The sequence below is a fragment of the Bacillus sp. CBEL-1 genome (assembly GCF_004348885.1).
GTDB lineage: Bacteria > Bacillota > Bacilli > Bacillales > Bacillaceae_H > Priestia > Priestia aryabhattai_A.
In genome coordinates this window covers 1-57,671 of the sequence record NZ_SBIM01000013.1, presented here as the reverse complement: position 1 = coordinate 57,671, position 57,671 = coordinate 1, and the positions used below count along the sequence as shown (strand labels likewise).

The following is a 57,671-nucleotide window of genomic DNA, read 5'->3' as shown; positions in this document are numbered from 1 at the left end:
TATTCACCTAATCTTATTGAGATGATTGGTTATGCTGGCTTTGATTTTGTCATTATTGATGAAGAGCACGGGGCATTTAGTCATTCAGAATTAGAAAATATGATTAGAACAGCAGAAGGAGTGGGCGTAGTTCCGATTGTGCGAGTTTCTTATGACCAATCTAGTATTCAAAAAGCATTAGATAGAGGCGCAATGGGCATACAAATACCTATGGTTAATTCGCAAGCAGATGCTCTTGAGGTCGTTAAAAAAGCGAAATTCTCTCCTTTAGGCAAGAGAGGAGTAGCTTACTCACATCGAGCAGCTCGCTATGGAAAAGATGCAGGTGAATCATTTTTAAACGACTCTGATCAGAATATTATCGTGTTGGCACATATTGAAACGATGGAAGCTGTGAGAAACTTGAATGAAATTGCCAATGTTGAAGGTATTGATGGCATTTTTATCGGTACTACCGATTTATCAGTTGATATGGGGTATAAAAAAGAAGGAGCGCAGCATCCGGAAGTTCAAAAAGTTTTATCATTACTATATAGAAAAGCATTGAAGACAGATATGATTATTGGAACGGTAGCTAGTGACGTTAACGGAATCCAGGAGTCATATAAAAAAGGCGCCCACTATGTAGGAGTTGTAGGAAATTCCATCATCATGTCTGCTTTAGAAAGCGTCGTTAAAGATAATCGAGCAACTAAACAAGCCATACATCCTTAATAATGAGAGTCGATGAGCCTTTATCTTATAAAAGGCTTTTTTTTATTAAATTTTTAAAGTGATTTAGAGCTTGTTTATTGCGATTAATACTAAAAAAGGATAAAATTAACATTATAATATTTTACGATATTAGTTGAGGAGAGATGAGACGAGATGAGTACAGAGACGTTCTACGAACAAGTAGGAGTTGCTATGACGTGCAGATCCTACAAAGAGTATGAAGAGATGTTTATGTTAGATAAGAGCCTTTTAGGGAAAGGGCCAATTCTAGATGTTGCAGGAGGAGCGTCTTCTTTCAGCACTAAAGCGAACGAACAGGGATATGATGCTTTTGCTGTTGATCCTTTGTACAACCTATCTTTTGAAGAGATGATGTGTAAAGGGCAAAAGGAAATGCAAGAAGCTAGTGAAAAGCTAAACAAAAGTCTCTCAAGTTTCTCTTGGGAATCATATGGAAGCTTAGCAAAGCATATCGAGATTAGAAAGCATTCATTGGATCTTTTTCTCAATCAGTATCAAGAAAAAGAAGCCAATAAACGATTTGTATACGGAGCATTACCAGACCTACCGTTTAACAACGAAACGTTTTCTCTTGTTTTATGTAATCACTTTTTATTTTTGTATGAAGAGCAATTTGATTTCAATTTTCATTTACAGGCCATTCAAGAACTAATTCGAGTTACTAAAAAAGGTGGAGAAATACGAATCTATCCTCTAGTGAATTTTAGAGGTGAACGCTACCCTTATTTAAATAAGCTACTAGATACGTTAAGCAGAGAGAGTTTATCTGTAAAAACGATTAATACACCGTTTCGGTTTGTCCCTGCTGCAACAGAAGTATTAATAATTAAAAAAGCGGATTAAAAATAAAAACCTTTCTTGTCATGAGAAAGGTTTCTTTGTGCGATGGTTATCTAAAAGGAGAAATGGCACTTGAGAAACAACTATAAACTTTTATTAATCTCTGCTCTAATCATTACAATCTCTTGGGGAACTATACATTTTTTAAGTCATGACAAACGAACAGCTAAAGCTTTTGCTGAAGAATTTTACGCGATTCAGCTCCCACCTAAAACAACTGTCATTGATCAGAACTTTAATTATGGTGTTTTCTATGGTGGAGGACCTTGGGGAAGCGGGGGACGACCAACAGTGGTTGCTTATAAAAAACTTTCTTCTGAACTCAGCGAAAAAGAATTGGTTAATTATTATACTAGCAATCCACCGTTAGAAGGGGTAGCGATATACTTTAAATGGGAAGAAAAAGGTGTAACAACCGCTGATAATGAAAAGAAATGGTATGAAGGGAAAACACCTAAACAACCGAGTGAAGAAAATAATACTGGTTCTTCCATAGAAGTTATCATTCAATTACGAGAAGAATTCGAATCCGCTTTTGGTGAGTTTGCTAGGTATTAAGGTGTTTACTAAACATGTATTAAATAACACTAGAAAAGAGGAGAAGAAATTGAAGAAACGATACATATTGGCTTTTGCTTCAATCAGTATTTTTCTAGCTGTAGGGTTTATTTGGTGGTTTCTTTTTGCACCTAGTCGCCTGCAATTTGTTCCAAAAGGAGAATATGTTTCTCAAAGTACCTCTCCTAACGGCGAATATGTAGTAAAGATTTATCGCTCGAGTGGTGGAGCTACTATGCCTTTTGCTATTAGAGGAGAATTAACTGATACAAACAAGGTCTTTAATAAAAAGAAAAATATTTATTGGAACTATCCTCAAGAAACAGCTGAAGTCACATGGGTAGATAATCAAACAGTTAATATTAGTGGTCATATATTGAATGTTAAAAAAGATACATTTAATGCGAATGAGGTAGATAATTAACTTCTATTTTATACAGTTTATAACGTTAATGTTTCAGCCAATCTTTATCTTTAAAAAGTAGCGGATGGGCATTGGGTAGATAGTAAGTTTTAGTTTGTGATAAGGATATTTGCAGGTTTTATTTTCAAGGGTGTCGAAAACGAAACCTTACAGATAAAGGTAAGAAAGAGGGGGAAATTATGACGACGGTTTACGATAAAGCAAAATGGCATTATGAAGGGGATTTTCCAGAAGAGTTGGATGAAGATCAAGGGTTTGTACATACAGGAATGTATTTAGGTTGGGTTATAGATAACAACCTGTATAGTAAAGAGTTTCAACAAGCGTCTTCTAATGAAATAGCGAAGTTTTACCAAGGTCTGCTATCGGGAACGGAAATATATATGAATTGGGATGGGGTACTAGCAAGTGACATGCTAAATACAGAAGGAAATGCTTTCACAAAAGAGTATTATGATTCAGGAACATATTTTGAAGATTATGCAGAGTTGTTTCCTGATATTAGTTCTCTTTACGAGGTACATGATACGTTTGATAATTACAATACCGTAAAAAACAAGCTTAATGAACGTTTTAAAGAGTGGAAAAGCAAGTTAAATAGATAGATTGAGATAAGGAGAAACTAAATGCAAGATTGCCCTGAAGAATTAGATTTTATTTCATTATTTGAGTGTATGCCAGTAAAAAAGGACCCGAACGAAGATTTTTGGTACGACGAGTCTACCTTTGTTTTTGTGAACAAAACAAACCGATTCAAAGTAAATCTTTCCCCTTTCTATCATTCATTCTCCCTTTCAGTAACAGATTTAGAAGATGATGAAGTCTTTTATTATAGATTTGAAACTGTTACCAAAATTGAAATTATAAACGATAGTAAAGAAAGTAAAGCCATTCGTTTATTCATAGACGAAGATAGAGACCGCTTTATAATGATTATGGAAATAACGTTTAAACCTAAATTTAAAGTTATAATAAACGAAGTTTTTGACACGTAGATCTTTGGGAGGGGAATTTCAAGTTGAAAAAGAATTTTTTGCTTTTGGGATTTATAACTATTCTTTTATTAGTATTATCTAGTTGCAGCAGTAAGGATGAAAGTCTTCGTTTTGAAGGGGAAGGAGAACACTGGAAAGCTTTATACCTTTTAAATAAAGGAGAGAATACTGAAAACGGGCAGGGCAGTATCATCTATAAAGGAAGAGATAAAGATAAATTAGGAAAGGTTTCTTATGTTGTTGAAGGGGAAACAGGAAAACTAGAAGGTACAGATAATGAGACAGACGGAAAAATTAATTTAAGTAGTAACTGTAGTGGGTGTGCCACTCAAAGCAGTAAAGTTCCTTATCATGTGACAATAAAGTGGAATGGTAAAGAGGATAAGTTTGATTTAAAAGCAAAGTAAAAATCCTTTCTATAGTTAATTATTACGCGAACTGAAATTGTATGGTATATACATTAATAAATTACCTCAACCTACTTTTTACTGTTGAAAAAGTTATGTTTAACTTTTGGGATTGATCTTAGATAAAAAAATATAATCGTGAACTGAACTAAGGTTCACGAGGTTATAAAAAAGCATCTAACATTATATGATTAGATCCTTTTTTATAATTAGAATCGTAATTATGATAGGTAACTTTGTATACTCTATACAAAGTTAAATCTATCCTTTTTATGTTATAATTTCAAAATATATAATAATAGAATTTGCAGGAAGGGTGAGAATGTTGTCTAATTTTGAAGTTGATATTATTCAATTAAGAACCACTCCTTACAAAATAGGTTATAATCTTGGAAAATATTTAAAAGATAAGACTTTACTTACTGTATTTAGTACTCTAACTAAACCAGAAATTAATATGAATCATCTTCATGACGTATTTTCTTGGGTATCTCCTAACTTACTTGAAGAATTACAGGGTTTATCTGAAGGTTTACAACTTCCATACAAGAAGGTGGCTGCTATGTTTAGTGGCTATGATGTACCTAAATTAACTAATATGGGTTGTTCAACATTCGTTGATCATCAATATTATGTGAGGAATTATGATTTTTCACCAGAAATTTATGATGGTCTCTTATTATTGTTGAGTTCAAAAAATGTTTTGGCCTCTTGTGGTTATAGTTTACAAGTCATTGGCAGACATGATGGAGTAAACGAAAGTGGATTAGCTATTGGACTCCATTTTGTAAATAACGAGGAATACCAGGAAGGTATAGCTGCTTGGACTAGTGTTAGGATGGTGTTGGATACTTGTACATGCACAGAAGAAGCTATTGATTTACTCAAAGAAATCCCTCATGCTGCATGCTATAACTTTTCTCTTGGTGATTCTTATGGAAGTTATGCAGCAGTTGAAGTGAGTCCAGAAAAAGTGTTGGTCCGTAGAGAGTCTAGCTTTATTTCATGTGTAAATCATTTTCAAAATCCTGATATGAAGAAGAAAAATAGGGCAAATATTGAAGGTTCTTTAAACCGTAACGAGTACATTTACAGCTTAAAGAGTCAAAATCTTAGTATGAAAGAGGCATTTCATAAGTTTAGTGATAAAAACTCACCATTATTTTTTACAGATTACGATAATCTTTTTGGAACCCTGCATACCTTTGCTTATTCATTTGAAGAAAAAACTCTTACTACGGATGTGGCTCAAGGAAATAAAGACTTAACCATAAATTTTGAAGAGTGGGTGAAAGGAACTAACATTAAAGAATCCAAACTAAACGGCCACATTCAAGTTTTTGGATAAAGATGAGTTTATTAGAGTTACAAAACTAACTAATAAAAGGAGCAAATGAACGTCTCGTCCTAACAGAAAAAGGTAAAATAAAGCTTCCTTGAGGCTTTATTTTACCTTTTTCTTTCTTGCGGGGGATATCGATTTTAAAGAAATAGTAGACCCCAATGAAAACTGATTAATAATGTCATCCAGAAAAGATTCAACCTTTTCTGGACAAGTATAGTAGCAATACAAGTTTATAGATTAATATGTTCTGGATGCCGCAATTGCTTGTTCTAGACTAGATACAATGGACACTTTACTGAAATCAATTCCGATTTGAATAGCTGTTTGTGCAATTTCAGGTCGAATGCCTGATAATGTTGCTTTTACACCAATTAAGCTTAATGATTCAACTAATTGGAAGATTTGATGAGCAACCATTGTATCAATAACGACTACTCCGGATAAATCAAGTAAAAGGTGACGAATCCCCTTATCTACACACTGGTTTAAAGTATTTTCAAGGATAAACTTAGCGCGGCCGGTATCAATCTCACCTACAATAGGGAGTAGAGCTAAGCTTGAGCTTAATGAAATGATAGGTGAGCTCAATTCTATAATTAATTCTTGCTGAGCCTTCAAGCGTATTTGGGAATGTGCATGGTACTCCCTAGTGAATACAGTCATAACGTAATTGAAATTTTTAATAATAACACGATTCCACCTGTTGATTGTTTCTTGTGAATAGCTTTCACTGCTTGTCCGAATGAATTCTTCAATCAGGTCCAAATACTGATTTTGCGTAACAAAAAATTCATGTAAAATGAGGTCGATTGGGGTATTTAAATGTTCTTCGTCTTTTGAAATTGCACTAATCCATTCATCGAAGTGGATAGAAAATTGTTCACTTGATTCATTATTATCAAAGATTTTACAAAAGCGAGTGTGAAACTCATGATTTTGCTGTTTTACTTGGTCAATCACGAGTGGGTCATTTGAAGCATATACACCTAATGAATTTTCTTTATCTAAGGATTCATACCATTTTTCAGTCAAAGACCATGTTCGTTTAACTAAAAAATCGTACAATTTATTATTTCTATGCATCGTTTACTATCTCCTTATGCAAGTGATGACTATCATCAACTTTTCATTTTATAGACAAAAAAATAGCTATTTTCTTATAAAGCAGAAAAAGCCTTTGATTTAAAGGCTTTTTCTGCTTTTAAATTTAGTGTACATGCAGGTTTCACGTTATTAAATTTTAAAACAAATCCCTTTGTGCTTGTTTCATCTTATCATATTACTATAGCGAAAAATACCTTTTTTAGTGTATCTATGTTCACAAGGAATATTTAGCTACCAGCAGTTAAAACATGTAATTATACTCAATATGAAGAGGTGTTTTTTATAACAAGAACCTAAAGCGTAGAACTATCCCAGCTAATAGATGATTTATTGTTTTAAGAATACATAAAATCATCTTATTGATATAGTGAGTTAATTTTTGTGAATCACTGTAAATGACGCACAAACTTCTCTGCGCTCTCTTGCACTTCCTCTTCTGTTAGTACCCGTACGCCATGAATAGTAAACGTAGGCAAAAATTTCATTCCTGTTAGATTAGCCATTGCTTGGAATGGCTTTGTTAATTCACTCATACTATATGCGTTATATCCTCCAGCTTGATAAGCTTCCTCTGGACCGCCTGTTGAAATAGCTAACATAAATTCTTTTCCGTGTAGCTTTGTTCCTTCAGAACCATATGCCCAGCCATAAGTTAGAACTACATCTTGCCATTCTTTTAATCGTGAAGGGCTGCTGTACCAGTAGAAAGGAAATTGGAAAACGATTTTTTCATGATTTAAAAGTAGTTGTTGCTCATAGGCAACATCAATGTGACCATCAGGGTATTTTTCATACAAGTCATGAATTGTTATATTTGATTCTTTTACAAGACGATTTTTCCACGCTTTATTAATAATAGAATCCTTTAGATTAGGGTGTGCTAAAATAACTAATGTTTTTTTCATTATGTGCAGCTCCTTTAATATTTGTATATACAAATTAAAACACAAAAAAATTATTTCTCTTCGTAAACAACTTCAACTTGATCTTGTTTCTCATACATTTCGTAAAAAGCCTGGGCGATATTCTCAGGAGAGAAATATGTTCCTTCTTGAACAAAACCTTTGATTGTAAGCGTTCCAACATATATACTCTTTGGTTGTAACTCTTGATGAAGGCTATAGGCTAAGTTGCGAATACCCGCTTTTCCAATTGCTAATGAAGCATACCCTGCATAGGGTTCTAAAGCTAATCCGCCACCAGTTAATATGATAGCACCGCTCTCCATCAACGGAAGAACTTCTTTAACACTAGTTAGAGCTCCAGCTACGCTCACTTTAAAATCTTCTATTAGCTGGTTTGTACTAAGAGTTGTTGGTACGCCAGGCTGTCCAGCAGCAGCATTGTATAATAAAACATCTACGTTTCCAAAAGTAGTAAGTACTTGTTTAATAGCTGCTTTTAACGATTCTTCTGAAGACGCATCTCCAGGGAAACCTTGAGCAGTAATGCCATGATTTTTTAATTCGTTCACATACTCTTGTAGTGATTGGTTACTTCGAGAAATTAAGGCAACTTTAAAGCCTTTTTCCCCAAATTTCTTGGCGGCTGTTAGGCTAATTCCTGGCCCAGCACCTACAATTAATAATACTTTTTCAAACATAGTTTACAACCTCCTTATCACTTTATTTGTATATGCAAATGAAAGGGTAAAAAAATTACGATTTACTTTCTAGCTTATTACTTGCCTCATGAAGAGTTTTACTTAAGTCTTCGCTGAATTCTTTACCTAAGACTTCAGAATAGCTACTAAATAATTGTTTTAGTGCTTTTCGAAATTCGACGTACAGCTTTTCGCCTTTATCTGTTAAAGAAATAAACGTCTGTTTTCCTTCAGCTTTTCTAGTGACAAGCTTTTGCTTTTCAAGTTTATCAATAAAGCGTGTGCTTGTTGAAGGAGCAATTGACAATTTATAGCACAGCTCTTTCTGAGTAATACCAGGATGAAACTTTACAGTCATAATCATATAAAGGTGTGAAGGAGCAATTCCATCAAAATTAAACGTATCCTCAGCTAATTTTGTAATATTACGAGCAAATCTGCTTGCGGTAAAGTACAAACAATGTATAAGTACTTCTTCTTCTTCGTGCATCATGGATCAACCCTTTCAATCATTTGCATATACAAATTAACATGAAACTTTTATAGAGTCAACTAACTTATAGGTGAATTTTCTTTGATTTCTATCAATGTTACCTTACCGCTTTGATTTTATACAAAATAAACAAACAAAATATGTTATAATATGGTAAAAAATACTGTTTTCAATTATAGAGGTAATTAAATTGGCAAATATTGAACTTATAACAGACGCCACCATGAAAGGGTGCAGACGTTAATGCTCAACAAAGTGGAGGGTGGACAAGCCTTCATGAGTCAGCTCTGCTTGATGATGAAAAGATGACGTTAAGACATCATTAGATATATCTAAAAAGCATGAACACATCGTAAACTTGCTTAATTTACACAGCCTTCAATAAAAATTTTGAAGGGAAAGGAGGAAGAGGAGTCTGATTTTACTATATATAACACTGTTACTAATTGGTGCACTTACAGTTGTCCCTATTGTCATTGTAGTTGGCAAGACATTGATTATAAGAAAATTCCCAAACAATTACTATACTCCATTCGACTATATATCAGCTCAGACAACGGAAGAATTTCATGAAGAAAAAGAAGAAATAGCAGAAGAGAATAAAGATGGCGATAGTAAGTGAGTAACTTAGCAAAAGCAATAAATAAAGTTAACCTCATTACCTAAAAGAAAGCTTCCCAAAATGGTTAGCAAGCTTTCTTTTTAGGATAAGAGCAGCTGTTTGTTAAATTATTTTCTTCTTTAACGAATATAAAGTTCAGCTTGCTAATGCTAGCCAAACTGATAAAGAAATTGAATTAAATCAAAGAATTTTATTTTATAACCAAGGAAGTGATTAAAGTGAATTCAGTTTTATTTGATTTTCCAACCGAATTCTATACAGAAAGACTTTTCATTAGAATGCCGCTTCCTGGAGATGGGAAACTCATGGCTGAAGCGGTAAACTCATCAATCGAAGACTTTAAACCATGGCTACCGTTTGCTAAAGAAAAATAAACGGTTGAAGAAGCAGAAGCACATATTCGAAAGTCTCACGCAGAGTTTCTACAAAGAACGAATTTACAGCTTCTAGTTTTCTTAAAAGACACAGATGAGCTTATTGCTTCATCAGGATTGCACCGTATTAATTGGGATATACCAAAATTTGAAATTGGCTATTGGCTCGATTCTCGCTTTAGTGGAAAAGGATATATGACAGAAGCAGTTGAAGGAATTGCTTCCTTTGCGTTTAAAGAGCTACATGCAAAAAGGCTAGAAATTAGATGTGACGCTAGAAATAAAAAAAGCCGGGCAGTAGCGGAAAGAGTAGGGTTTAACCTAGAAGGGATTCTTGAGAATAGTGCCATGGCAGTTGATGGATCAGAGATAAGAGATACGTGTGTTTATGCAAAGGTCATTAAAAATAAGTTGGGAATTTAGAAAGAGAACAAATGATGAAAATTAGAACAATGTTCTCCGTAGCGTCTCTATGTATATTACTTATCCTAGGTGCTTGCAGTGTAGCAACAAATAATCTAGAAACAGAGATGGAAGTTCATTCAGAAATAAATAGCTTATCAGATGAAAAATTTAGTCATATAGGGACAACCGGTTTAAATGATGCTTCAAAAGAAGATTTTCGTAAATTTTCTTTTACTTTTTTATTAGAAGGACCAGAAAAAGCAGCATTCAAATCTGTCGAGGTGAATGCTAAATGGAAAACGATAAACAAAGAGGAGAAAGAAAAAACGATAAATTTAGAGGATATTTTGAAATTTAGATAAAGGTCAAATGGAATCTTATTAGTACTGATGTTTATGGTCAAGCCAACACAGCGATTGAAGATAAGAAAAACGCTAGGTATCTGAAACTCAATCATACGAAGTGATATTTTTAGCGTATAGAAGGTAACAAGTAGGAGGGGTCCTTATGCTGATGATTACAGAAGATGTTAAGGGGAAAAAGTACAAAGCATTAATTGACTTATTACTAAGACATTGCGATCGGTTTGCTTTTGTTGAAAATAGGCAGTTGATAGAGTATGAAGAAGAGTGGTTGGCCTATATAAACAATTTAACAGAAGGCATTGCCGAGCACTTCATAGAAAGAAAGATTCAGCAGGAATGGGAGACCACAAAGTTGTCAGAGGGTTCAGCATACGTTTTTTATTATCATTTCAATAATGCTACTAAGCAGTTTTTAAAAGAATATAGCAACTCGCTTTTTAACTGGATTAGTCCTGACCTCCCAGAAGACCTGCAGTTTTATAGAGATGATACATGCATGCTTGCTGTATGTTCACATGAAGGTTTCTTTTTAGTCGATGAATCTTTATGGGAGATATTTGATTAGTCTATTATAAAAATACAGAAAAAAAAGACGCTACTTCAAGCGTCTTTTTTATCCAATAAATGTTTCAGCACAATGATTAACAGCATTAAACCTACAAAAGTTCCTGAGTCATCAACCTCCATATGAAAGAAGGTAGGTGCAATAAAAAAATTAACAACAAATATTAATGATGCAAGAGCTAATAGAATGTTATAAATCATTCATTTCTCCTTCAGTACAATTGAAATTTTTCTTGAATTAATTGAGCTACTTCCTCAGCGCTTAAATTTGTATTGTTGATCCGTACATAGTTTTCTCGCTGTATTTCTCCAGTTTTGGAATTTAATCGGTGTTTGTTCATCGTTTCTTTGAGTTCTTGCTCTGACCACTCTACATTTCTTTTTGTTGGCTTATGCTGGAGTCTGTTTGGCGTTTTGTTTCGGTCGATTCTTTCGTTAAGATCCGCTTCTAGCTCCACAAAATATACCGTACCGCCTTTTGATTCAAAAATGTCGCATACTTCTCTGATAAAATTCCAATCGCTTTGCATATCAAACGCCCATACATAGGTAAAGATTATACCTTTTGCGTCACTTTTTGAAATCGATTCAAAGATTTCTTTACGGAACAAATCTACTAATCTCCACATTTCTTCGTTGAATTGAAACAAAGGAGCAAGAAGTTCAATGGTCATATGATTATGAAACAGCTTCAGTCCCGTGTTTCTTTCTAATTGTTGTCCTACCGTCATTTTCCCTACTGCTTGGGGTCCAAATACGAGAATGAACTTCATCTAGTTCTCCTTTCCATTGTAAGTTTACTAAATTATCATTATATACATTTGGTAAATTTTATCATAAATAAACAAACAGCGGAAGAAGAAATTCCAACAACTAACAATGTATCCCAGGGAGGGATTATACGAACTTCAATTAAGCGTAATAGCAAAGCCTCTTAACAACTACAGCTTCTGCTTAACTCAAAAAAGCATAAAAAAAGGATAAAGGTATTTAACACCTTCATCCTTTGAGTTATATTTCTGCTGAACATCTTGAAAACAAAACAATTTCATGATAAATTAGTATAGATGCGTATCTATACCTGTTATTAATTATAATATTTCCTACTATAATTATAATATAAAATCGATGCGCTAGTCAACTATTTTTTTAAGGGGTGTTTGCGATGGGTTCAGAACTTCAGCAGGAACAAAAACGCGTAGATGGTATCATGAAAAGAATTAACGCAGAAATAAACAAGCTAGAAGAAGAGACGACAAAGCGTAAAGAAGAAGTCATTCATATCCGCAAGCACTTTTGGGATGAGGTTAAGGTAAACACAGATACGTTTGATGATTATCTTGAAACGATTATTGGGTTACGCCAAGAAGCTCAGGCGCTATCAGTAACTCAAAGTACACATAAACATTCCTCTAAGCGATTATCCACGTTGCATCGGATGAAAGAGCTCCCTTACTTCGGCCGTATTGATTTTACAGAAGAAGGAGATTCAGCTCCTGAGAGCATTTATATTGGAATTGCTGCTCTTAATGATCAAACTGGAGATGATTTTTTGGTTTACGATTGGCGAGCGCCTATTTCAAGCGTCTATTATGATTATCAGCCTGGACCGGCTCATTACATGACTCCAGGCGGTATGATTCAAGGTGTGCTTGAAAAGAAATGGCAGTATCTTATTCGTAACGGGATCATCCAATCCATGTTTGATACAAGTTTGACCATTGGAGATGAAATCTTACAGCAGGTTTTAGGTAAAGGTACGGATAAGCAAATGCATAATATCGTTGCGACAATTCAAAAAGAACAAAATAAAATTATTCGTCACGATAAAGGAAGGTTATTGATTGTTCATGGGGCAGCTGGAAGCGGAAAAACCTCGGCAGCTCTGCAGCGAATTGCGTATTTATTATATAAATACCGAGATCACATCAATGCAGATCAAATTATTCTATTTTCACCTAACTCTATGTTCAGTAGCTATGTTTCAAACGTACTACCAGAGCTTGGAGAAGAAAATATGCAGCAAGTAACGTTTCAAGAGTACTTAGATCACCGCTTAAGTAAAGCATTTCAAGTAGAAACGCCTTATGAACAGTTAGAATACGTTTTAACAGCAAAGAAGACATCTTTCTATCAAGCGAGGCTTGCAGGCATACGTTTCAAAGCATCTACACGCTTTTTTGAAGCTGTTCAAACTTACAGAAAGTCGCTTGAATCAGAAGGAATGCTGTTTAACGACGTGGTGTTTAGAGGAAAAGCTGTTGTAACAGCAGGAGAAATAGTAGAACGATTTTACAACTTTGATACCTCTCTCCGTTTTCATAACCGACTTGAAAAGTTACGAGATTGGTTATTGAAGAAGTTAGCTGACTTTCAAAAAACAGAAAGTAAAAAGCCGTGGGTTCAAGACGAAATTGAGCTTCTAAGCAATGAAGACTATCATAAAGCACATGCGTATTTAGCTAAAAAACGCGGGTTTAAGAGAGAAGACACCGCTGATTATGATATGGAGCCACAAGCGCTTGCAAGGCTGATTGTGCGTCAAAAGCTAAAACCGCTTCGAAGCAAAATTAAAGAGCTGCAGTTTATTGATTTTATCGGAATATATAAACAGCTTTTCACAAATTCTCTTGAAATAACGAAACACTTAAAAGGCAAGGTGCCTGATGACTGGTCTGACATTTGCGGAATTACAGTCGATGCATTAGAGAAAGATAAGCTTTTTTATGAAGATGCTACGCCATTTTTACTTTTAAAAGAAATTATTGAAGGCTTTCAAATAAATAGCGCTATTAAGCATATCGTCATTGATGAAGCGCAGGACTATTCTCCGTTTCAGTTTGAGTTTTTGAAGCGTTTATTTCCAGCTGCACGAATGACGGTACTTGGTGATTTCAACCAGGCTATTTTTGCTCATGCAGATGAAAATACCGATTTTAAGATGTTAACGCACCTCTACGGCGTAGAACAAACGGAACTGATCAACATTACGAGAAGTTATCGATCCACAAAACCAATCATTGAATTGACAAGAAGGCTTGTGCCTAACGGAGAAGGCATTGTTCCGTTTGAGCGTGAAGGGAAACGCCCTGCTCTTACACAGCTGCCAGATTATGATGAACTCCACCAAGCAATTGCGTCAAAGGTTGATGAATTCAAGAGTGAGGGTTATCACAGTATTGCGATTATCTGCAAGTCTGCAGAAGAAAGCGCATCTGCGTACTTATCTTTAGCTAGCATTAAAGATCTGAAGTTGTTAAAAAGCAACTCTCTTGAGTATGAGCAAGGAGTAGTAGTGGTTCCTGCGTACTTATCAAAAGGAATTGAATTTGATGCCGTTATCATCTACAACGCATCAGAGAAAGTCTACGCTGAAGAAAGTTTACGCCGTACTTTTTACACAGCTTGCACAAGAGCCATGCATGATCTTCACCTATACAGCGTAGGGAAAGCAAGTCCGTTTTTAGACAAAGCCCTTCTTGAAAGAGCGCTTGACGCTTAGGGCAATAAAAGATATTTACTTCTTCTAAATATTGGGTTATGATGGAATTATCATGGAGATATATGGAAGGAGCATAATGCAGATGGCTGGCATTCAATAATGGTTAATTAACAAAATGAATAGACAAATTCCCTTTTTTTACGAAAGGGTTGTTTTTCATTGTTACCATTATAGGATACGCCTAAGCTTATGTATGAGAAGACAAAAGAGCGGGTGCCTATTAGCATCTGCTTTTTTTGTTAGTCCATATCTCCAATCGTACGTTGGTTGGCGCGTCCGTAAGGAGATGCAAATATGTCTAGATTAACAAACAAAATTGCTGTTATAACAGGAGCAAGTCGAAGCAAAGGGATAGGCTCAGCCATTTGTATAGAGCTAGCCAAAGTGGGGGCAGATATCTTCTTTACTCACTGGTCTCCTTGTGATCGACAAATGGACTATTTTGAAGAAGAAGATACAAGTTGGTCAAAAGAGTTAGTAACCGAAATTAAAAAATATGGCGTAAGATGCGAAGCGCTGGCACTTGATTTATCTAAACCTGATGCACCAGCAAAGCTTCTTGACGAAGTTCAAAAGCGACTTGGGACACCGTCTATTTTAGTGAATAATGCCACTCATTCCATTGACGTAGACTTCCGGAATCTAAATGCAGAAGTCCTTGATAACCACTATGCAGTAAACGTGCGAGCCACTTGTCTTTTAACCGCTGAATTTGCGCGGAGATTGGACGGCCAACATAGCGGTCGAGTCATTAATATGGTATCCGGACAAGATAAATCACCTGAACCAGGAAACCTTGCATATATCGCAACAAAAGGTGCAGTGTCTACATTTACAAAATCAATCGCGATTGAACTTGCTTCTTTAAATATTACGGTAAATGCTGTAGATCCTGGCCCAACCGATACAGGCTGGATGAATGAAGAGTTAAAGCGAACTTTACTACCTCGCTTTCCAATGGGACGGATTGGCGTGCCTACTGATGCGGCAAAACTTATTGTCTTTTTAGCTAGTAATGACGCAGCGTGGATTACCGGACAAATTATTCACTCTGACGGTGGTTTTTTGTAAATAAATCAATTTCCTTGTCCGCTAACATCAATTTTGGTAACTTTTCATACTATAGATTGAGGTGAGACTATGCCAAGAGTTCAGTATAAGGATTCAGATGTTGCATTAATGGCTAGAATGATGCGAGCAGAAGCAGAAGGTGAAGGACAACAAGGGATGTTGTACGTTGGAAATGTCATTGTAAACCGACTAAAAGCAAATTGCATCGACTTTAAAGGGTTACGAACAATTCCGCAGGTTATTTATCAAGTGCAAGGAGGAAACTATTCCTTTGAAGCTGTTCAAAAAGGAAATGTCTTTTATCAACGAGCAAGAAGTGCAGAGAAAAGATTAGCTAAGAAAACGCTTGATTTTTGGCGTGAGCACCCTGCGAAATATGCGCTTTGGTATTTCAACCCATACGCTCCATGTCCTCCAACTTGGTACGATCAGCCATTTGCAGGTCAATATAAAAACCACTGTTACTACGAGCCGCAGCCTAATACGTGTGATAGTGTGTATAGCGGCGCTTAAGGACAAAGTAGAGAAAATTTTGTCGTGAAAGAACATGGATCATTAGAACTCTAATGATCCATGTTCTTTTTTTGATGAAGAACTTAACTTGGAAATTAAAAACCGTAAAGGAATTTAAGATTACCTCTCGAATAAAAAGTAAGGAGCTTTAGATTATTTTGTTGGAGAGGTGTGCAGAAAGTGAAAAGAGTGGCTACATCGATTATGTTAGTAGGAGTACTTTTATTTTCAGGATTGTTTACTTTAGCAACAGAAGCAGCAACTGTACCAACGGTTAGCTACACAAAGGACGGTGATCGGTCGTTAATCTTTGTGAATAACCCGGAGCAAATTTACAACGGAGATTTAGGGGATGGGAATCTAGGAGACAAATCTATTTATCGAGATACTTTAGCTCCAGGAAAATATCGTAATTTCTTTGAACATGTTAATCGATCAGGATCTACAATTGGATTTGGTATTCAACTTTATAATCCTAACCCTTATCCAGTAACAGTAACTGTAAATGGTAGTGGATACGAGGCAAGCGTGTATGGAGGGCGACCGTTTGCACAAATGTTTAGTACGTATTCTTCAACAGGAACTTCCTACACAGTTCCAGCCGGAGGCAGTCAGTGGATTATGCGTAAAGATAACTCCGTTACAAACGGCAGTTTCTTTAGCGGCGTTATTGACTTTACCATTTCAGGCGGACAGGTAATTATGAACAATACGGCATATCGGAATTTCAGTGCTTTAGACGGATCTACAGCATATATGGGCTATATTCAGCGAATAGAGAGTGATGGAACGCATGAAGCGCGTGTTTACAAAGGAATAAGTCCTTATTCGGAAGTGACAGCAGCAAACGTCAATTTTACAATTAGCGATTCCGATGCTCAAGGCGTACTAGCTGTTCAATATCCAAATTACAACGTCAGCACAGGAACATATGGAAGTTCAAGTGTTCGTGCAGACGGATGGGTTAGCAGCATTAGTCCGGTAAATAATCAAAATGCTATTACAAATGACATGCTTTCGTTCAATATGCCAGGTTGGGGAACTGTTGATGCTCTTCGTCCATCAGATGGGGAAGGAAAGTATGGAAACCTAGCTAACTGGGGTGTTGTATACACAGTCAAAGGGTCCGTTACAAACAACGGTACGCGAGCAAGAACTGTATCAGCTAACTATAAAGGAAACCCTTCTTCAAATGCATTTATTGCATATCGAGGTAGCGATAATACGTGGAGAAGCACACAAGTAGCACCAGGTAGTAACATTCAATACTATACGTTTTCAGTGCCTGCTAAAACAACCATTGCTTATGAAGCAAAATTTGTAATTGGTGGTCCAAGTGGAGGAAATATTGTACAATCAATTTCACTTAACAATTAATAAAAAGGTGATACGAGAATACCTTCTCGTATCACCTTTTTATATACAATAAATATTATAAGCATAAAAAGAAACGCGCTAATATTTCTTTAGAAATACAATAAGCAATAGGCTTGTATCCGTTACCAAATCTTCCATTTCTCATAAGCTAATAGAGAAGGGAGAGACAAGTCATATGAAAAAGATTTATCTTGATGCCGGCCATGGCGGCACGGACTCAGGTGCAGTCGGTAATGGCTTATTAGAAAAAAATCTTGTTTTAAAGCTTCAGCAATACATGATTAGCTTTTTAAACGCAAACTTTGCTGATTTTACGCTCCAAACTACGCGTACAACGGATACGTTTTTAAGTTTGTCAGAACGCGCTTCTAAAGCGAATGCTTGGGGAGCCGATGTATTCATGTCTATTCACGTAAACGCTGGCGGTGGTACAGGTTATGAGGATTACATTTATAATGGATCCGTCAGCTCAGCAACTATTAACTATCGCAATCGCGTTCATGAGCAGGTAGTTCCTGTATTATCAGCATACAACCATACAAACCGAGGCAAAAAAGCGGCAAACTTTGCGGTTTTACGATTAACAAATATGCCAGCTGTTTTAACTGAAATTGCGTTTATTGATACGACTAAGGATGCGAACCTTCTAAAAAACGAAGCCTTCTTACAAGCAATGGCAAATGCATATGCAAGAGGAATTGCAGTGTATTTAAATTTACCAGTTCGCCAATCAACAGTTTATACAATTCAAGCAGGGGATACATTCTATAAAATTGCAACTATGTATAACATTACTGTTGAAGCACTGCAAAATGCCAATCCTGGCGTTAACCCAACCACTCTACAAATTGGGCAAGAAATCTATGTTCCTGTGCGCACATATATAGTAAAAGCAGGAGATACACTGTATAAAATCGCAGGGATGTATAACGTAACGGTTCAACAAATTCAAGCAGTAAATCCGGGCATTGACCCATCAGCGCTTCAAATTGGGCAACAAATTAGGATTCCTTCATAAAAAAGCAGAAAAAGGGCTTATCTTTAAGCTCTTTTTCGCTTATAATAGCGCTTTAGAGTAGGTGTTTAGGTTCATTTTTTTTGAATCTCTTTTTATAGACGGAAAAAAATTCTATAATAGATATAAGGAGGAGAGGTATGTACATTGTTTATATTATTGGCACGATTTTAATTCTAGGGTTAATAACGACTTGTATTTACCTTTATCGCCGAAATGTACAAGTCGAAGAGAAGTATGTTACTCAATTGGAGCTAGCACAAAAAGAAGCGGCAGTTTCAATTGCTGCTTGTGAAGAAGAATACAAACAAAAGAAACAAGCTGACTTAACAGAGAAAGAAGAGCATTATAAAAATATTATTAGAGATTTACGAGAAAAGCATACGGCTCAGCTAATTAAATCGACGAAGTATATAAAAAGCTTGGAAGCTTTTTCAAAAAATAAAGGTGAAATCGTTATTCATAAAACCTTAACAACATTACAAACAAACTTAATTCATAAAAATAAAATCACAGCTGATGACATGATCATTATGGGCAATGTTTTTATGCCTTATTACATGAACGAACAACTATTTATTCGACAAATTGATCATGTTGTTTTAATGAAAACGGGGATTTATGTAATTGAAGTGAAGAACTGGAGCGGAGATATTCTTTATGGCGTTCGAAAAGACCAGATGCATGAGCTATCATTCTTAGTAGATTCACTATCCAGTCGGGTAGCTCGCACTGAAGAGCAAACCTTTGTATTTACGAAAACAAGTGAAGGTGAGATAAAAGTAATAAGTAAGCCCCACCCTGGAAAAGAAGTTCACCAGCACGCGGCTAGTTTAAAGGCTTACTTGCAAAAATTACGTCGTGATATACCTGTGGTAACACCAATCGTTTATTTTAACGGTGATTATAATACAAGTGTAAAAAACTACTCACAAAGTCACTCACTTTGCTTTTCTACCAAAGATGACCTGTCCATCTTTTTCACTGAACAACTACAGAATCAGCCTATCTATACAACTGAGGATTTAAAGATGTTTAAAGAAACGCTCGAAAAGGCAAGTTATCATTTTATTCATTCTTAATTGTCAAAACGACTATGGCTTACTAAGATAAAAGAGTAGTGTACGTACTTAGTAGTTATATTCGCTAAACTTAAAAGAAAACACCTAAAATAGTTTATGTGAAAAGTGCTTTTATAAGCACTTTTTTTCATCTTGAAAGGTTGGGAAGCAAGTGGATATTTGTCGTATTTCAAAAGAAGAAACCTGGGAACTTAGACAGCGCGTTATGTGGCCAGATAAGGATATCGAGTATGTGAAAATAGACAACGATCATGAAGGAATTCATTATGGCCTATTTGATCATAATGAGCTTTGTTCAGTAGTTTCTCTTTTTGTCCAAGGTGATAGAGCTCAGTTTCGTAAATTTGCGACTGATACAAACCGTCAAGGAAAAGGCTATGGCACGTATTTACTAAATTACGTTATAAATGAAGCAAAAGAGATGAATGCAAAATTAATTTGGTGTAACGCCAGAAAGAATAAGGCTAATTACTATAAAAGGTTTGGGCTAACTCCTTCTAACGAAACGTTTCAAAAGGGTGGTGTCGACTATGTTATTATGTCGAGACACCTATAATTTTGTTTAATTTTGAAAAAATATCCTGATATGGTGCTATAATGTAAATAACGAATGATTATAGTAAAGCAGGTGAAATGAATGGATCTAGATTATAAAGAAAAAGCATCGCATCATGCGATGGGATTTGAATCAAGCTACGACTATTATGATGAACAGTACAAGATTAACGACAATCCAACTGTTTGGCGCTATATGAATGCAGATCATTTTGAGTCCTTGCTATCTACAAAGTCACTATTTTTCACAAAGCCTACTGCGTTTCTAGATCCACTTTCTACGAACTACACGATGTGGAATATGCGCGATGTTAATAAATCCATGTTTGCAAATACTGAAGATTTAAAAAGCTACCTTAAAAATATCTATGAATTTTCAGCATTGTCCTCTTGGCATATAAATGAGCATGAATCAGCAGGCATGTGGGATTTGTTTTTAAAGTCTCAAGATGGCATTGCCATTCGTACGACATATGATCGATTATTAGGAAGCATTAAGGATTTGCGTTACAAAGTTTTTGCACGTAAAGTTCAGTATATTGATTTTGCTAAAGAACAAGTGAGTGAAAATATCTTTGATACCCTTTTTTATAAGCGGAAATCGTACAGCTATGAAAACGAACTGCGTCTGCTTATTATCGCAAGTCGTATTGACGCATGGAAGAGTCAGCAGCTATTTATTAAAGAAGAGATTTATGCTGGGGAATGGCAATCGCGTATGGACGCTTTAAAAGAAAGATCTTTTGCATTTTCGCATCTACACGGAAATCTTGTACGCTGTGACCTTGCTCATTTACTTACAGAGGTATACGTATCACCCAAGAGTTCTCCTGCTTTTGTTCAAAAAATAAAAGCGCTATTAAGCGATCACGGCTTAGCTTATAAGGATGTTATTCAGTCTGATTTAGCAAAAGACTATATATATTAACCGTATGAAATCTCTCTCCTCACTCCATTATAAGAATGGAGGTGTAGATGATGAAGCAACCGGTTGTAATCTGTCCAAAATGTCAGTCTGCAAGCGAATTAGGATCTGTGTTAACCGCACAGTCCAATCAAAACGTCATTTATCATTGCTCGCAATGTGGCTATCAGCTTCGCAACGTGTATACGAATAAAGGATGAACTAACAAGAAAAGTCAAGGTGTTGATACGCTTTGACTTTTCTTGTTGTTCGTAGTTCAATAAGTTTTATAGTTAAAAAGAAAGGGTACTTCACATGAGAGAACATAAGAGGTGGGTTGACGTCCTTAAGGGGGTTGGCATTTCTGCTGTCGTTATAAGTCACAGTGGACACGAACTGGCGCAGCATTATCTATTTTGGTTTCATATGCCGCTATTTTTTATGATTAGCGGCTATTTATTTTTTGAAAAACAAAGTCTTAATTCATTAAATAGGTGGGTTGTCAAAAAAACGATTAGCCTTATGGTTCCATACGTATCATTTGGGCTTTTGATTCTAGGATATATTACATGGAAGACTAATGACTTTGCGGCTATTCCTTCCACTTTAGAATCCCTTCTATATGGAGGAAGAGCACTAGGTTTTTATTACGGCGTTTTTTGGTTTGTTCCATGCTTACTTTTAACACAAATTTTATTCGGCTATTTGGTTTTCTTTATACAATCCAAGCTAATAAAAATAGTTATTTTTATGACCATCTATGTAATGGCATATTTGTATTCTGTTTCAAAAATTCACACACAATTTATTATGCCTTGGAGTATGGATACAGTTCTAATGGCTATGACTTATTATGCAATTGGCTATTTCTTTAAAGAACGATTAACTACTGGGCTCAATAAAATTACGCAGCTAGTCTGTAGCGTGTTTATTCTTTTAGTCATTTTATTAGATTACAGCAAGCTGTTAAACTACGAGCTGGATTTAAAAGTAAATATATATAATCATTTTGGTCTTGATCTTTTATTGCCAATAGCTATTGTTTTGCTATTGATACAAGGCGGTAAACTTATTCAAAATAGTATATTGGACGCAGTGTTTGAGAAACTTGGACAAGCATCTTTAACGATTATGTTCTTACACGTTCCAATTCAAATTATTTTGCGTGAAAATATTAGTTTGCATCCGCTTATCATTGGAGTCGTTAGTTTACTAATCAGTTTTTGTGCCCATATGATTTTTAATTCTTTTTTAGTTGCAAGACGAGTTTTCTTAGGCAAAATCTATGGAACAAGCAAAGAAAAGAATAGGAGTTATTATAGTCACTAAAGGAGTTTTAGTTATATGAAGCAATACAATTTTACTGAAGGCTCAATCTTAAAGCAGCTCATTTTCTTTTCAACGCCAGTTCTACTAACGAACTTGCTTCAGGTGTCTTATCAGTTCATAGATAGTCTATGGGTTGGTAATTTGTTAGGATCAGATGCTTTAGGAGCTATTGCGGTTTCAGGTACCGTTATTTTTACGATCTTATCATTTATTATTGGAATTAATAATGCCAGCTTAACGATTTTATCTCAGCAAAAAGGAAACGATGATGAAGAAGGGCTATCTCGTTATTTAAATGCGTTTGTTGTGATATTATCCGCTTTAGCAACCTTACTTGGCGTCATTGGATTTTTAAGCTCAGAGACAATCTTGAAGTTACTGGGCACTCCTGAAACAATGCTTGTCGACGCTACAACATACTTACAAATTAACTTTGTCGGAATTTTATTCTTGTTCGGGTACAACTTTATCGGTACTGTACTACGAGCAGTAGGAGATAGTAAAACCCCGCTGCGGTTTGTGTTTATCTCGGTTATTTTAAATGCTGTGCTTGATCCAATCTTTATCTGGACGTTTGATTTAGGTATTGCAGGAGCTGCGTATGCAACTGTTTTATCTCAGGGCTTTGCATTCATTTACGGCATCATCTATATCCTTAAAAAGAAGCTTGTACCGTTTTCATTTCCTGCTCTGCCAAAGAGGGAAGAAACTGTGCTTATTTTCAACCTTGGTATTCCATCTGGTCTACAAATGACCGTTATTTCAGCCGGCGTTATGGCAATTATGAGCGTGGTTACATCCTTTGGAAACGATGCAGTTGCTGGATTTGGCGCAGCTCAACGCTTAGATAGTATTCTTATGCTTCCAGCGATGGCGCTTGGAACGTCTGTGAGTAGTATGGCAGGGCAAAACATTGGTGCAGGAAAGTGGAGTCGAGTGAATCAAATTGGCCTATATGGAGTTATATATAACTTTGCAATAATGATGCTTGTAGCTGTGGTTATCTTTTTCTTAGCAGAGTGGGCGACTCGTCTATTTATTGAAGACGAAGGAGCCGTGGCGTTTGGTACACATTACTTAAAGGTTGTCGCTTTCTTTTATCCGTTTCTTGGTATTAACTTCATTCTAAATGGAGTTGTAAGAGCATCAGGAGCGATGTTTGCGATTCTTGTGTTAAATATTATTTCATTTTGGGTACTGCGTTATCCACTCACTTATTTATTCGCTAAGTGGCTAGGTGAAACGGGCATCGGACTTGGCATGGGTACAAGTTTTGTAATAAGCAGCATTATCGCATTTGTTTATTACAAATATGGAAAGTGGGATCAAAAACAAATTTTTGCTTCTAAATAAAGCACTATAAAACCCCTCTTATTGTCTTTGGAAATAAGAGGGGTTTTATGATTATTGCTTGTCTTTATTTAATTTCTCAGTAAGCTCTTTCACTTGTTGTTCTATTTGGTTAAGCTGTTTTCTGCTCTTTAAAAATGAACGAAACAAAAATACTAGAAGTGCAATAAACAAGATAATAAGTCCAAAAGTCACGAGTTGAAATATAATATCACCAATATTGTACGTACTCATACAAAATAACCCTCCGTTAAAAATGAAAATATAACCATTATTTTAACATAAAATTACATATAAAAGTAGGTGAAATAGTAAATTGATAGTATAAATAGAATTAAGATTCTAAGTTAAAGGCAGAATGAACAAAAGTAACAGCTTTGTACTCTGCTTCATTCTGCCTTTATCCCAATCTCGATAAAATATCTTTTGCTTCGTTTTTAATATTCGCTACACACTTCAAATAAAATATCTAACCCCTTTTCTAGTTCCTCTAATGACGCGTACGCATACGACAGACGAATATGATATAGATCCCTTGTTTCATAAATATAGCCGGGATTAATTAGAACATTTTGCTTTAGCAAATTAAGAAATAGTGCTTTATTAACGATTGGCTTCTTAAATTTAAGCCATATAAAAAATCCGCCTTCAGGTTTTTCCCAGTTTGCTATGCTTTGAAATTTTTGATAGAGAATCTTTTCTACAAATTCCGCTCGGATTTTTAGCTGTTCTCGCAGCTGTCCTAAGTGATTCTCATATAACCCTGTTGATAGCCAGTGCGCCACAATCTCTTGAGAAAAGGCGCTAGATCCATAATCTGTTTGCATTTTTATATCTGCTAGCCGTTCAATTACAGGGAGAGGAGCAACAACCCATCCAATTCGTAAACCAGGGCTAAGGGTTTTTGAGACGCTACCAATGTATAAAACTTGTCCGGACGTATCCAGCGCTTTGATAGGTTCAACCCCTGAAGTAAATAGCAGCTCGTGATAGACGTCATCTTCAATGATAGGAATCTGGAGTTCTTTGCACGTTTGATAAAAGGCTATTCTCTCCTCTAAAGTCCAACTATAGCCTGTCGGATTATGCAAAGTAGGTACACAATAAAACAATGACTGTTTATTTTTCTTAAGCCTACGTAGATGTTCGGGTAGGTTCTTACCTCTTAAAACGGACATAACGCGCATGCCTGCAGACTGAAAAGGATGTACTGAATTCAAATACGATGATTGTTCTTGAAAGACAAGTGATCCTTTTTCTAATAGTCCAACCGCAATTAGCTGAAGTGCTTGAAGAGCCCCAGAAACAATTAAAATATTTTCAGGCGTTGTATAAATTCCTTTTTTCTTTAAGTATGTACATAAGGTTGTTCTTAGAGCTTTACTGCCCCTTGGTGATGAATAGCCAATTGCTTTTGATTCGAGCGAAATTTCTTTTAACGACTCTTCAAGCTGCTTTGTTGGAAGTAAACCTGGCGATAATTCACCTGTTCCAAGTCGAATAATATGATCAACTTGTTCATATTGGTTAATAAGCTGAATGGTATGGTAGTTTGGTTCATGAACGCTTCCTTCAATATACTGCTGCCAATTCGGATTTGTTTTGTTTACAAGAACGTTCCAAGAACTATTGCTTACAAATACTCCAGAGCCTCTTTTAGATTGAAGTAAACCATCTGCACGAAGTTCATCAAGAGCCAGCTGCACCGTGCTTCGGTTTACATTAAACTGCGCTGCAAGTTGGCGCTGTGTTGGAATTTTCGTTCCTACGCACCAGTCGCCTTTTTCAATTCTCTCCTTTATCCAATCGATAATTTGGTCGTGAAGAGTTAAGTGTGAATGTGTATTTGGCTTCCAGTCCATGCAATCTCCTCTAAATTGGATGGGTAAAAAACCATCCAATTGGTTGTTTTCTTTTTAATCTATCATAGTAGGATAGTGATTGAAAGGAGGTTGTTGATGGATGGAAGCTATTTTTCATGGAGTTCTTTTAGCATTAGGTCTTATTTTACCTTTAGGCGTGCAAAACGTATTTATTTTCTCTCAAGGAGCTACGCAAACGCAATTTGTCCGAGCGTTACCGGCAACGATTACAGCTGCAGTATGTGATACGTTGCTAATTTTATTAGCTATCTTTGGATTATCTACTATTGTATTTCAGTTTGAGTGGATTCGAGTCGCTTTAATGAGTGGAGGTAGCTTATTTCTACTATATATGGGTTACACTATTTGGACGTCTGTACCAAAAGCAGATGGGAATCATCACGTATTAACAACTCGTGAGCAAACTTTATTCGCTTTATCGGTTTCTTTATTCAACCCGCACGCAATTTTAGATACGATTGGTGTAATTGGAACAAGCGCACTAAAATATAGCGGTGCAGAACAAGCCTTGTTTACGGGAGCTTGTATTGCCGTATCGTGGCTGTGGTTTATCAGCCTTACGTTTGCTGGAAGGGTGATAGGGAAAATTGACCATACAGGTGGTTTTATGAAGCTGCTAAATAAATTATCTGCTTTGTTTATATGGGGAACTGCTGTTTATTTAATAATAGGAATCTTTTAATCTAAAACAAAAACAAGCATCTGACAGAGAACATCAGATGCTTGTTTAGCGTTCTTTTTTACCTTCATGTTTCTCTGCAGCATTTTTCGTGACGATTATTCCCGTTAATCCAGCCGTCATACTAATGATAAAGCTCCATAAGAGGTAGCGCCACTCTCCTGTAAACAGCGCAACGCACAAAAAGACAAGGAATTGCCCGATAAAAGCAAACCACGAAGCGAACCATGCTAAGCGCATATGTTCTTTCATTACATCACTCCAAAGCATTTCATCTTTTTTTCACGGATTCTACGTATTCTATGCTTATTCAATCTTTTTCATTTCATGTTTTTAATCGTAAACATCGGGTAAAGATAGAGAGTGCTTACAAATATAAGATAATGACAATAGAGAAAAAAACAAGCAACGAAAGGGGAATCGGTCATGCAATCCTGTGAACAACACCTAGAAACCCAGCGTGAACGAGTACTACATCAGCTCATTAATTACGGATGCTACAAGGCAAAAGATGGTCGGCACTTATATGAGCTTTCTATGCTGGAATTAAAAAAGATGTACACAGAAATTCAAAAGCAACGTATCAACTCCGTACTAGGAGAGCGCTAACTCAAGTTTTTCAGCCGCTACATAACCTTTTTGAGTTAATTTTGTTCCACCACGTCCTTTTTGCTTCATCACTAATCCTTTTTCTTCTAACATCTCTAAACGATAGCGTACCTGCTGCTCAGAAAGAGGAGTATGGGATGCTTCAGTAAACTCAACCAAACGCTTGCGACTAGGAGTGACTCCTTGCCTAGTTAATGCATAAATGCCGCTCAATAAAATTAACTCATCCATCCCAAACTCTTCAAGGCTAGAATCTGACTGGTTCTGGTCTTTTTGATAATCATTTAGTTCAAAGAAGCTGTTAGAAGGTAAATCATCAGTCGTAACTTCATTTTCGTCACAAACAGCTAGCATATATTCCACCGTATTCTTTAATTCTCGTACATTTCCATACCAAGGGTAATGAGACAAGGCCTCAATCACTTGTGGTTGAATATAAACATCCGGCTGTTCACTTTCTTGAATAAAACGCTCCATCAAAATAGGTAAATCACCAGTTCGTTTTCGCAAGGGTGGAAGTTCTAAATATAGCACTTTCAATCGATGGTATAAATCACGGCGAAACGTGCCTTCGGTAATCATACTTTGTAAATCACAGTTTGTAGCTGCGATAATCCGAACATCAATAGGAATATTTTTGGTTCCACCAACTCTTCGAACCTCTTTTTCTTGCAGCACACGCAATAGTCTAGCCTGTAGTTTGGGACTGCTGTCACCAATTTCATCTAAAAAAATGGTTCCTCCATGCCCTTGCTCAAAAATCCCTTGTTTTCCACCTTTTTTCGCGCCGGTAAACGCACCTTCTTCATAACCAAAAAGCTCACTTTCTAGTAAATCTTCAGGGAGTGCACTAAAGTTTACAGCTAAGAAAGGTCCGTGTTTTCGAGCCGATTCATTATGGATGGCACTAGCAAACAACTCTTTTCCTGTGCCGCTTTCTCCTTGGATTAATACAGCTAAGTTTGTGCGAGCAAGCTTGGCAGCCGTTTGTTTTGTACCAGAAATAATACTACTATCGCCAATAATATCTGAAAAATGATATTTTGCAATGTAGCCTTTTTTTATTAGTTCTTTCCGGGCTGCGTTTTCAATCGCAATCGTGTCTTTTACACTTTTGAATGTAGCAACGACGGTTTGATCGCTTTCTAATAAAAATCGATGCACAACCACATCTATATCATCTAGCGTAAAGTAAGCGTCATTGCTTTCTTTTTGCTTAAGTAAAAAGTCGATAAGCGATGAGTTTTTAAAAACCGTATGAATAGATTTTTGTAGCGCATACGCTGACGGAGTAGCAGTCATTTTTTGGAGGCCGTCATTAAATACCGTGATTTTACCGTCGCGATTAAAAGCCAAAATCCCATCATTGACTCCGTTTACCACTTTTTTTAAATGGTTGTTTAAGTGGTCTGTTTGTTTATTGAACTCAGCAATATTTTGACCAAGCTCAATAATTTTTTTTATATATTTTTCTGAAACGTCTTGATCAAGCTCATTAACAAGGTTAAGTTGTTGTAAGATTTGATAGATAGTTGAGATGTCAATTAACCGTACCCCTATATCAATTACATGAGGGATGGAAGGAGGAACAAAAGCAAGTTCTCCAGGCGTAATGGCTACATCGAACGTTATTTCAATAGATGCATTAGGGAAGTATGGATAATACTCAATATGGTCAATTCCGAGCTTCATTAGCGTGTGGATAGCATCAGTTGTGCTAGCGGGAAAATCATTTACATAAAGCGCTTTCGTTCCTGGAGGCAAAAAGAACAGCTGATCAATATATTCATAGTTAACCGTTCGTTTCGCTACAATAACATCACAGCTGCTGCTAATTCTTCCTTCTACATCTTCTTCAATTAGGTAAGAGGATAGTACAACCAGCTGATTTTCAAATTGATGAGGCAAACCTTCTTCGATTGAATAACTCCAAATATGAATTGAGTTTCCTAAAATATCATTAAGCTGCGTTGTTAGCGCTTTTTTTGTCTCTTTTGTTCCACAAATTAATACAAGCTCCTTCATTATTTTCAATCCACCTTTAATGGTTGTTTTAGGTTCTTAATAAAACCAATTTTATATAAAAATAAACAAGAATAATAGCTTAAATTAATGAAATAGTCAAAAAATAATCAATTTATCCTAGATTTTAAGGTTGGCACGTAAATTGCAATTAAAAAAGGTGTACGGCAAGGAGGAATAATGTTGGTTTTTGTCAAAACACAAAGAAAAACAGAAGTGTTGATGACGTATTTTGTTACTAATGAAGGGGAGAAAAGAGATGAGTGAGTTAAACCGAGAGAAAGTCGTGTCGAAAAAAGCAAAGAAAACCGGTAATATTAACGTTTTTGCTTTACTGCTAGGGGTTTTAGTAATTGCCACCATTTTAACGAATGTATTGCCTGCCGGTGAATATAGCCGTATTGAACAAGATGGCCGTACGCTTGTTGATCCAGATTCGTTTAAGTGGATCGATTCTACACCAGTTGGTCCGTTTGATATGGTAAAGGCCATTCATACTGGTATGACAGAAGCAGCTGATATTATCTTTTTCGTTTTAATTATTGGTGGTTTTTTTGGTGTATTAAGTGTTACAGGTACGGTAGATTTACTAATTGCGACTATGGCAAGAAGGCTTGCAACGCGTGAAAAGTTACTCATTCCCGTTATGATGCTTTTCTTTGCTGTCTGTGGATCGTTAATGGGAATGGCGGAAGAAACGCTTGCTTATATCCCATTATTAATACCGCTAGCGCTAGCGCTAGGTTTTGACGTTATGACAGGAACAGCTATCGTATTAGTTGGTGCTTCCGCAGGTTTTACAACTGCCGTTATGAATCCTTTTACCGTTGGAATCGCACAAGGTATCGCTGAGCTTCCTCTATTCTCTGGAATGGGCCTTCGCTTAGTTACATTTGTGCTTGTATATGCTGTATCAGTTTGGTTTGTCTACCGCTATGCAATGAAAGTAAAAAAAGATCCGTCAATCGGCTTTTATGGTAAGTATAGCAAAGAAGATGCAAATGAGCTTTTACAATCTGGAAAAAGATTAGAGAGAAAGCACAGATTTATTTTAGGTGCTTTTATGCTTAACTACGTTGTATTAGCATTTGGTGTTATTAAATATCAATGGTACATTACTGAAATTGCTGCGTTATTTATTATTTTAACAATCGCTATTGCAGTTATTGGACGCCTTTCGGTTGATGATACCGTTAAAGCTTTCACAAGCGGGGCAGCTGCACTAATTGGTGGAGCGCTTGTAATCGGTGTATCTCGTGCAACGCTTGTTGTGTTAGAGCAAGGACACATTGTTGATCCTTTGCTATTCCAAGTATCAGAAATGATGAAAGATGTTCCGGGCTATTTAAGCGTTATCGGAATGTACAATTTCCAAGCAGCTATTCACTTTATCTTAGCATCAGGTAGCGGTCACGCGATGCTGACAATGCCAATCATGACTCCGTTAGCGGATTTATTAGATATCACACGTCAAACCGCTGTTTTATCATTCTCGTTTGCCGATGGAATCGGGAATATTATCTTCCCTACAGCAGGTACGCTTATGGCGGGTCTTGCTATTGCAGGAATTCCATGGACAAAGTGGGCTAAATGGATTTTACCGCTTGTTTTAATACAATATGCAATTGGACTAATTACAATTGTAATTGCTCATATGATTGGGTACGGTCCGTTTTAATAGAAGGAGAGATTTACATGCTTACACTTTTAAAGAATGGAGAAGTCTATGCGCCTCACTACTTGGGGCGTAAAGACATTCTTTTAGTCAATGACAAAATTGGATATATCGAAGATGAAATTACTGTTCCAGAAGGATTTGTGTCTATAGAAGTTATTGATGCATCTGACTTTATCATCACACCTGGCTTCATCGACTCCCATGTTCACTTGATTGGCGGAGGCGGCGAAGGAGGATTTAAAACGCGCACGCCTGAAATTCAGCTAACGGACTTAACAACTGCTGGTATCACAACGGTTATTGGTTTGCTAGGAACAGATGGCACAACTAGAAGAATGGAAAGTCTGCTTGCAAAAGCAAGAGGACTAGATGAAGAAGGCATTACAACGTTTATTCATACAGGCTCCTACCAGGTACCTGTTAAAACATTAACAGATAAGATTGAAGATGACATCATTCTAATCGATAAAATTATTGGTGCAGGAGAAATTGCAATTGCAGATCATCGTTCATCCGAGCCTACGTTTGAGGAAATGACGAAGATTGCTTCGGCTGCTCGTAACGGCGGTATTTTATCTGGAAAAGCAGGTATAGTTGAGGTTCACGTTGGTGATGGAGCTGACAAACTGTCACTTCTTGAACAAATTAAAGAAAAAACAAACATTCCTATTCGTCACTTTCATCCAACGCATATTAATCGAAATGAAGATTTGTTTGAAGCAGGAATTAACTTTGCGTTAAACGGTGGGTATGTAGATTTTACAACAAGCACAATCCCACTGTTTTTAGAAGAAGGTGAAGTGAAGTGTAGTAAGGGACTTCGCATGATGCTTGAACGCGGTGTAACTATTCGAAGCATTACGTTTTCTTCTGATGGCCAAGCAAGCCTACCGTCATTTAATGAAGACGGAGAATACATAGGCGTACAGGTCGGAAAGGTTCACTCTTTATTTGAAGAAGTAAGAGATGCCATTTTAGAGGAAGGGATTCCAATGGAAACGGCACTTCAAGTTATCACATCAAACCCTGCTCAGGTATTAAAGCTACAAGATAAAGGCACCATCGCTCTAGGAAAAGATGCTGATTTAGTATTGTTGAACAAAAATGATTTAACGATTGATACTGTCATTGCTAAAGGTCAAACAATGGTTCAAAACAAAGAAGTGATTGTGAAAGGAACCTTTGAATAAATCGAAAAGGATGATGTACATGAAAAAGAAGTGGATTGCAGCTGCAACAATTGCAGCTTTGCTACCTTTTAGTCCGTTAAAACCAGCAGCTGAACAACTTGACGACAAGAAAATCAAAGGAAATCTGGTTATTGCTGGAGGTGCCCTTGGTTCATCAAATAAAGCAGTTTATGACAAGTTTATTGAACTCTCAGGTGGTACTAAAAATGCCAAAGTCGGTATTATCCCGGCAGCTAGCGGCTCGTTAAAGTCTTCTGCAGCCTTTAAAAAAGATATGGTTACACTTGGAATAAACCCAGACTCTGTTGAAATTCTGCCACTTTCTAATCATGATTTTTCAGGCACAGCAGAAGATGAAAGCAAGTGGGCAGCCAACAGTAACACCGACAAAGTCGCTAATCAAATCAAAGATTTAACAGCTGTTTGGTTTGTTGGAGGCGATCAGGTGAAGATTGTCGATACCCTGCGCGATGGCAATAAAGATTCAAAAGCTCTTAAAGCCATTTGGGAGATGTATGAAGAAGGTGGCGTAATCGGTGGAACCAGCGCTGGTGCTGCTATTATGAGTGACGTTATGATCACTGGAGGAGATAGTTTAGGTGCGTTAAAAGGTCAAAGTGCTAAAGCTAATAAAGAGGAATATGAGCCTTTGACTGTGGGAAAAGGACTCGGTTTTTTCCAGCACGGCATTATTGATCAGCACATGAACGAGCGTGCTCGATATGGTCGATTAACTGTTGCTGCAGTAAAGCATGAGCAAAACCCAAAACAAAACTTTGCTTACGGAGTAGATGAAGATACAGCAATGGTTGTGTCTAACGAAAAAGGCACTGTCGAAGTCGTTGGCCGAAGCGGGGTGTTCTTAGCAGACGTAAGCCAAGCAACAAGTAAAGAAGATAAACAAAACGGTTTTGAAGTGAAAAACGCTAAAATCAGCTATTTATCGCCTGGAGATAAAGTGAATATTGATGCAAAGACTGTTGACGTGTCCAGCACAAAATATCTTACAAACGGAGAGGAATACTATACGTTCAAACCGCTTCCAGCAACTGGAGTATTTACTCCGTATGGTCGTTTGCAAGCTTACTTATCTTACTCACTAGTAGACAATCAGCAAACAGATCCCCTTACAAGTCAACTGCTTGATAGTAAAGGAAAAGGCTTTAAGCTTACATTTAAAAAACAAAAAGATACGAATGGATATTGGGGATATACAGATGGACAGAAGGATCAATATTCTTTTGTAAATGTTCAAATGGATATTAAACCTATGAAGGTATCTATGAGCGGTTCTAAAAAGGATAATAGCTATCAATCTCCATCGTTTAAAGCAAAAAATGTTCCACAAGAAAAAGTAAGTGGAAATTTATTAATTGCGGGTGGAGCTGTTGGAGAAAGCAATGAGCTTTACGGAAAATTTGTTGAAGAAGCTGGTGGGAAAACGAAAGCAAAGGTTGGAATCATTCCAGCAGCTAGCGGTTCGTTAAAGTCTTCTGAAGCATTTAAAAAGAAGCTTATTTCAATTGGAGTAAATCCGGATAATATCGAAATTTTACCAATTGCAAGCGCTGATTTTTCAGGCACTCCTGTAGATGAGTCTACATGGAAAAGCAATATGAACAGTGAAGCTTTAGCCAATAAAGTTAAAGGTCTATCGGGTATTTGGTTTGTTGGTGGCGACCAAACTCTTATCACAGGTTCCCTATTAAAAGAAGACGGCAGCCGTTCTACGGTATTAAACGCAATTTGGGACATGTATAAAAAAGGTGGCATTTTAGGTGGGACAAGTGCTGGCGCTGCTATCATGAGCAATACGATGATTGCTGGTGGAGACAGCTACAATACGTTAACGAAAGGATTTGTTGATTCGTATGATGGCATGGAGCAGCAAGAACTTGGACCAGGATATGTGGAACAAGGACTTGGTTTCTTCCAATATGGCATTATTGATCAACATTTTGAGCAAAAAGCGAGATTAGGCCGCTTGGTAGCAACGTCTTATGAGTTGGGTAAGAAAGGTGAACGCTCATATGGTATTGACGAAGATACAGCAATGCTTGTTCACAACAAAACAGGTGAAGTCGAAGTGTTAGGTAGAGGAAAAGTAACGGTGGTGGATATAGATAACGCAAAGGCAAGCAAGCACACGCCACGCAGTTATGAAGATATTTCTTTATCAGCTTTATCACCTGGTGATACGATTAACGTAAAAACAAACAAAATAACGGTATCGGAGACGAAGAGTGAAACAATCGGTGCAGAGTACAGCAATGCGAAAACAGCACCTAACACAGGTGTCTTTTCACCACACGGCTTGGTAAATCAGCTTATTGGCTATGATTTAGTAGATAACGAAGCTAATTCATCAGTGAAAAGCTATAGTTTAAACGGTAGCTCGGGCTTTGAGCTTGAATTCGCCAAAACGAAAAAAACTTCTGGTTACTGGGGATATACAGATGGACAGCGAGACAGCTACTCCTATGAAAACGTATCGTTATCCATTAAACCAATTACAGTAAAACAAAAATAAAAGGACGGTTATGGTTTTCCTTTCTTCGTACACACTACCTATTATGGAGGTGACGAAGAAAATGGAATCTAAAAATCAACACTTCGAGCCCGCTCACATTACAGACGAAATGCACAGCGTTATTAAGCGCATGGAAGAGCAGTTTGAAATGAAGCTTGGAAAGCGTGTAGCACTTGTTGCATATGAAGCAGAAGAAAATTAACGAAGAAAAAGAGCATTGAATCCTTATCAATGCTCTTTTTCTTCGTTTTACTGCCGAATAGTTTGTTCTATTATTTTATTGCTTTCACATGTTCTAAAGTTATGTACATAAAAGAAGTCAATACATGTAAAATGTTGTATAATTAGACATATTAAACCTGAAGGAGACACTACATGATCAAAACGAAACAATCCTTAGTTCAATTTTCAACTAAAACAATTGATGAAGCACCTGAATACTACAGCTATGCACTTCCTGTTCAAAAGATTAAAGAGTATTTAAAAACAAAAACAGGTGACGATTTTCAACTATATGTAGATAGCGACACGTCTAATGAGATTTGGGAAGTACTTGAAGAAGATCTAGATCTTCTTCCTGAAAACGTTACGGAACTCGCTTCCATTTTTGACTGCTTAGAAATGGGCATTATCTCGTCCAATCATACTGATAAAGAAATGGAACTGATTTTAAAACCATCGCTTTACAATCACCTTTATTATTATGAAAAGCATAACGTAGCGCTTGTGCGCATGCCTTCTTTTCAAAAGAACGAATTGACTCAGTATGACTATATTTTGGCATCAAGCGAAGAAAGTTTATCATCCTTTTTAGACTATGTGTTAAAACGTAAGCGAGACTATATTAAAGATTACGTGACCATTTTTATCGATACAGAAGATGGTGTTGAAAACCGTAAAGAGAAGATTACAACGCTCGTTAAACGAGACGACGTTTTTTTAGAAGATAAGCTCAAAAATCAAATCTATCGTTCTATTGACGAATTTTTCACAAACGGCGGAGAGTTTTTTCATACATATCAAATTCCATATAAACGTGGGATTTTATTGTACGGAAAGCCTGGGAACGGTAAGACAACGCTTGTCAAATCAATTGCAACGAGCATTGAAGCTCCCGTTGCCTATTGGCAAATTACAGAGTATACGTCCAGTTATTCGATTCAAGAAGTATTTTCTTCGGTTGCAAAAATGAGCCCTATGGTACTCGTTATTGAAGATATCGACTCTATGCCTCAAGGAATTCGTTCTGTGTTTTTAAATACCCTTGATGGTGCAACATCTAAAGAAGGAATTTACTTAATCGGAACAACAAACTATCCAGAACGCATTGATCCTGCTCTTATTAACCGCTCGGGACGATTTGATCGTGCTTATGAGATTAAGCTTCCAACATCCAAGCTTCGTGAACAATATCTTATGAAGAAAAACAGCAGGGATCTCCTAAAGGTGGAGGAAATTAGCGAGCTTGTTTCTGTTACAAATGAATTTTCGTATGCGCAGCTTAACGAGCTATATAACAGCATTGCTCTTCAAAAACATTATGAGGATAATGTAAACATCATCGACATTTGTAACGAATTAAAGGCAGATAATAAAAAAGGCAAGCGTAATGCTTGGTCGAATAACGATGAAGCGAATATCGGATTTTAAACTAATACTTCTTTGAAACATAAAAAACAATTTTACGTTTTAATTGTAAAGTTGTTTTTTTTCAAAGATTAGTAGACTCAGTGATGAACCTTTTTTTACTTTGATCAGGAAAACTACACGAGTAATCATATGCACGTGGATAACTGGCAAGAAGAGAACATTAAGTATTTAGAAGGGATTGCTTTGGAGCGAAGGGATGGCACGATGGATTTGTTTTTCCAAGAAGTCCATCTACTCTCGAACACGATGAAGCAAAAAGGATACATCCATGAAACGTTCGGCATTTTTTTGGGGAATGCCAAAAGCCCTGAGGGTGTTTGGAACCTCTTTTCTCAATGGCTTCAAAATAATCATTTATAAGCAGTCGTTTTTTAGCTACATAAGGCGATTCGACAGAGCTTGCTAATAAAAGTTGAAATTTTCAGAGAAAAATATTAGAATTTTTTGTAAACACTTTCACATTTCGACAACGTTTTCGAAAAAGGGTGTGTATACTAGTATCCAGGGAGAGGCATTCAAGGGAATAAGTTTGACGTCACCGTTAATTGATGTGTGCATTGGGTTTTCAAACTAAACAGTATTCATTCTAATAAACGGACACTACGTTTTATGTCGCTTTGCCATGATGGACCCTTGAAAGAAAAGCAGAGAATAGCAATCTACATCAACATTCAATAGAGGTCAACGGGGGGATATAAATGAGTATTCACATTGAGTTAAAGATGATGAGAAACTACGAAATACTAGAGGATATGACACTGGTCGAATTAGCACACACAGGCGATGATGAGTCGCTCAACCATTTAATTAATCGCTATCGTAATTTTGTACGAGCAAAAGCACGTCCATACTTTCTTATCGGTGCTGAGCGAGAAGATCTCATTCAAGAAGGTATGATTGGCTTATATAAAGCGATTCGTGATTTTAAAGAAGATAAAACGAGTTCATTCCGAAGCTTTGCAGAACTCTGCATTACAAGGCAGATCTTAACAGCTATAAAAACGGCGACTCGTCAAAAGCACGGACCGCTTAACTCATCCGTGTCCTTGGACAAGCCGCTTTCGGATGATGAATCAAACTATACACTTTTAGATTTACTGTCAGAGGAAAATCGTACAAACCCTGAAATGATGCTAATTAACCGTGAAAAGTCACTTGATATGCAAATGAAAATTTCTGAATTATTAAGCGAATTGGAGCGTAATGTACTCAACCTGCATCTAGAAGGCAAATCTTATTTAGAGATTTCAAACGAACTACAGACGCATGTAAAATCTATTGATAATGCTCTGCAGCGTGTGAAGAAAAAGCTCGAGCGTAATTTACAAATTAAGCAAGCAATTTAACTGGGAAAGCAGTACTTAGGCATAAACTAAGTACTGTTTTTTTATTGTTCAATTAACCAACCATTTTTCATCTCAAAATCAGTGAAAAGACTAGCAGAATAGAACTTGTCTCATTCCACCATATTTTACCTTGAAATGTGCGTTAGTCTAAGGTTATTAACCCATACAAAAATTTCCATATGCATATACTAGATTTCTTGAATAGCTATTTTAAGTTAAAAATCGACCTTATCACTAAAGTGATAAGGTCTTTTTGATTATTTGAATATCACAGAAACTATTTTACCCCAAATCTATTGACATATTTATGAAAAATATGATAATTAAATAGTAATTAGCACTCTAGGACAAAGAGTGCTAATTACTACATATTCATGCAACAGGAAGGAGATTTTTTATGACAAAGAAAGAATTTAAAGCTGAATCAAAACGACTGCTCGACATGATGATTCATTCAATTTATTCTCAAAAAGAAATTTTCTTACGCGAGCTCATTTCAAACGCAAGTGATGCGATTGATAAAATCTATTACAAAGCGTTAACAGATGAATCACTATCATTTGAAAAAGATCGCTACTTTATTAAAGTAACGGCAGATAAAGAAAAACGTACGCTTACTATTAAAGATACAGGTATTGGCATGACGCAGGAAGAGTTGGAAAACAACCTTGGCACAATTGCGAAAAGCGGCTCTTTGGCGTTTAAAGCTGAAAATGAAGCAAAAGATGGACACGATATTATCGGTCAATTTGGCGTTGGTTTTTACTCAGCATTTATGGTTGCTGATGAAGTAACCGTAACGTCAAAAGCACTTGGAAGCGATACAGCTTACCGCTGGAATTCAGAAGGAGCAGACGGCTATACGATTGAGCCTTGTGAAAAAGATGAAGTTGGTACAGAAATCGTCTTAACGATTAAAGAAAATACGGAAGAAGATCAGTACGACGAATACTTAGAAGAATACCGTTTAAAAGCTATTATTAAAAAGTATTCAGACTTTATTCGCTACCCAATTAAAATGGACGTTACTGAGAGTAAACCAAAAGAAGGCAGCGATTCTGAGTTTGAACAGGTAACGGAAGAACAAGTCATTAATAGCATGGTGCCAATTTGGCGTAAAAATAAGAGTGAGCTAAAAGATGAGGATTACGACGCGTTTTATCAAGAAAAGCGCTATGGCTTCGACAAACCGCTGAAACACATTCATATTAGCGTAGATGGAATGGTACGTTATAATGCAATTTTATATATTCCGGAAACAATGCCTTTTGATTATTACTCTCCTGAATACGAAAAAGGCTTAGAGCTTTATTCAAGCGGCGTATTAATTATGAATAAAAGCGCAGACCTTCTTCCAGACTACTACAGCTTTGTGAAAGGACTTGTGGATTCGGAAGATTTATCATTAAATATCTCACGTGAAATGCTGCAACATGACCGTCAGCTAAAACTGATTGCGAAAAACATTAAAAATAAGATCACGAGTCAGTTGAAGTCACTGTTAAAAGATGACCGTGAAAAGTATGAAACATTTTTCGGCACATTTGGACGTCAACTTAAATACGGCGTGTACAGTGACTTTGGGGCAAGTAAAGATACGCTAAAAGATTTACTATTATTCTATTCATCAAAAGAACAAAAGCTTGTAACTCTTAAAGAATACATTGATCGTATGCCTGAAGAGCAAAAATATATCTACTACGCGTCTGGTGAATCCTATGAACGCATCGCAAAAATGCCACAAACAGAGATGGTTCTTGATAAAGGCTATGAAATTCTTTATTTCACGGATGAAGTAGATGAATTTGCAATTAAGATGCTAATGTCTTACGAAGATAAAGAATTTAAATCTGTTTCAAGCGGTGACTTAGGAATTGAGGCAGATGAAAAAGAAAACGCAAAAGAAGAAGAAGCTGATAGCAAAGAGCTTCTTACGTATATGAAAGAAACGTTAGCAACAAAAGTGAAAGATGTTCGATTATCTAAACGTCTAAAAACTCATCCTGTTTGCTTATCAACCGAAGGTGACGTAACAATCGAGATGGAAAAAATCTTAAAAGCAATGCCAAATAACCAGCAGGTACAAGCGGACAAGATTTTAGAAATCAATCCAAGTCACAGCGTGTTCCAAGCCTTAAAAACAGCGTTTGAGCAGGATAAAGAAAAAGCAGAGCTTTACACAAATCTCCTCTACAATCAAGCCCTTCTTATTGAAGGTTTACCGCTTGAAGATCCGGTTGAATTTACAAACAATATGTGTAAAGTGATGGTATAACGCAAAGGAAGCAGAAATGCTTCCTTTTTTCAATGCAAAAATGTAACGGTTTACAAACGGTTTTTGGTAAACTGAAAGTGGGAGGGATTTTTATGACAAAATATCCAATACTTGAAGGCGCAGAGCCATTTTACTTTGAAGGAAACGAAATTGGTATTTTAGTATCGCACGGTTTTACAGGTACTACACACAGTATGAGGCCATTAGGGGAAGCTTACCACAAAGCTGGCTATACGGTTTGTGGTCCCCGTTTAAAAGGACACGGCACGCACTACGAAGATATGGAAACATCAACTTATCAAGAATGGATTCAATCACTAGAAGAAGGCTATTCATGGTTAAAAGAGCGCTGCCACACCATCTTTGTTGTTGGTTTATCAATGGGAGGGACATTAACGCTTTATATGGCAGAAAATTATCCTGAAATTAAAGGCATTGTGCCAATTAACGCAGCGATTGATATTCCTGCTTTAAACCCACAAGCATTCGAAGCGGACCCTCATACGCGTTTTCTTGACTCAGCTGGCTCTGATGTAAAAAAAGAAAACGTAGATGAAATCGGCTATGACAAAACGCCTGTTGCGTCACTTAAAGAGCTATATAAGCTGCTTGGACTTGTTAAAAATGATTTACCTAAAATTACGTGCCCAACCCTTATTTTTGTATCCACAGAAGATCACGTTGTTCCACCGCTAAACAGCACATACATAGCTGAAAACATCAGCTCAGCTGAGAAAAAAGCTATAACGCTTGAAAATAGCTACCACGTGGCAACATTAGATAACGATCAGCAAATTATCATTGATGAATCATTAAAATTCTTTAAAAACTACCAATAAGTAAAGAGCTCTTCACTTAAATGAAGAGCTCTTTACTTATTTTTAATTAATTTTACGATGTTAAGAACTCTCCAAGCTGCTGCTCCAAAAGAAAGCGCAAGCAATGCCAGAAGGATTGAAATTCTTAAAAAAGTACCCACAATTAGTTTACCTCTACTGGTACTACGAAATTGTTTCTTTTGAAAGTTTCACATTCAACACCTATATGTTCCCTATTACGGCTGTTGAAGAATGAACATAATCTGGTAGAATTTGAGAATAACAGTTAATTCAAAAAGGAGTGATGCTTAATGTTGTCAAAAGTACATGTGATTGTAACTGGGGCAGGAGCTGGGATAGGGAAAGAAATTGTCACATCATGCTTAAATGAAGGAGCGCGTGTTGTCGCTTGTGATATCAACGAAGATTCATTAAATGAACTAAAGGCTTCATATTCAACTAATAAATTGTCTACATATAGAGTTGATATTGCAGATTATGACAGCGTGAAAAACTTCTTTAAACAAATTACAGCTACATTCCCAGGAGTTAATGCTCTAGTTAATAACGCTGGAATTTATTTAGCACAAAATTTACTTACATATTCAGAAGAAGACATTAACAAAGTAATAGATGTTAATGTAAAAGGCTCAGTTTATTTTTCTCAGCTTTTCGGAAGATACCTCATCGAAAAACAAGCGTATGGCACAATTGTTAATATGTCTTCAGTTTCAGCATTAGAAGGAAGTTCCGATGCTCTATACGGTTTATCTAAAGCTGCTATACTCGGATTAACAAAAAGTTGCGCTATGAATTTTTCGCCGTATATACGAGTCAATTCTGTGGCTCCAACAATGGTGGATACATCTATGATGGATAGCATTCCAACGTGGCGCAAACAAGAGTATTTGGAACACCAGCTAATTAAAACACCGGTTTTTCCTCGTGACGTAGCTGATACGGTAGTATTTTTGTTATCAGATAAAGCCAAGCATTATACAGGAGCTACATTTGATCTTAATAACGGTGGATATTTACGTTGAAGTAAAATTTCAGTAAATAAATTGACTATCCCGCAGACTTATGATGAGTCTGCGGGATTTTTTTAAAAGAAAACCTTCTCAACAATGTGTTTAAATTTTCTAAAAACTATTGAAAGATAACGCTTTCTTTGATAAATTATATGTATTAACTTTTTACTAAAAATTTAGTGAAAATGAGTAAATATTACATAATAGGGGATGGATTTACGCATGAAAACTATACTAAACAAGGATTATTGGATTTTTGGCTTGTTTTTTGCCCTTTACTTCTTTATTTGGGCAGCATGTACACCATTTTTATCAATTTGGCTACAAAATGTTGGGGGATTAAGTTCAACTGAAGTAGGGATTATCTTTTCAGCAATGGCCATTTCAGCACTTTGCTTGCAGCCATTTTTCGGAATTATTTCAGACAAGCTAGGTCTGCGTAAAAACTTACTGTGGGGTTTTATTATTTTATTAGTATTTATTGCACCGTTTTTTATCTATTTATTTCCGTATTTATTAAAAACAAATATCATTCTTGGAGCAGTTGTTGGAGGCGCTTACCTTGGTGCTTGTTTTAACGGTGGATCTGGAACAATTGAAGCTTACATCGAAAAAGTTAGTCAAGTAAACTCGTTCGAGTATGGACAAGTTCGTATGTTTGGTTGCATCGGAGCAGCTACGGGTACGTACTTAACAGGGGCATTTTTCGCCACAAACCCTAACTTAATCTTCATCATTAGCTCAGTTGTAGCGGTAGTGTTAGGTATTCTGTTCTCGTTTGCGAAAACGAAGCAAACCAATTTAGGAACAACAACCGAAGAAATCGAAAAACAAAAAGCAGAAGCAACATCAAAAGAATCGGTATTAGCTATCTTTAAAAATAGAAAGTTCTGGTGGTTAACACTTTACGTTGTTGGGGTAACGTGCATTTACGAAGTGTTTGACCAACAGTTTGCGATTTACTTTACGCATTTCTTTAGCACCGAAGCAGAAGGTACACGCGTTTTTGGAAACCTTTACACAACTCAAATTATCATGGAAGCATTTGTTATGCTCTTGGCGCCGTTCTTCATTCGTAAAATCGGTGCAAAGAACGCTTTAATCTACGCAGGTGTAATCATGTCATTTCGCATTTTGGGTTCGAGCTTTGCGGACGGCCCAATTATGATTAGTGCGTTAAAGCTTCTGCATGCAATAGAAGTCCCTGTTTTACTGGTTGCTATTTTTAAATACATTACAGCAAACTTTGATATTCGCTTATCCGCAACGATTTACTTAATTGGCTTCCAATTCTCAAAGCAGCTAGGTGCTATTTTCCTTTCTGCAATTGCAGGAAGTATGTATGATACGGTCGGCTTTAAAAGCGCTTACTTATTATTAGGGTTAATTGCCATTACGTTTACAATCATTTCAATGTTTACGCTTTCAAGTGATAAAAAAGAAAAAAAGAAAGAACAAAGAGATCCAAGACTGGTTAACGCAGTATAAGAGAAGTCCTCGCAGTGATGCGAGGACTTTTTTGTTGTGAAAGCATTATATGGAATAAAGATGTTAAAATTCAATAAAAAGGAAGTTTTTGAGGTGATAGTTTATGATGATTGGTATACCTTTATTACTTGCTCTAATACCAGGAGTTATTTTATTATTCTTAACCTGGCTATTTAGCCGTATGCAATGGAGTTTGACTGCAAGAATACTTCCTTCTATCACGGTAGCTATGGGTGCATTGGTTCTTTTTTATATTGGATATGTAGAAGTAAGAGGCTTTGAAGGTGCCACTTATTCACTCTTAAGTATCTTTCTTTTTGCTGCTGCAACCTTTGTGATAGCCAAAAAACCGTTAAGATGATCTGAATTTTAACGACTTTTTGTTGTATAAGAGCCTTTCTACACCTAAAGTTGTAGAACACCTCCATCTATCATCTGATTTCATCGGTTAAGGTTTTCGCTATGATGATACTTAAGAAAGAGGTGTATGAATTGATTAAAGGTTTATATGAAGCACATTTACCCGTAAAAGATTTAAATCGTTCGATTACATTTTATGAGAAGTTAGGATTAGAGCTCTCTCATACCTATAGCGACCACCTTGCTTTCTTTTGGTTAAAGAAAGGAGAAAGTTGGCTTGGTTTATGGGAAACGCAACAAGTAGAATTAGACTACCATCCTTCTATCCGCCACGTTGCTTTTCACGTAACGTTGGAAAATTTGAGGTCATCAGTATCATGGTTAAAAGAAAGGCAGATAGCTCCTAGAGAAGCATTTGGCTTTATGCCTCATGAACCGTTTGTAATGGCACATGATGGCATAGCCCATGCAAAGATTCATTTTTATGATCCCGATGAAAATAGCTTAGAATTTATTTGTAAAATTCCAAACCCCACTAATATCGTCGGACGAATGTATTTAAGCGAGTGGGAAACCATTTATTCTTAAAGCTTTTTTACATAAAACAGCTCCTTTCTATAAAATGAGAGGAGCTTAATCTTTATAATTGCTTTAAACTATAAAGTGGGGTGATAAAAAATGAACAGTAAACCGATTGATGAATTAACAATTGACGATTTAAAGAACTATAAAATCTGGCAGTGGGCCCTAGATGAAGAAGAGAACGAAGCCCAAGATGAGACATGGATTACGCCTGCTGCCACGGATAACTTTACATCAGATTTAAACAGATCTATCGTATTAGGCACAATATACATAAACGCTAACCAAACAATGCCTATTATGTGCAGCCTGGATGTTACTACTCATGAAGTTTCTATTGATTCAGTTATTGTGTATAAGAAAGAAGGTGATGCTGCTTTTCAACAAATGATTGATTACGGTCACTTTAATCATTATCAAGAAGATATTGCATTCATTCGTAAGTACGGCAAAGACTGGCTATAACTAAAAAACAAAAAAGAAAGCAATTACAAAAAATGCATCTTGCTAGAATACTAGTAAGACATGAAACGGATGTGGTGGTTAGTGATGCTTCAACCAAAAGAGTATGACAAGCTTCTCGGTATCTTGGAAACATCAGCGGAAACAAAAGAAGTCGAGGGCATACGTAGCGTAATTAAACATATACCAGATTTACATATAGCTGGAGATTTAGATCCACGTGTTTTAAAAGTAATCAGCAGTTATACAAATCATTCAGAGGAAGAACAAACAGAACCTGCAAATGTTTCAATTGAAGCCATTCGAGCTAGCATGGGCTGGCTTAATAGAGACGTTACAACTACAGAAATTACAACAGAGTTAATCAGCATTCCGAGCAAAGAGCATAATATTCCTGCACGCATCTATCGCCCTATATCGAATGGTATCTTACCAGCAGTCGTGTTTTTTCACGGAGGAGGGTTTATTGGAGGAAGCTTAAAAACGGTTGAAAACCCTTGTAAAGCACTAGCTGAAAAAGCGCAAGCAGCGGTTGTTTCTGTCGATTACCGCTTAGCTCCTGAACATCCATTTCCAGCTGGCTTAAAGGATTGTCTAGCTACAGTGAGCTGGGTGCATGAAAATGCTGAAAACCTCGGAATAAATAAAGAACAACTAGCAGTTTGTGGCGATAGCGCCGGTGGCAACTTAGCTGCAGTTTGCAGTTTACTTGATTCACAGCAAGGAACAAATCGAATTAAATACCAAGCGCTTATTTACCCCGTCGTGAACCCTGGGCGAATTGATACAGAAGATCATAGATGGGACATAAATGAATATGAAGTTTTTCATCATCATGAGCTAATTAAAGGGGTTATTCTAGCATTAGCTGGCTCTAGCTCAATGCTAAATAAGCTGTATCTACAGGGAGCGGATGTTACGGATATACGCGTATCTCCTTTATTAGCCGATGATTTAAATGGTCTTCCAGAAACTCTTATTATTAATGCTGAATATGACTATCTCCGCTTACAAGCCGAAGCGTATGCTAGAAAGCTTGCACGATCTGGGGTTAAAACAAAAATGATTCAGTATAAAGGAATGGACCACGCTTTTATAGATAAGATTGGGGATTATCCGCAAGCAGAAGATTGTATCAATGAAATTGCAAAGGAACTTAAAAGTGCATTTAGAATCAATTGCTAACTTTGTATGTTGAAAGGCGAGTATATTCATGGCTCGTCTTTTTTTATTTGGTGAATATCTAATTTACTTTAATTTTATTATGTAAACTTTATATATGAAACATCACTTTCCTTGATGTTCCAAATCAATGCGCATACAATGAAAGAAGGAATCAATAGATAGGCCATCCAGATCAGTGAAAGCGATTCCTGTTTTTATGTGAGACCTGGCTTTTTCGTTCAAAAAGTAGATAACAGGAGAGGATACAATATGAATATTAAGTCACTTGATTTATTTTCACAGAAGTTCCACCAAAACCCTTACGAATACTATGAACAAATTCGTCCGCATGAACCGTTTGCAAAGGTAAAGCTTTATACAGAAGCTCCTGATTCCTGGATGGCTTTTACATATGAAGCTGCCGAAGCTGTGCTAAAAGACGAGCGCTTTATCAAAGATATGCGCACCGTTTTTCCTGGCGAAATGACGGATGAAAACGTACCGCCGATTTCACAAACGATGCTTTTTGCAGACCCACCGAATCATCGTCGTCTCCGCAGTCTTGTCCAAAGTGGCTTTACCCCTAAGAAAATTATGGGTTTAAGCGGACGCATTGAAGAAATTGCGCGTGAGCAAGCTGAAAAAATGAAAGAACACGAGACAGTTGATTTTATTGAAGCATACGCATTTCCAATTCCTATTATTGTGATTTGTGAACTTCTCGGTGTTCCACAAGAAGATCAGCTTGATTTCCAGCGTTGGTCAAACGTATTGGTCGATATTAACGAAGCTTCTCAGTACGACGAAGTATTGATGGAGTTTATGATGTACTTAGAAAAACTAATTTATAGCAGGCGACAATCACCACAAAATGATTTACTATCTCATTTAATTCAGGCAGAGGAAGACGGAGATAAGCTTACTGCTACTGAGTTGTATGGTGTTGTCATGCTGCTTATCGTTGCGGGTCATGAAACGACTGTAAATCTCATTTCAAACGGCTTGCTTGCACTTCTTACTCACCCTGACCAGCTGGATTTATTAAAGAATGATCCTTCCTTGATTTCAAAAGCCATTGACGAGTTTTTACGATACAATGGTCCAGTCGAATTCAGCACGGACCGATGGGCACGTGAATCCTTTACCTTTATGGGACAGCAAGTTCAAAAAGGAGATCACGTTATCGTGTCACTCGCTTCAGCTGATCGAGACCCAGAAATATTTTCAAACCCTGAGAAACTTGACATTACACGAGAGAAAAACCCTCACTTAGCGTTTGGTAAAGGAATTCACTATTGCCTAGGAGCTCCACTTGCACGATTAGAAGGTGAAGTTGCAATTCGCGTGCTGCTTGAAGAATTTCCAAACGTCGGCCTTGCTGCTAATTTGTCTGATTTAGAATGGCGACAAAGCTTTATTATTCGAGGTCTAAAAGAACTTCCAATTCGTCTAACTTTACGTTAAATAATAAGGAGCAGTTAAAATGAGTATCATAGAATCATTTAAAACAATTCCAACTACGTGTATATCAGACGCAATGGCAGGGTTAAACAATCTTGATCCGTCGATTAAGCCATTAAAAGAAGAATACAAAGTGGTTGGAAGAGCCTTTACCGTTAAAATACCTGTAGGTGACAACTTAGTATTTTTAAAAGCTATTAAAGAAGCGAAGCCGGGTGACGTATTAGTTGTAGATGCAAAAGGTGATACGTATAGAGCAATTGCTGGAGACTTTATCGTTGGGTTAGCGCAAACATTAGGCATTAATGGGATTGTCGTGGACGGAGTAATCCGTGATGTGGTCGGCGTAAAGCAGCTAAACTTTCCTGTTTTCTGTAAAGGAACAACTGTAGCAGCAAGCGGAAAAGCGGGGCAAGGTGAACTAAACGTCCCTATTTCATGCGGAGGCACCGCTGTTCATCCAGGCGATATCATTGTTGGTGATGCGGACGGAGTTGTAATCATTCCAAAAGAGCACGAGCAAGCTATCCTAACAAAAGCGGCTGAAAAAGTGAAGTTTGATGAGTTGCGTGACCAAAAAGTATCTGGAAATCGCGCTGAAGTTATAAATTACCTAAATGATTTTCTTTCAAAATCATAAGCCTTTATCCTCCCAAGCTACTAATCATAAAGATTGGTAGCTTTTTCTATCTCATTAGCAGTTCCTAATAACTAGCTTAAAAGGTATAATTAGTTAAAGAAACTAGGTTCTGGTTTCTATTTATATCCTGCTGCTTTATAGAGTTAAAATAAAGCAACATTTAAAAAGAAGGTGAACGTATGCAGCTCAGTATGAAAGTAAAAGGAGAAGGTGCAGAAAACGTATCGCGGTTAATTGCAAAGAATCCTTCCAATCCTTATGAACGAAAAGAAAAAGGACAGAATGTAAGGTTAGCTTTCACGACCTTTAAATCTGACGAAGCGGAATTTATTATATACGTTGATGTGGATCCTATTGAACTTGTAAAAAGCGGGTCCAATCACTTTGATATTACGCACTATATCAACGACCGTGAATTTGCGGTCAGCAGCTTGTTTTGTTCCTACATACGCAAAGCTCTCGGAACAGCTTTAAATGGCAAGCCCAAAGAAGAATATAGCGAATGGGTACATCATGCTTTTAATCTTGAAGTTAGCTTTGGTCCTATTGCCTCACATTTAGCTGATAAGCGAATCCAGGAGCTCTTCGAACCCATGGGCTATGCTGTTGAAATAGAGCGAGGAAACATTGATTATACGTTTGATTTAAAAACACGAAGCACTGCTCGTTACGTAACCTTAAAAGGAGAAGTCACAGTCCAACAAGCGCTTCAGCATCTATTTATTTTAATCCCAGTCCTAGATAACTTTAAGCACTACTTTTTGGATGAACGAGAAATTGAAAAAATAGAGCGCTACGGCGAAGGTTGGCTAGATTCTCATCCCTTAAAAAGTTATATCTATGAGCAGTCGCTTCGCTTTAAAGACCTTGTTCAACAAGCGAACGTAGCAACTAATACGGAAAAGAAAACGAACGCTCACACAGCGAAAGATAAAATTCCACTCAATGAACTGCGCTATCAGGCAATTCTTAAAAAAGTACAGTCACTTCCTGCTAAAGGAAAAGTTGTAGACTTTGGTTCAGGTGAAGGAAAGCTAGCTACTCGTTTAGGATTTATTCCAACCATAGGTGAAATTTTAGCAGTAGAGCCTTCGCAATCTGCACAGCTAAAAGCATTAGCGCGATTTGAAAAAGCTGCTGCCAAACCAAACTTCATTCAGCCTCGTTCTGTTTGGGGATCGTTATTTTATTATGATTCACAGCTTCAAGGCGCCGACATCATCATTTTGTGTGAAGTGATTGAGCATATCAATGAAGAACGACTGCCTGCCATTATGAAGACAATCTTTGCTCTTTATCAACCAAAATCACTAATTGTGACAACGCCAAACCAAGAATACAATGCCGTTTATCAGATGAATGAAGCCATGAGACACGCGGATCATCGTTTTGAATGGAGTAGACAAGAGTTTGTAAGCTGGTGTGAGGCTTGGACGCATGATTTTCCTTACTCCATAACCATTGAGGGCATTGGAGAAGAAAGCGACGAGTATGGAGCACCAACACAAATGTGTACGTTTGAACGAAAAGAGGGAGACAATTGAAGAGATTATTTTTACCTCCTGCAGGGATTGTACTTTTAATGGGACCCTCAAATAGCGGTAAAACAACGCTGTTAGAGGCTTGGATTAAAAAAGGCTATATAAAACCTTCTGAAACAGTGAGCTCAGACCAGTTCCGCTTGTTAGTAGGAGATACGGATTTTATTGAATGGACAAGCCATCCAAAAGATGAAGCAGACATATTGTTCCAAGAATACCAAACCATTTCCCAAAAAGCATTTGAAACAATGGATTATATCATTGAAACGAGGGCGAAACTGGGGAAATTAACGATCGTCGACGCAACGCATCTCTATGAAGACGACCGTAAAAGATATATTGACTTAGCGAAAAGAAATCATATACCGTGCATTGCATGTTTACTTGATATCTCAATGGAAACGTTGCTTGAACGTGATGAAACCAGAGAATTCCCACGTGGCAAAAAGCGAGTTAAACAGCAAGCGCAGATATTTGCTAAGAGCAAGCGGTCTATTAAACGCGAAGGATTTCGTCAACAGTACGTATTCACAGAAGAAGAGATCAATAAATTAGAAGTCGTTCGCACCAAAAATAAGCTTGAACTTGAGGTTGGAACGGGAATAGACGTAATTGGTGATGTTCACGCGTGCTATGAAGAGCTTATTGAACTGCTGAAGCGTCTTGGCTATGAACCAAATGAAGAAGGTCTGTACACACATCCAAGCGGACGGAAATTTCTATCAGTTGGAGACGTAATGAGCAGAGGTCCTCGTTCGCTTGAAACTATGCTGTTCTTCAAGCGGCACGTAGACGCTAACCTTGCGTATATGATTGACAGCAATCATGGTTGGAAAATTGCAAGGTGGCTAGGTGGCAGAAACGTCACGCTGTCCCACGGAGATGAAAAGGTAGCCGATGAGTTTACTCGCTATGAGGAAGAACACGGAACTGAACAAGCGGAAGAATTAAAGCGTAATCTAAAAGACTTTTTGCTAGAAGCGCCATCTCATTATATTCTGACAAAAAATAATGTACGTGTAGCTGTAGTAACGCATGCAGGCATAAGAGATGATTATATCGGAAAGCAGTCCTATCACATATCAGACTTTTGTCGATACGGAGATTCAGAAGGATTTGACGATGCCGGAAAGCCTATACGCAAAGACTGGTATACAAATCACCATACAAAAGAACTCATCATTTGGGGACATGACTGTAAAGTTCATCCTCTTGTTGTAAACAATACGGTTAACATTGATCAAGGGGCTGTATTCGGCGGTTCACTGACGGCTTTTCAGTATCCCGAAAAACAGTTTGTTTCTGTAAAAGCAAAAGAAAACTACTCTGGAACGGAGGACAATCCTCTTACACAGTGGCAGAAGAAAAGGTTAGATCCACCAAATATCGCACGTTTTATTAATGGCTATTCGGTACTCACTGACACATATGGAGATATTAAAATTCTTGAAGGAACGACCAAATCAGCAATTGATTCTGTTTCTCACTTCACGATTCCAATTGAAGAGCTTGTTTATATTCCGCCAACCATGAGCCCGACGCCGAAGCCTTCAGCGCTTGAAGAATATCTTGAGCATCCAAAAGAAGCATTTGATTACTATCAGTCAAATGGTATTCAAACAATGGTTGTTGAGAAGAAACATATGGGTAGCCGCGGCGTACTGCTATTATTTAAAGATAAGAAAGCTGCTGTTCATTACGTTGGTAGAGAAACGCTAGGAACTATTTATACGCGTACAGGACGCTCCTTTTTTGCAAAAGACGTAGAGAAACAGATTTTATCAACTTTAAACGAAGACTTAACGCGTGCTAATTATTTCTCTAAATACAACACAGACTTTGTGCTGCTTGATGCTGAAATTTTGCCATGGAACTTAAAAGCAAAAGAATTGATTAGCTCTCAGTATGCGCACGTAGCAGAAGTTGCCCTGTTAGACCGACGGAAGCTAAAAGAAAAGCTAGAAAAAGCAATCACACAGAACCAAAACGTTGACTCGTGGCTATCTGAAGTCAATCTAAAGCTTAAAAATGCTGAGATTTTCAACGAAGTCTTCCAAAAGTACTGTTGGAATATTGACGGAGTAGAGGACATTCAAATTGCACCGTTTCACGTCTTAGCCCACAGCAACGAAACGTTTTTTCAAAAAACGCATATGTGGCATATGGAAAGAAACGCTGAGTTTAGCTCGCTATCGGATTTATTTATTAAAACAGACTTTATGGTCGTGCATGACGAGAATTCCATGAACAAAGCGATTGAATGGTGGAACTCTCTTACGGAAGAAGGGTACGAAGGCTTTGTTGTGAAGCCGGAAACGTTTATCGCAAGAAATGAGAAAGGAAAGCTTCTACAGCCTGCGATTAAAGTGAGAGGGCGTAAATATCTTCATATCATTTACGGAATGGATTATTTATTACCTGAGAATCTTCAACGCTTAAAACAGCGGAACACTGGTAAAAAGCAAAAGCATGCGCTACTAGAGTTTGCTTTAGGTATCGAAGGAATTACGCGCTTTGTAAACAAAGATTCAATCGAGCGAATTCATGAATGTGCCCTTGGAACGCTTGCTCTTGAAATGGATCCTGTGGACCCTAGACTGTAAGAAAAAAGAAAAGGAAGTCATCTTTTTGGCTTTCTTTTTCTATACATAGATGAATTGAAAGGAAGAGCTTTATGATTACAAGTGAAGATTTAACAATTCGAGCATTTACATTTCATGATGCAGAAGCTATGCTTGCTCTGCAAATAAAAAACCGCTTATTTTTTGAAGAGTTTGCGCTTACTCGTCAGGATGATTTTTATACAGTAGCTGGTCAGATTGAAAAAATAAAAGATGCTGCGTTAAAAGCTCAGGAAGACAAAGAGTATTACTTTGGTATTTTCGAAAACCATGAAGAAAAGCTAATAGGAACCATTAGCCTTTTTAACATCGTGCGAGGAGCATCACAAAGCGCCATTATCGGCTACTTTTTAGATAAAGACTACAACGGTAAAGGTTATATGACTCAAGCAGCAAAGCTATTTGTTACCTATGCATTTACTAAATTAAATTTACATCGCATTCAAGCCGAAGTTCAGCCTCATAACGTTGGGTCGATACGCGTCTTGGAAAAAGCAGGATTTCATCAAGAAGGCCTTGCAACGAAAAACCTTAAAATCAGGGGAGAATGGAAGGACCATCAGGTGTTAGCGATTATTAATCCGGCTGATTGATGAAAACAAGCAAGAAGCAGAGGTGGGAGAGGACTTGAAGCAAAAAAGACTACGTGATTACGGGGTAACGATTGGAAAATTAGAAACCGGCTCATATAACGCAATTACGGACGTTAAAGGCGTTACGGTTGGGCATATGACTATTAGCGAAGGTGAACAGCAAACAGGAGTAACAGCAATCTTACCTCACCAAGGGAACATTTTCCGCGAAAAGCTCATTGCATCAAGTCACGTCATAAACGGATTCGGAAAAACAATCGGAACTATTCAAATAAATGAGTTAGGAACGTTAGAATCTCCAATCATTTTAACGAACACGCTAAGCATCGGGACAGCAGCCGATGCCATCATTGATTACATGTTAGAACATAACGAAGAAATTGGACGAACAACCGGAACGGTAAATCCTGTCGTGTGTGAATGCAATGATATGATTTTAAACGATATTCGTTCAAAGACAGTGACGAAAAAACATGTACTCAAAGCTTTAGAGACCACTTCAGAAACAGTCGAAGAAGGCTCTGTCGGTGCAGGTAGGGGTATGGTTTGCTATTCGTTAAAAGGAGGAATCGGAACGTCATCTAGACAAATCCAATTAACTCATGGCCTATATACAATCGGTGTCCTTACCTTAACTAATTTTGGTTCATTACCTGATTTAACGATAAACGGACAGCCAGTTGGCTCACAGCTTTATAACTCGATGCATTCTTTAGAAGAAATACCAGACAAAGGCTCTGTAATCGTTATTCTTGCTACTGATTTACCCGTGACAGAAAGACAGCTCAATCGCATTTTAAAACGAACGGTAACGGGCTTATCACGTACAGGATCTATTATTACAACAGGAAGCGGGGAAGTCGTCATTGGGTTTTCAACAGCAAATAAAATTCCTCATGATAAAACGTCTTCCTGCCTTTCAATTTCAGCTATTCATGAAGAAGATATCGATTTAGCATTTCGAGCCGCTGGTGAAGCCACTGAGGAAGCGGTCTTAAACTCACTTATTACAGCAACTCATGTTGTTGGCAGAAGCGGCAATGAACGACCGGCATTAAAAAATCTATTAGAGATTTACGGAATTTAGTTAGACTGAAAACCAAGACGTGTGTACAGTTGTTTATAGAATAGAAAGGAAAACAAATAAAGGTTCAGCTAACAAAGAGCAAGCAACACCCTTAAAAGCATCAGACAAGCATTTAAAAGAGCCTGAGGGACAACTGTTAGAAGGTGTATTAGTTGTTAAGAACGGGAATTTTGTATTAGCTCAGTTTGATATGAAAACAAAGGAAGAAAATAAAGTAGGTTTGGGGGATAAACTATGAAAAACCTGGGAGATCTGTACTTTTTCTGCGGAAAGATGGGAGCAGGAAAATCAACTAAATCAAAGCAATTGGCTGCGGAAAAACATGCGGTGCTGTTATCCGAGGATGAATGGCTTTCAGTTTTATACCCGAATGAAATCGCATCATTTGATGACTATCTAAAATTCTCCGCACAGCTCAAACCGTTAGTGAAAAAGCATGTCCAAAATATACTACGTGTTGGTACAGATGTAGTGTTGGATTTTCCAGGAAACACTCAAAAACAGCGAAAATGGCTTTTAAGTATCGCGTCAGAAGTCAACGCAAATCATCAGCTAATTTTCCTCAACTTAAATAACGAGCAATGTTTACGTCAAATCGCACAAAGACGTAACGAACAACCTGAAAGAGCAACTTTCGATACTATAGAGACGTTTATTCATGTTACTAAGTTCTTTGAAGCGCCAGATGTATCTGAGGGTCTAAATATTTTAGAGTTTAACGAATAGCTCAATCAAACCGTCACCTGAAACCACAGGTGGCGGTTATTCATGTAATGAAGGGGGAAGATGTTTATATTTTTTTATTTTTCTAGTTTACATAATATACATTATAGGAAGTTATAAAAATAATAGATTTTCTGTCTCAATTAATAAGTAAACTTTAGATAATGAGACAGAAAAGAAATTTATTAGGTTACGTATTGAAATTTCACTATAGATCTTAATGCATGATTAAATTAAAAAGCTTATGGTTAAACGTCGGTCATTTAAGCTAAGCTTCATTTGCTTTTGTAGACTGAAGCCATATAACATGCAGCATCTCATATAGAAAAATAAATATACTGTGATTGACGTTTATTTAAATGTTATTTCGTAGACTCTATAAGCATCATTTTCTTAATTAGTTTACATAATGTTTCCTTTAAACGTAAATTTTAAGTTTAGAGCGTTATTATCCCTATATTGGATTAATATTCATTTTAATTTGTTTAACACCCGTATTTATTGTAACTATATCCATTAAAAATTATTTTTATACAATTAAACCCTCTGATTTTTCCTTATTTCTAACCTCTAACCTTGCTGTTATCACATTTTTAGTTGTAGTTTTATATGCATTGAGGTATAATGAATAACAAATAGAGATCGGCATATGTTGGGTGTAAAATCATCCGATTTTAAAGGAGCGATACTTGTGAATATTACAATTTATTATGGTAACCACGAAGATAAAACAATTCACACAATGGATTGTCATGTAGATATTGATGTAGACGACGAAGATTTAGTTTCTTTAACAGATGTACGCTAAATCTATATAAAAATAAATGTTCAAAACACAAATCGACTGATTTGTGTTTTTTTATGTTTACTCTCCCCCGCTTTCTTTGTAAGACATAGCTACTTTTTTATTTTTATCTGCTTGTCCTCTTTACTTTTCGCTCTTTTTTTCGTATGATTTAATAAGAACATACGTTCGATTTATTGATTGCAAGGAGTGTTTGTTAGATGAGCAACAGAAAAAGAAAAAAGCCGCTTCCCCCTACCCTTTCTAATACTGGTTTTATCGGAGCAACATTCGCAGATACAAATGAGCTGCTTGCAAATGAATATCACTTTTCACGTAAACAAATGAAGATCACTCACCACGTATTGGATGCACTCTTACAAGGTGTGACGCAGCTGTTCCAACAGCATAATGTTGAAGCCGCTCTATCGTGTGTTTATTTACCAAAGTATAAAAAGATTGGTCTTGTTTTATCTAAGCAACCGTTTGGGCGTCGCGAAGGTATTGGCTACTTTATTAATTACTTGAAAGAAGTTGGTCATATTGATTGGGATGAGAAAACAAAGGATTATGAAATACATAACACGAGTTTTATAGGCGTTGTGTTTGCGGATTTAGAAAAAATTTCAAAGTTTACCTTTGAATTCGAACTTCAGCTTCTAGCTAAATTTGTAAAAGAACTAATTATCCCTGCTAAGGAGCTCTTTTTACAGCACCATATAAGAGCTTATATCTCAGGGGTTGAAAATGATGAGCAGCATAAATTAGGCTTTGTACTTTCTATTAAACCTTACGACGAACGTAAAGAAGCAGATTTGTATTTTGTTGAATACTTGAAAGAACGCGGTCTTTATGAAGCGGATGAATCTGAGGAAGAATTAATTCCCATACATACGAAGTGGAGTCTATTCTCCAAATAAAAATTCCCATTTCTCACAGTTGAGAGTGGGAATTTTTATATTTTTTTGGTTACTATAAACAAATTAGTAGTAACTACTAATAGTTAGTATTATAATAGAAGCTATAATGATGGAATGTCATTATAGACATTTTTTTATAGAAAAGGAGTCGTGGCGATGATTCGTTTAGAAGAACTAATTCCAAAAGAACGCTATAATTTAACGGAGGAATTCGAAAAACACGCATCTGACCACCTTGCGATTAAATGGCAAGATGCTGATGGTCATCGAGAGGAAATTACATATAACAATCTATTAAAACGAGCAAATAAAGCCGCAAATTCATTAACAAAACTCGGTTTAACAAAAGGCGATCACGTCTTAGTCATCATGCCCCGCTTAATTGATTCATATGTCATGTACTTAGCATGTTTAAAAGCAGGTATTGTCATTATTCCTTCTTCAGAAATGCTTCGAGCAAAAGATATCCAATATCGTTTACACCATGCCCAAGCAAAAGCGATTATTTCATATTCTCCATTTTGTCAAGAAGTAGACGAAGTAACAGACTTGCCTTCTTCTCTACAGCATAAAATTGTTCTGGGAGATGCAGTAACCTCTTGGACATCTCTAGAGCCTCTTATGGACTCAGCAAGCGATCAGTTTGAAGCCGCTGATACTAATAAAGATGATACGGCATTTTTACCTTACACATCAGGTACAACTGGCAATCCAAAAGGCGTCGTTCATACGCATGGCTGGGCATATGCTCACCTACGCTTAGCAGCACGCGAATGGCTAGATATAAAAAAAGGTGATATCGTTTGGGCAACTGCAGGCCCAGGCTGGCAGAAATGGGTTTGGAGTCCGTTTTTATCTGTTTTAGGTCAAGGGGCAACAGGAATTGTGTATAACGGCCGTTTCGAACCTGAGAAGTACTTATCGATTTTACAAGATGAACAAGTGAATGTGCTATGCTGTACACCGACCGAATACCGATTCATGGCAAAATCAGCAAGCTTAGATTCCTTTGATTTATCGCATATTCATAGCGCAGTATCAGCTGGTGAGCCGCTAAATGAAGAAGTCATGAACGTATTTAAACACCACTTTGATATTCAAGTCCGTGATGGTTATGGCCAAACAGAAAATACGCTTTTAATTGGAACATTAAAAAATGTAGATATTAAGGTTGGTTCAATGGGTAAACCGATGCTTGAAGAATTTATTGAGATTATTGATGAAGACGGTCATCCATGCGCTCCTGGTGAAATTGGAGATATTGCGGTTCGTAAAGACCTCCCTTCACTTTTTAAACATTACTATAAAGACGAAGAACGTACAAAAAAAGCATTTCGTGGTAATTATTATCTAACGGGTGATCGTGCTTCTAAAGACGAAGATAACTACTATTGGTTCCAAGGCCGCAGCGATGATATTATTATTAGCTCTGGCTATACAATTGGACCTTTTGAAGTTGAAGATGCCTTGATTAAGCACTCCGCTGTGAAGGAATGCGCTGTAGTTGCAAGCCCGGATCCAGATCGTGGTAACGTAGTTAAAGCCTTTGTTGTATTAACTGACCCTACGTTAACTGCTGATGAATTATTAATTAAAGATTTACAAAATCATGTTAAGCACCTAACAGCACCTTATAAATATCCTCGACTAATTGAATTTGTATCTGACTTACCAAAAACAAATTCAGGTAAAATTCGTCGCGTTGAGCTGCGTGCTCGTGAGCAGCAAGTTACGCAATAAGCAACAAAAAAACCGAAGCAAATAGGGGACTGACCCCGTAAAGTGAGACAAATAAAAAACACCTTTAAGTTGAAAACTGGGTATGTAGTACCTAACCATCACTTGGAGGTGTTTTTTTCTATGGGAACAAGAGTTAGTTATCCAGTCGAACTAAAGTTAAAGGCAATTGAAATGAGATTAGCCGGTGTACCTGTAAAAGAAGTCTTATCACAACTAAACATTCGAAATCCTACCCAATTAAAAACGTGGATGAAGTGGTATC

General features: G+C 36.9%; 60 protein-coding genes and 1 pseudogene (1 of these 61 running past the window's edge). 51 read left to right on the top strand and 10 right to left on the bottom strand.

Going from position 1 to position 57,671, the window contains the following annotated elements; translation table 11 throughout:
• The 8 genes from EPL02_RS10295 to EPL02_RS10260 form a co-directional block, all read left to right on the top strand.
• A protein-coding gene (locus EPL02_RS10295; RefSeq protein WP_165932545.1) for an HpcH/HpaI aldolase family protein crosses the window boundary here: on the top strand, window positions 1–714 show its 3' portion. The gene continues 69 nt to the left of window position 1, outside the view; the window shows 714 of its 783 coding nt (coding positions 70–783); its start codon lies beyond the left edge, outside the window; its stop codon occupies window positions 712–714.
• A gap of 153 nt (window positions 715–867) precedes the next feature.
• The gene (locus EPL02_RS10290; RefSeq protein ID WP_094910126.1) at window positions 868–1,578 is read left to right on the top strand and encodes a class I SAM-dependent methyltransferase; all 711 of its coding nucleotides are present in this window, start codon (window positions 868–870) and stop codon (window positions 1,576–1,578) included.
• Between the two features lie 69 nt (window positions 1,579–1,647).
• The gene (locus EPL02_RS10285; protein WP_131887619.1) at window positions 1,648–2,133 is read left to right on the top strand and encodes a hypothetical protein; all 486 of its coding nucleotides are present in this window, start codon (window positions 1,648–1,650) and stop codon (window positions 2,131–2,133) included.
• A 49-nt stretch (window positions 2,134–2,182) separates the two neighbouring features.
• Window positions 2,183–2,557, top strand: a complete 375-nt coding sequence (locus EPL02_RS10280; protein ID WP_094910124.1) for a DUF5412 family protein — start codon at window positions 2,183–2,185, stop codon at window positions 2,555–2,557.
• Window positions 2,558–2,736: 179 nt separating this feature from the next.
• Complete coding sequence (locus EPL02_RS10275) at window positions 2,737–3,162, top strand: DUF7832 domain-containing protein (RefSeq protein WP_131887618.1); 426 nt, start codon at window positions 2,737–2,739, stop codon at window positions 3,160–3,162.
• A 21-nt stretch (window positions 3,163–3,183) separates the two neighbouring features.
• Window positions 3,184–3,552: a hypothetical protein gene (locus tag EPL02_RS10270; protein WP_094910122.1), complete on the top strand. Its 369-nt coding sequence runs from the start codon at window positions 3,184–3,186 to the stop codon at window positions 3,550–3,552.
• Window positions 3,553–3,575: 23 nt separating this feature from the next.
• Window positions 3,576–3,959 (top strand): hypothetical protein, encoded by a 384-nt coding sequence (locus tag EPL02_RS10265; RefSeq protein ID WP_094910121.1) that lies wholly within the window; start codon window positions 3,576–3,578, stop codon window positions 3,957–3,959.
• Window positions 3,960–4,281: 322 nt separating this feature from the next.
• On the top strand, window positions 4,282–5,307 hold the full coding sequence (locus EPL02_RS10260) for a C45 family autoproteolytic acyltransferase/hydrolase (protein WP_131887617.1): 1,026 nt from the start codon (window positions 4,282–4,284) through the stop codon (window positions 5,305–5,307).
• Window positions 5,308–5,541: 234 nt separating this feature from the next.
• Here EPL02_RS10260 and EPL02_RS10255 read toward each other — a convergent pair whose 3' ends face one another.
• From EPL02_RS10255 to EPL02_RS10240, 4 genes are all read right to left on the bottom strand, one after another.
• Window positions 5,542–6,387, bottom strand: a complete 846-nt coding sequence (locus EPL02_RS10255; RefSeq protein WP_094910119.1) for an STAS domain-containing protein — start codon at window positions 6,385–6,387, stop codon at window positions 5,542–5,544.
• A 407-nt stretch (window positions 6,388–6,794) separates the two neighbouring features.
• On the bottom strand, window positions 6,795–7,313 hold the full coding sequence (locus EPL02_RS10250) for an NAD(P)H-dependent oxidoreductase (protein WP_131887616.1): 519 nt from the start codon (window positions 7,311–7,313) through the stop codon (window positions 6,795–6,797).
• 50 nt (window positions 7,314–7,363) lie between these two features.
• On the bottom strand, window positions 7,364–8,011 hold the full coding sequence (locus tag EPL02_RS10245; protein WP_131887615.1) for an SDR family NAD(P)-dependent oxidoreductase: 648 nt from the start codon (window positions 8,009–8,011) through the stop codon (window positions 7,364–7,366).
• 55 nt (window positions 8,012–8,066) lie between these two features.
• Window positions 8,067–8,504 carry a MarR family winged helix-turn-helix transcriptional regulator gene (locus EPL02_RS10240; protein WP_179289190.1) on the bottom strand — a complete coding sequence of 146 codons (438 nt, stop codon included), beginning with the start codon at window positions 8,502–8,504 and terminating at the stop codon, window positions 8,067–8,069.
• Window positions 8,505–8,919: 415 nt separating this feature from the next.
• On the opposite strand from EPL02_RS10240, the gene EPL02_RS10230 reads away from it, so the two are divergent.
• The 4 genes and pseudogenes from EPL02_RS10230 (at window position 8,920) to EPL02_RS10215 (ending at window position 10,835) form a co-directional block, all read left to right on the top strand.
• Entirely contained in the window at window positions 8,920–9,126 is a 207-nt protein-coding gene (locus tag EPL02_RS10230; protein ID WP_350020191.1) for a DUF3951 domain-containing protein, read from the top strand.
• A 218-nt stretch (window positions 9,127–9,344) separates the two neighbouring features.
• Window positions 9,345–9,923, top strand: a pseudogene (locus tag EPL02_RS10225) (GNAT family N-acetyltransferase).
• A gap of 14 nt (window positions 9,924–9,937) precedes the next feature.
• The gene (locus tag EPL02_RS10220) at window positions 9,938–10,267 is read left to right on the top strand and encodes a hypothetical protein (protein WP_131887614.1); all 330 of its coding nucleotides are present in this window, start codon (window positions 9,938–9,940) and stop codon (window positions 10,265–10,267) included.
• A gap of 145 nt (window positions 10,268–10,412) precedes the next feature.
• Window positions 10,413–10,835 (top strand): stage III sporulation protein AH, encoded by a 423-nt coding sequence (locus tag EPL02_RS10215; protein WP_286175394.1) that lies wholly within the window; start codon window positions 10,413–10,415, stop codon window positions 10,833–10,835.
• Between the two features lie 35 nt (window positions 10,836–10,870).
• On the opposite strand, the gene EPL02_RS20865 is transcribed toward EPL02_RS10215, so the two are convergent.
• Entirely contained in the window at window positions 10,871–11,035 is a 165-nt protein-coding gene (locus EPL02_RS20865; protein ID WP_165932544.1) for a hypothetical protein, read from the bottom strand.
• A gap of 11 nt (window positions 11,036–11,046) precedes the next feature.
• Entirely contained in the window at window positions 11,047–11,607 is a 561-nt protein-coding gene (locus tag EPL02_RS10210; RefSeq protein ID WP_131887613.1) for an AAA family ATPase, read from the bottom strand.
• 392 nt (window positions 11,608–11,999) lie between these two features.
• On the opposite strand from EPL02_RS10210, the gene helD reads away from it, so the two are divergent.
• From helD to EPL02_RS10160, 11 genes are all read left to right on the top strand, one after another.
• A complete protein-coding gene (gene helD, locus EPL02_RS10205) occupies window positions 12,000–14,336 on the top strand; it encodes an RNA polymerase recycling motor HelD (protein ID WP_131887612.1) in 2,337 nt (778 codons plus the stop codon).
• A 294-nt stretch (window positions 14,337–14,630) separates the two neighbouring features.
• A complete protein-coding gene (locus tag EPL02_RS10200; protein ID WP_131887611.1) occupies window positions 14,631–15,407 on the top strand; it encodes an SDR family oxidoreductase in 777 nt (258 codons plus the stop codon).
• A 69-nt stretch (window positions 15,408–15,476) separates the two neighbouring features.
• Complete coding sequence (locus EPL02_RS10195; RefSeq protein ID WP_094910110.1) at window positions 15,477–15,920, top strand: cell wall hydrolase; 444 nt, start codon at window positions 15,477–15,479, stop codon at window positions 15,918–15,920.
• A gap of 180 nt (window positions 15,921–16,100) precedes the next feature.
• Window positions 16,101–17,297 carry a hypothetical protein gene (locus tag EPL02_RS10190; protein ID WP_094910109.1) on the top strand — a complete coding sequence of 399 codons (1,197 nt, stop codon included), beginning with the start codon at window positions 16,101–16,103 and terminating at the stop codon, window positions 17,295–17,297.
• A gap of 175 nt (window positions 17,298–17,472) precedes the next feature.
• Window positions 17,473–18,315: an N-acetylmuramoyl-L-alanine amidase gene (locus tag EPL02_RS10185; protein ID WP_094910108.1), complete on the top strand. Its 843-nt coding sequence runs from the start codon at window positions 17,473–17,475 to the stop codon at window positions 18,313–18,315.
• A gap of 137 nt (window positions 18,316–18,452) precedes the next feature.
• The gene (locus EPL02_RS10180; RefSeq protein WP_094910107.1) at window positions 18,453–19,394 is read left to right on the top strand and encodes a nuclease-related domain-containing protein; all 942 of its coding nucleotides are present in this window, start codon (window positions 18,453–18,455) and stop codon (window positions 19,392–19,394) included.
• Window positions 19,395–19,545: 151 nt separating this feature from the next.
• A complete protein-coding gene (locus EPL02_RS10175) occupies window positions 19,546–19,950 on the top strand; it encodes a GNAT family N-acetyltransferase (protein WP_094910106.1) in 405 nt (134 codons plus the stop codon).
• An 81-nt stretch (window positions 19,951–20,031) separates the two neighbouring features.
• A complete protein-coding gene (locus EPL02_RS10170) occupies window positions 20,032–20,877 on the top strand; it encodes a hypothetical protein (protein WP_094910105.1) in 846 nt (281 codons plus the stop codon).
• 47 nt (window positions 20,878–20,924) lie between these two features.
• Window positions 20,925–21,074: a hypothetical protein gene (locus EPL02_RS20860; protein WP_090752689.1), complete on the top strand. Its 150-nt coding sequence runs from the start codon at window positions 20,925–20,927 to the stop codon at window positions 21,072–21,074.
• Between the two features lie 94 nt (window positions 21,075–21,168).
• A complete protein-coding gene (locus tag EPL02_RS10165; protein ID WP_131887610.1) occupies window positions 21,169–22,182 on the top strand; it encodes an acyltransferase family protein in 1,014 nt (337 codons plus the stop codon).
• 15 nt (window positions 22,183–22,197) lie between these two features.
• Window positions 22,198–23,535, top strand: coding sequence for an MATE family efflux transporter (locus tag EPL02_RS10160; protein ID WP_131887609.1), 1,338 nt, complete (start codon window positions 22,198–22,200; stop codon window positions 23,533–23,535).
• Window positions 23,536–23,586: 51 nt separating this feature from the next.
• Here EPL02_RS10160 and EPL02_RS10155 read toward each other — a convergent pair whose 3' ends face one another.
• Window positions 23,587–23,766: a DUF4083 family protein gene (locus EPL02_RS10155; RefSeq protein ID WP_094910102.1), complete on the bottom strand. Its 180-nt coding sequence runs from the start codon at window positions 23,764–23,766 to the stop codon at window positions 23,587–23,589.
• A gap of 203 nt (window positions 23,767–23,969) precedes the next feature.
• Entirely contained in the window at window positions 23,970–25,394 is a 1,425-nt protein-coding gene (locus tag EPL02_RS10150) for an aminotransferase-like domain-containing protein (protein WP_131887608.1), read from the bottom strand.
• Between the two features lie 100 nt (window positions 25,395–25,494).
• On the opposite strand from EPL02_RS10150, the gene EPL02_RS10145 reads away from it, so the two are divergent.
• Window positions 25,495–26,097 carry a LysE/ArgO family amino acid transporter gene (locus tag EPL02_RS10145; RefSeq protein ID WP_131887607.1) on the top strand — a complete coding sequence of 201 codons (603 nt, stop codon included), beginning with the start codon at window positions 25,495–25,497 and terminating at the stop codon, window positions 26,095–26,097.
• 45 nt (window positions 26,098–26,142) lie between these two features.
• On the opposite strand, the gene EPL02_RS10140 is transcribed toward EPL02_RS10145, so the two are convergent.
• Complete coding sequence (locus EPL02_RS10140) at window positions 26,143–26,346, bottom strand: hypothetical protein (protein WP_286175392.1); 204 nt, start codon at window positions 26,344–26,346, stop codon at window positions 26,143–26,145.
• Window positions 26,347–26,520: 174 nt separating this feature from the next.
• Between EPL02_RS10140 and fbpA the strand changes: the two genes are divergently transcribed.
• A complete protein-coding gene (fbpA, locus tag EPL02_RS10135; protein ID WP_131887606.1) occupies window positions 26,521–26,703 on the top strand; it encodes a Fur-regulated basic protein FbpA in 183 nt (60 codons plus the stop codon).
• Here fbpA and EPL02_RS10130 read toward each other — a convergent pair.
• On the bottom strand, window positions 26,689–28,728 hold the full coding sequence (locus EPL02_RS10130) for a sigma 54-interacting transcriptional regulator (protein ID WP_131887605.1): 2,040 nt from the start codon (window positions 28,726–28,728) through the stop codon (window positions 26,689–26,691). The genes fbpA and EPL02_RS10130 overlap by 15 nt on opposite strands.
• 256 nt (window positions 28,729–28,984) lie before the next feature.
• Between EPL02_RS10130 and EPL02_RS10125 the strand changes: the two genes are divergently transcribed.
• The 26 genes from EPL02_RS10125 to EPL02_RS21130 all read left to right on the top strand — a co-directional run.
• Window positions 28,985–30,403: a YfcC family protein gene (locus EPL02_RS10125; protein ID WP_094910096.1), complete on the top strand. Its 1,419-nt coding sequence runs from the start codon at window positions 28,985–28,987 to the stop codon at window positions 30,401–30,403.
• A gap of 17 nt (window positions 30,404–30,420) precedes the next feature.
• A complete protein-coding gene (gene iadA, locus EPL02_RS10120) occupies window positions 30,421–31,593 on the top strand; it encodes a beta-aspartyl-peptidase (RefSeq protein ID WP_094910095.1) in 1,173 nt (390 codons plus the stop codon).
• A gap of 19 nt (window positions 31,594–31,612) precedes the next feature.
• A complete protein-coding gene (locus EPL02_RS10115; protein ID WP_131887604.1) occupies window positions 31,613–34,123 on the top strand; it encodes a cyanophycinase in 2,511 nt (836 codons plus the stop codon).
• 61 nt (window positions 34,124–34,184) lie between these two features.
• Complete coding sequence (locus EPL02_RS20855) at window positions 34,185–34,325, top strand: hypothetical protein (protein WP_165932543.1); 141 nt, start codon at window positions 34,185–34,187, stop codon at window positions 34,323–34,325.
• Between the two features lie 173 nt (window positions 34,326–34,498).
• On the top strand, window positions 34,499–35,773 hold the full coding sequence (locus EPL02_RS10110) for an AAA family ATPase (protein ID WP_131887603.1): 1,275 nt from the start codon (window positions 34,499–34,501) through the stop codon (window positions 35,771–35,773).
• A 129-nt stretch (window positions 35,774–35,902) separates the two neighbouring features.
• Entirely contained in the window at window positions 35,903–36,133 is a 231-nt protein-coding gene (locus tag EPL02_RS10105) for a hypothetical protein (RefSeq protein WP_131887602.1), read from the top strand.
• A gap of 338 nt (window positions 36,134–36,471) precedes the next feature.
• Window positions 36,472–37,119 carry an RNA polymerase sporulation sigma factor SigH gene (gene sigH, locus EPL02_RS10100; protein ID WP_061785188.1) on the top strand — a complete coding sequence of 216 codons (648 nt, stop codon included), beginning with the start codon at window positions 36,472–36,474 and terminating at the stop codon, window positions 37,117–37,119.
• 397 nt (window positions 37,120–37,516) lie between these two features.
• Window positions 37,517–39,394 carry a molecular chaperone HtpG gene (gene htpG, locus EPL02_RS10095; RefSeq protein WP_131887601.1) on the top strand — a complete coding sequence of 626 codons (1,878 nt, stop codon included), beginning with the start codon at window positions 37,517–37,519 and terminating at the stop codon, window positions 39,392–39,394.
• A 92-nt stretch (window positions 39,395–39,486) separates the two neighbouring features.
• Entirely contained in the window at window positions 39,487–40,233 is a 747-nt protein-coding gene (locus EPL02_RS10090) for an alpha/beta hydrolase (protein WP_205687709.1), read from the top strand.
• A gap of 290 nt (window positions 40,234–40,523) precedes the next feature.
• Window positions 40,524–41,255: an SDR family NAD(P)-dependent oxidoreductase gene (locus EPL02_RS10085; protein WP_131887599.1), complete on the top strand. Its 732-nt coding sequence runs from the start codon at window positions 40,524–40,526 to the stop codon at window positions 41,253–41,255.
• A 210-nt stretch (window positions 41,256–41,465) separates the two neighbouring features.
• Window positions 41,466–42,731 carry an MFS transporter gene (locus tag EPL02_RS10080; RefSeq protein ID WP_131887598.1) on the top strand — a complete coding sequence of 422 codons (1,266 nt, stop codon included), beginning with the start codon at window positions 41,466–41,468 and terminating at the stop codon, window positions 42,729–42,731.
• 103 nt (window positions 42,732–42,834) lie between these two features.
• Window positions 42,835–43,092 carry a hypothetical protein gene (locus EPL02_RS10075; protein WP_131887597.1) on the top strand — a complete coding sequence of 86 codons (258 nt, stop codon included), beginning with the start codon at window positions 42,835–42,837 and terminating at the stop codon, window positions 43,090–43,092.
• A 131-nt stretch (window positions 43,093–43,223) separates the two neighbouring features.
• Window positions 43,224–43,679, top strand: coding sequence for a VOC family protein (locus EPL02_RS10070; protein WP_094910087.1), 456 nt, complete (start codon window positions 43,224–43,226; stop codon window positions 43,677–43,679).
• Between the two features lie 90 nt (window positions 43,680–43,769).
• A complete protein-coding gene (locus tag EPL02_RS21360) occupies window positions 43,770–44,138 on the top strand; it encodes a hypothetical protein (protein WP_286175391.1) in 369 nt (122 codons plus the stop codon).
• Window positions 44,139–44,222: 84 nt separating this feature from the next.
• Entirely contained in the window at window positions 44,223–45,320 is a 1,098-nt protein-coding gene (locus EPL02_RS10060; RefSeq protein WP_131887596.1) for an alpha/beta hydrolase, read from the top strand.
• 249 nt (window positions 45,321–45,569) lie between these two features.
• Window positions 45,570–46,763, top strand: coding sequence for a cytochrome P450 family protein (locus EPL02_RS10055; protein WP_131887595.1), 1,194 nt, complete (start codon window positions 45,570–45,572; stop codon window positions 46,761–46,763).
• Between the two features lie 19 nt (window positions 46,764–46,782).
• Window positions 46,783–47,400, top strand: a complete 618-nt coding sequence (locus EPL02_RS10050; RefSeq protein ID WP_094910084.1) for an RraA family protein — start codon at window positions 46,783–46,785, stop codon at window positions 47,398–47,400.
• 179 nt (window positions 47,401–47,579) lie between these two features.
• Window positions 47,580–48,944, top strand: coding sequence for a 3' terminal RNA ribose 2'-O-methyltransferase Hen1 (locus tag EPL02_RS10045; RefSeq protein ID WP_131887594.1), 1,365 nt, complete (start codon window positions 47,580–47,582; stop codon window positions 48,942–48,944).
• A complete protein-coding gene (locus EPL02_RS10040; protein ID WP_131887593.1) occupies window positions 48,941–51,544 on the top strand; it encodes a polynucleotide kinase-phosphatase in 2,604 nt (867 codons plus the stop codon). The genes EPL02_RS10045 and EPL02_RS10040 overlap by 4 nt, the downstream gene beginning before the upstream one ends.
• A 71-nt stretch (window positions 51,545–51,615) precedes the next feature.
• Window positions 51,616–52,155, top strand: a complete 540-nt coding sequence (locus EPL02_RS10035) for a GNAT family N-acetyltransferase (RefSeq protein ID WP_131887592.1) — start codon at window positions 51,616–51,618, stop codon at window positions 52,153–52,155.
• A gap of 34 nt (window positions 52,156–52,189) precedes the next feature.
• A complete protein-coding gene (locus EPL02_RS10030; protein WP_131887591.1) occupies window positions 52,190–53,242 on the top strand; it encodes a DmpA family aminopeptidase in 1,053 nt (350 codons plus the stop codon).
• 19 nt (window positions 53,243–53,261) lie between these two features.
• Window positions 53,262–53,480, top strand: coding sequence for a hypothetical protein (locus EPL02_RS10025; protein ID WP_131887590.1), 219 nt, complete (start codon window positions 53,262–53,264; stop codon window positions 53,478–53,480).
• On the top strand, window positions 53,477–53,968 hold the full coding sequence (locus EPL02_RS10020) for a P-loop nucleotide/nucleoside kinase family protein (RefSeq protein WP_131887589.1): 492 nt from the start codon (window positions 53,477–53,479) through the stop codon (window positions 53,966–53,968). Before EPL02_RS10025 ends, EPL02_RS10020 begins: the two co-directional genes overlap by 4 nt.
• 1,002 nt (window positions 53,969–54,970) lie before the next feature.
• Complete coding sequence (locus EPL02_RS10015) at window positions 54,971–55,669, top strand: hypothetical protein (RefSeq protein ID WP_094910077.1); 699 nt, start codon at window positions 54,971–54,973, stop codon at window positions 55,667–55,669.
• A 156-nt stretch (window positions 55,670–55,825) separates the two neighbouring features.
• On the top strand, window positions 55,826–57,409 hold the full coding sequence (mbcS, locus tag EPL02_RS10010) for an acyl-CoA synthetase MbcS (RefSeq protein ID WP_131887588.1): 1,584 nt from the start codon (window positions 55,826–55,828) through the stop codon (window positions 57,407–57,409).
• 120 nt (window positions 57,410–57,529) lie between these two features.
• Window positions 57,530–57,671, top strand: a 142-nt coding sequence (locus tag EPL02_RS21130) for a helix-turn-helix domain-containing protein (RefSeq protein ID WP_131887122.1), incomplete at its 3' end; no start/stop codon positions are given.

Excerpts from the sequence above, each read along its gene's own strand:
- EPL02_RS10290 (WP_094910126.1), top strand. The coding sequence starts at position 868 with ATGAGTACAGAGACGTTCTACGAACAAGTAGGAGTTGCTATGACGTGC.
- EPL02_RS10275 (WP_131887618.1), top strand. The coding sequence starts at position 2,737 with ATGACGACGGTTTACGATAAAGCAAAATGGCATTATGAAGGGGATTTT.
- EPL02_RS10270 (WP_094910122.1), top strand. The coding sequence starts at position 3,184 with ATGCAAGATTGCCCTGAAGAATTAGATTTTATTTCATTATTTGAGTGT.
- EPL02_RS10260 (WP_131887617.1), top strand. The coding sequence starts at position 4,282 with ATGTTGTCTAATTTTGAAGTTGATATTATTCAATTAAGAACCACTCCT.
- EPL02_RS10255 (WP_094910119.1), bottom strand. The coding sequence starts at position 6,387 with ATGCATAGAAATAATAAATTGTACGATTTTTTAGTTAAACGAACATGG.
- EPL02_RS10250 (WP_131887616.1), bottom strand. The coding sequence starts at position 7,313 with ATGAAAAAAACATTAGTTATTTTAGCACACCCTAATCTAAAGGATTCT.
- EPL02_RS10245 (WP_131887615.1), bottom strand. The coding sequence starts at position 8,011 with ATGTTTGAAAAAGTATTATTAATTGTAGGTGCTGGGCCAGGAATTAGC.
- EPL02_RS10240 (WP_179289190.1), bottom strand. The coding sequence starts at position 8,504 with ATGATGCACGAAGAAGAAGAAGTACTTATACATTGTTTGTACTTTACC.
- EPL02_RS10220 (WP_131887614.1), top strand. The coding sequence starts at position 9,938 with ATGAAAATTAGAACAATGTTCTCCGTAGCGTCTCTATGTATATTACTT.
- EPL02_RS10215 (WP_286175394.1), top strand. The coding sequence starts at position 10,413 with ATGCTGATGATTACAGAAGATGTTAAGGGGAAAAAGTACAAAGCATTA.
- EPL02_RS20865 (WP_165932544.1), bottom strand. The coding sequence starts at position 11,035 with ATGATTTATAACATTCTATTAGCTCTTGCATCATTAATATTTGTTGTT.
- EPL02_RS10210 (WP_131887613.1), bottom strand. The coding sequence starts at position 11,607 with ATGAAGTTCATTCTCGTATTTGGACCCCAAGCAGTAGGGAAAATGACG.
- helD (WP_131887612.1), top strand. The coding sequence starts at position 12,000 with ATGGGTTCAGAACTTCAGCAGGAACAAAAACGCGTAGATGGTATCATG.
- EPL02_RS10200 (WP_131887611.1), top strand. The coding sequence starts at position 14,631 with ATGTCTAGATTAACAAACAAAATTGCTGTTATAACAGGAGCAAGTCGA.
- EPL02_RS10195 (WP_094910110.1), top strand. The coding sequence starts at position 15,477 with ATGCCAAGAGTTCAGTATAAGGATTCAGATGTTGCATTAATGGCTAGA.
- EPL02_RS10185 (WP_094910108.1), top strand. The coding sequence starts at position 17,473 with ATGAAAAAGATTTATCTTGATGCCGGCCATGGCGGCACGGACTCAGGT.
- EPL02_RS10180 (WP_094910107.1), top strand. The coding sequence starts at position 18,453 with ATGTACATTGTTTATATTATTGGCACGATTTTAATTCTAGGGTTAATA.
- EPL02_RS10170 (WP_094910105.1), top strand. The coding sequence starts at position 20,032 with ATGGATCTAGATTATAAAGAAAAAGCATCGCATCATGCGATGGGATTT.
- EPL02_RS20860 (WP_090752689.1), top strand. The coding sequence starts at position 20,925 with ATGATGAAGCAACCGGTTGTAATCTGTCCAAAATGTCAGTCTGCAAGC.
- EPL02_RS10165 (WP_131887610.1), top strand. The coding sequence starts at position 21,169 with ATGAGAGAACATAAGAGGTGGGTTGACGTCCTTAAGGGGGTTGGCATT.
- EPL02_RS10160 (WP_131887609.1), top strand. The coding sequence starts at position 22,198 with ATGAAGCAATACAATTTTACTGAAGGCTCAATCTTAAAGCAGCTCATT.
- EPL02_RS10155 (WP_094910102.1), bottom strand. The coding sequence starts at position 23,766 with ATGAGTACGTACAATATTGGTGATATTATATTTCAACTCGTGACTTTT.
- EPL02_RS10150 (WP_131887608.1), bottom strand. The coding sequence starts at position 25,394 with ATGGACTGGAAGCCAAATACACATTCACACTTAACTCTTCACGACCAA.
- EPL02_RS10145 (WP_131887607.1), top strand. The coding sequence starts at position 25,495 with ATGGAAGCTATTTTTCATGGAGTTCTTTTAGCATTAGGTCTTATTTTA.
- EPL02_RS10140 (WP_286175392.1), bottom strand. The coding sequence starts at position 26,346 with ATGAAAGAACATATGCGCTTAGCATGGTTCGCTTCGTGGTTTGCTTTT.
- fbpA (WP_131887606.1), top strand. The coding sequence starts at position 26,521 with ATGCAATCCTGTGAACAACACCTAGAAACCCAGCGTGAACGAGTACTA.
- EPL02_RS10130 (WP_131887605.1), bottom strand. The coding sequence starts at position 28,728 with ATGAAGGAGCTTGTATTAATTTGTGGAACAAAAGAGACAAAAAAAGCG.
- EPL02_RS10125 (WP_094910096.1), top strand. The coding sequence starts at position 28,985 with ATGAGTGAGTTAAACCGAGAGAAAGTCGTGTCGAAAAAAGCAAAGAAA.
- iadA (WP_094910095.1), top strand. The coding sequence starts at position 30,421 with ATGCTTACACTTTTAAAGAATGGAGAAGTCTATGCGCCTCACTACTTG.
- EPL02_RS10115 (WP_131887604.1), top strand. The coding sequence starts at position 31,613 with ATGAAAAAGAAGTGGATTGCAGCTGCAACAATTGCAGCTTTGCTACCT.
- EPL02_RS20855 (WP_165932543.1), top strand. The coding sequence starts at position 34,185 with ATGGAATCTAAAAATCAACACTTCGAGCCCGCTCACATTACAGACGAA.
- EPL02_RS10110 (WP_131887603.1), top strand. The coding sequence starts at position 34,499 with ATGATCAAAACGAAACAATCCTTAGTTCAATTTTCAACTAAAACAATT.
- EPL02_RS10105 (WP_131887602.1), top strand. The coding sequence starts at position 35,903 with ATGCACGTGGATAACTGGCAAGAAGAGAACATTAAGTATTTAGAAGGG.
- sigH (WP_061785188.1), top strand. The coding sequence starts at position 36,472 with ATGAGTATTCACATTGAGTTAAAGATGATGAGAAACTACGAAATACTA.
- htpG (WP_131887601.1), top strand. The coding sequence starts at position 37,517 with ATGACAAAGAAAGAATTTAAAGCTGAATCAAAACGACTGCTCGACATG.
- EPL02_RS10090 (WP_205687709.1), top strand. The coding sequence starts at position 39,487 with ATGACAAAATATCCAATACTTGAAGGCGCAGAGCCATTTTACTTTGAA.
- EPL02_RS10085 (WP_131887599.1), top strand. The coding sequence starts at position 40,524 with ATGTTGTCAAAAGTACATGTGATTGTAACTGGGGCAGGAGCTGGGATA.
- EPL02_RS10080 (WP_131887598.1), top strand. The coding sequence starts at position 41,466 with ATGAAAACTATACTAAACAAGGATTATTGGATTTTTGGCTTGTTTTTT.
- EPL02_RS10075 (WP_131887597.1), top strand. The coding sequence starts at position 42,835 with ATGATGATTGGTATACCTTTATTACTTGCTCTAATACCAGGAGTTATT.
- EPL02_RS21360 (WP_286175391.1), top strand. The coding sequence starts at position 43,770 with ATGAACAGTAAACCGATTGATGAATTAACAATTGACGATTTAAAGAAC.
- EPL02_RS10060 (WP_131887596.1), top strand. The coding sequence starts at position 44,223 with ATGCTTCAACCAAAAGAGTATGACAAGCTTCTCGGTATCTTGGAAACA.
- EPL02_RS10055 (WP_131887595.1), top strand. The coding sequence starts at position 45,570 with ATGAATATTAAGTCACTTGATTTATTTTCACAGAAGTTCCACCAAAAC.
- EPL02_RS10050 (WP_094910084.1), top strand. The coding sequence starts at position 46,783 with ATGAGTATCATAGAATCATTTAAAACAATTCCAACTACGTGTATATCA.
- EPL02_RS10045 (WP_131887594.1), top strand. The coding sequence starts at position 47,580 with ATGCAGCTCAGTATGAAAGTAAAAGGAGAAGGTGCAGAAAACGTATCG.
- EPL02_RS10035 (WP_131887592.1), top strand. The coding sequence starts at position 51,616 with ATGATTACAAGTGAAGATTTAACAATTCGAGCATTTACATTTCATGAT.
- EPL02_RS10020 (WP_131887589.1), top strand. The coding sequence starts at position 53,477 with ATGAAAAACCTGGGAGATCTGTACTTTTTCTGCGGAAAGATGGGAGCA.
- EPL02_RS10015 (WP_094910077.1), top strand. The coding sequence starts at position 54,971 with ATGAGCAACAGAAAAAGAAAAAAGCCGCTTCCCCCTACCCTTTCTAAT.
- mbcS (WP_131887588.1), top strand. The coding sequence starts at position 55,826 with ATGATTCGTTTAGAAGAACTAATTCCAAAAGAACGCTATAATTTAACG.